Raw genomic sequence first — 56389 nt, 5'->3', positions numbered from 1 at the left:
ATGTCGAGGGGCGCCACCCAGGCTTGCTACGACGAGTTGCTGAGCGTCGGAATCGGTTATCAAGCGCTGACCTTGTCGACTGCGAGCTCGTTCCTCCGCGTTTTCTTTCCAACGACGCAGGAGTTCCGCAGGGAAGAGGTCGGCATTGGTGTCCACACGATCATGGCACGATGCGCACAACCAAATCCCGTTGTCGATGGAGCGACGCTCCTCCAAGCTCATCGAGTCCAGGAATCGAGGCCCACCAGACATGGCAGCATGAATGTGTGCCGCCTTGCCGATCGTGCTGACCCGTCGACTGCCCGGGCCTGCGGCGGTTGTTGCCACATCGCAGCAAGAGCATTGGTGAGCGACACGATCTTTCAAGCGTCTGATCGTGTCGGGGGAAAAATCTGCTTGTCTCATTCTTTCTTCCAGCCTTTAACCGCTTCATCGTCAGCCCGTTTCTCAAGACGATCTCCTGCAAGGCGAGCCAGCTGACTTTCGTTTCGAAGGCGAAATTTCTCGCTGGATCTACCAGCCGCTAATAGGGTATGTCATCGTCGCCGGATTCAATTCCTGCAGGAGGGGGCGCCGCTCGCCCCGGCCGGCCACTGAAAGGTGCCCTCATTGCAGGCGCATCTGCAGCCCTCTCGGTCGCGGCGTTGCCTGGCGTCGTTGCTCCAACGCCGGCCCCGTCCAATGCGGCCTTGAGCGCCGCTTCCACCGCATCAATGCGCTCCTTGCAAACCTTGTATGCGTCGACGGACTCCGTGACGATCGTCAGCAGGTCATCGATGTTGGGCTCATCCTGATCACGCAAGGTCTCGGCATGCTTTTGCAGGACCCCATAGGCGTCCTTGAAACTTCTCTGAGCCATCGTCACTTCTTTCCTTTGGTAGGGATGGTTCGTACTTCAGTCGAGCCGTCCCTGAACTGAATATTGAGCGTCGGCGAAACCTGGGCTTTCTCGCTGGAGGTCACCGGTTTTCCCCCACCGGTACGCACGATCGCAAAACCACGTGTCAATGTCTTCTCGGGACCCTGTCCTGCCACCTCGCGCATCAGCGCCTGGGCATTGCTGCTGGCCTGCTGCACAACGCCTACTGCGCGCTCCGCCACCCGCTGCAGGCGGTTATCCAGAGCCTGCGCGGCCGTCCGCGTGGCTGCTGCCGTGCGATCGACGACGGTGTTGAGCGCAAGGCCCGTAGCGGATCGTGCCTCACCGATGTTCGAGAGCGCATCGATGCGAATAGCGGTCATCAAGCCCGGCACCTCCTGCTTGGCCGTTGCGACGGCTTGCATTGCATCAGCGCGCACCTCGTTCAGCAGGGCCAGGCTTTGTCGCGAGGCATCATGGACGCGCCGCACGGCGCCGACTGCGATCGTGTTCAGGGTTGCCGTATTTTCCTGTTTCGCTCGAGCCAGATGCTCACGGGCATCCGCCCTGATTCCTGCTTCGCTACGCTCTACGGAAAGACGGACGGTGCGAGCAGCTTGCGTGCCGGCCGCAAGGATCGCATCCCAAGCCGAACGGGCTTCGCGCACACGGCGCGAGATCTGCAGCTCGATGCCACCGATGACCTTGCTGGGTGTGTCGAAGCAGGCATGGGCCACCTCATCGGGCAGAGTGCTGTCGCGCTCATGGCCAATGCCCGTGAGGACTGGAATGTCCTGGTCGCAGATGAAGCGGGCAAGCTCGTAGTCGTTGAGCCAAGCGAGGTCATTCACTGCACCGCCACCGCGGATGATGACGATCGCGTCGGGGCGGTCGGCTTCTCCCAGCTCACGGAGCGCGTCTGATGCAGCCGCGACCACCTCGCGTGCTGCGCCCTCGCCCTGGAAGCGGCTGTGCGCATAGATGAAGCGGCAGATGCCGAACCGCTCCAGCCGCTCGGCCTCTTTTCTGAAGTCTCCAAGGCCGGCGGCCTCCTGTGGCGCGATGACGAGAACGACGCGGTAGTCCCAGGGGGGTGAGAGTCGACGATTGAGGTCGAACACGCCTTCCTGCTTGAGTCGGGCGTGGATCTCCTTCTTTCGGGCTTCAAGGTCGCCGACCGTGTAATCGGAGTCGATCGCATCGATCTCGAGACTGAGGCCAAATTGCGCCTTAAAGACCGGCTTCGCTCGCACCAACAGCTTGATGCCTGCGCCGATCACTGCGCCCGTGGCTTTTTCGAAGTCGGGCAGGATGCGCGAGGCCGTGCCGGCCCAGATCATGGCTCGTGCCCTGGCGATGGGTTGCCCCGCGATGTCTCGTTCAGAGAGCTCCAGGAAAACATGGCCATTGCGCACGCTGGCTTCGTTGACCTCAACCAGTGTCCAGACGCCGCTGGCGAAGGCCTGGGATACCGCGGCTCCGACGCCGCTGAGCAGGCGGGAAAGCGGGATGCCCTTCTTGACTGTGGCTATGCCGGACGCCGGCGCATCCGCGAGCGCGACGTCCATAGCACCGCTGGCAGTTGGCGCGGCGGCCGCAGGTAGCCAGGCACTGAACGCGACCAGGTCGACACCGGCCTCGACGTACCAGCGCTTGACCGTGCCGTCGAAGCGCGCGCCGAGCGCCTTCGCGGCATCCTTGGAGCGGTAGGGAACGTCGAGGTACTGGCGGGACATGGTGCGTTCAGGTTACCGTTTCGCGCCAAGAGCAACCGATCTGGTGTGCGGCATCAACCGTCTGTAACGTGCGACTAGGGAACCCAAGGCAGCAGGGATCCTTTTGCAGCCCGCAAAACTGCCGGACGTAGTGCATTTGTGCTGGGCTCTACGAGAGGGTTTGACGACTGCATTTTCATCTTGGGCATTCCCTGTCGAAATAGGCAGATGCATACATGTTGCGGATGCTGCGCTGACGAGTAAATGATGCCGTCCAATGCGGCATTCCTGCATTCACTGGCCAGAGCTTGCGTGCTTTCATGCCGCGGTGACTGCAGACCTGGGAATTTTTCCGCCATCCCACGAAGGTCCACGAGCCGCAAGCGCCGCTCACTCTTGAAACAAACAGCGGAATACCCGCGAAGCTGCGACAGGCTGCAGGCCATGAGTTCACGCCGAAAGCGCGTCTCATACAGCGCGGTCTCCTCTGTGTCTGCGAGATAAGCCGTGACGTCGTCGATCAAATCAAAACGGCCGTCCAGCGTACCCGCCGGCGCAAGAATGAACCCGTTCACGCGCGCGCTCACAGGAAGCGCGTGAGTCCGCTGAATCCGGTACCAAGGTTCTTGTAAAGGGAGTTCTACATATGGAAGTTCGAAATTCTTGAAGTTCATTGCTTGAGGTCAGTGAGCCTCAGCCGTTGCCAGTTTCAGTATGCGTTCAAGTGCGGTGCCCTGCTCCAGGGCCGCGCGCGGGGTCTGCCCGTCGAGAGCTTCCCGCGGCGTTTCAAGAAACGCGAGCAGTCGCCAGCCATCGTTCGTATTCAGGTTCGCCGAAATGTGCTTGAGGGCCGGCCAGATAGACGGCTCGAACTGCCATCGCGGCAAACGAAATCCGCGACGCAGATTCGAAACACCGATGCATCGACCTGCCTTGATCCAGGCATTGATCGTGACGCGAGTTGTTCCTGCGACGCTGGCCGCGTCATCCGTCGAAATCATGTCGGCAGCCTCGATGCGCTCGCGTCGAAATTGAGCCCCCGACTGCAGCAGGGCGGTCGTTTGTGAGGCCGGCGCATACACATTTGTGACGGAATCATTCGCTTTAGCGCTTGAAGTGGCTCGGGATGAGGAAATTTGAGGAGGATTCATTCGGTCAACAGAGAAATTTCGCCGCATCAAGGCGCGTTGCGCAGATTTGCCTTGGCTGCACAAAAGAAGCCCCTCACTTCAAGCACGGCGGTGCTCGCTCGGGCTTTGCAAATAGCTCGTCGAGTTAGGGCCTGGCGGGTATGGGAAAGGTAGCGGATGCCCAGCTCCGCGACAAATTGCCTCACCCTCATCAGCCTCTCGGCCCAGAAAATGACGAACTCGGAAAGTTCAGGCCACCGCGACTGCCAGAGCCCGCGGAATCTGCTCTCTAAACCATCTACCCCGAGAGTCTTATGCACTGCCAAGAAAGCCTTCATCATCGCCACCGCGACTTCAGTCGGCTCAAAGGGGACGACTGCCCCATTGCGGCGAATGATTTGGTAATGAGCTAAGTCTCTGTCAGATGGAATTGACGGCGTAGTGGGCGCGCCGGGTTCAGACCAAGTAAGCATTGCAGCCTCCAAGTACCAAAGAACAAATGCTTCGATACGAGGCTCTAGGATACGGTGATTCGGAAAGTTTGTAAATCTCGTTAAGTTGGAATGGCGGCATGGAGCATGCCCCGGCTCAAGGGGGAAGGGCCCGGCGGAACGGGAGTAGCGTGTCGGTTTCGGCGCTTCGTCGAGTTTTCTCAACTACCGTGGACAATTTTCTCAATTAGCGCATTGGTAGCCACCGGCAGTTGCCGTGTCCGCGAGCGCAACGTCCGTGGAACCACCAGCAGATGGTGCGGTGTCTGCGGGCAGCCAGGCACCGAACGCGACCAGGTCGACGCCGGCTTCGACGTACCAGCGCTTGACCGTGCCGTCGAAGCGCGCGCCAAGCGCCTTTGCGGCATCCTTGGAACGGTATGGGACATCGAGGTATTGGCGAGACATGATGCGTGGTCAGATTGCCGTTTCGCGCAACGGGCGTCCGATTTTGCGAGCAGGATCGAAGCTGTAGACATGTTCGCGCGCCGAGCGTCTGCAGCGGCCCACGATCCGCCCCGGAAATTCCTTGTCGCCGTCGAACAGGACAACACTCGCATTGCAAAGGGGGCACGTGGACGAGTAGCGGGCGAACACCAACTCGCCGACGCTGTCTTCGGACGACGGTCGCAATTCGAGTGTCACATTGTCCTTGGACCAGGGCGCCAGCAATGTCGGGGCCATCACGATGCGCAGCTCGAAAAGCTCCCCGAGAAATCGGAACAGTTGCGCCACATAGATCACCATGAGCAGCACAAGCGCTGTAAGCGTCAAATCGGCGGGACTAAGCGGCCGGGAAATTCGCAGGCCCACGTAAAACAGGCCCCAAACCACAGCGAGCACACCGATCAATGTCGACATGACGACCAGCATGATCGACCAGCGAGTTGCCATCGACCACCGAATGGCACCGGCTCTCAACGCCTTGTTCAGGAACGCGCCAGGGGCCGAAACACTCTCGGGGGTGTAGTAGATCCCACCCGCAGGCACCTCCGGGATGGCCTCGGGAACCGCTTTTTCGGGAAGGGGTTCTCCCTGAATTCGATAGATCGAAGGGTTGCCCTGAAGCTTTTCCAGCTTCGGGATGAATTGGTGCCCTCCGCGCCGGGCTGCCTCGATCATGCCCTCGCGCCAGTCTCTCTCCGCGTCGATCAGGCGTGTCCAATGCGGGCTCAGCCACGCGCTGGCTTCCTTTGCGGCATCTGGCGCGACAGCGCTCTTGAGGTTGAGGGTCGTGAAATCCGTGGATTTGCCATCCCGTACGCGGGCCAGGGTCTGGACGGCCAACGCCCGGAGAACCTCATAGGCCATGTAGTTCACCGCAAGCTGGGTGTTTCCCAAGTAAGCAAGCACTACCGCCGCAGCCTGCGCCTGCGGTGAAAGCACAGCCTCCGCGGAGGGTTCCGGGAGGGTTTCGGACTGCACGGTGATCGTCATCTTATCGAGCATACGGCGCTCCAACACTTTCAGGACCTCCGATGGCATCGCACGCTTTGAAGCACTCACGCACCTGGCACAGGGCCCGGCGCCCCCAGCGAGTACACCGGCAATCCGACCCACAAGGTACGCCGCATCAGCGCGCAATCCGACGCCTCGCGATGGAGCTAAAGGCTCGCGAAGGAATAATGGGGCTGTTCCATGCTGGCGTGACCTGGCGTGCTTTTGCCTGCTTGGTGAGCTTGGCCACAGCGGTTGCTGTGGAGACAGAGAAGCCCCTCAAGATCGGACGCAGCCGGTTTGTGCCCGACCTGATCGTGAGGTGCGTACGCACCCATCGGATCTTGCTGGTGGTCGAGGTATGGCACACGCACACAGTCAGTGCCAAGAAGAAAGCGGCCTTTCAAGCCGCAGGATTCCCATGGGTAGAGGTGCGCTCCTGGCACGTAATCTCGCGAACCCGCCGCCAGCCGCTTCCGATCCTGGACTGGGCCGGTCCGGGCCTGCCACGGCCGCCGGAACAGTACTTGCTCTTCGAGCTTGAGGATGATCAAAGGCGGTCTTCGGAGCCTTCTGCGCATAACTGCGCTCCCGCCAAGCTGCCCGCAGATCTATCCGGGCAGAGGTGCAGCCGAGGCTTCGCCGTCGCCGGTCAACGCGCAGGCCGGTCGGAGCCGGTCTGTAATAAAACGAAATGGATCGGCGCATGAATTGGCGCCATCGTGCTCAGATTTCGGTTTCCGTCGGGGGGCGCGAATGGGCAGATGATCGTCTTCTTCAACCTTGCAGACATGAACGACCACGCACTCGAGAAGACAAGTGTTCAGTCGCCGCAATGCAAGTACCCAGGCTACTCGTGGAACGGATCGAACGCTCGGAGTTAAATCCGGTTGGGTCAACGTGCCAGCGCCGAGTTGATTATCAGCGAAGGCCTCTTTCCCTCCGCGATCGGTGGGCGCCGGCATCGAGATCGACGCACAGGTATTAGCCTTCGACGCCCCGGCCCGTCGAAGGATGACTCTCCTTCTGACCGACCGTAGTCGTACTCGAGAACCCCTACCGCGTCCCTGCGACACGGTTTCCGTGGCGGCCAGCAGCCCGATTTGCAAGTCGTGAGAATGTTTGCATCTATTCTGAGAACCTACAGGCTCACACGTCGATATTCGCGGCCCGCAGCGCGTTCTGCTCGATGAACTCGCGACGCGGCTCCACCTCGTCGCCCATCAGCATCGTGAACACACGATCGGCCTCGATCGCATCGTCGATCTGCACGCGCAGCAGGCGGCGCACGGTCGGGTCCATCGTGGTTTCCCACAGCTGCTCGGGGTTCATCTCTCCCAGGCCCTTGTAGCGCTGGCGCGAGGTGGCGCGTTCGGCTTCGCCGATCAGCCACTTCATGGCCTGGCGGAAGTCGTCGACCTTTTCTTCCTTGGCGCGTTCACCTTCGCCGCGCTTGACCAGCGCGCCTTCGGGGCTCAACAGGCCGCGGAAGGTGTTGGCGGCTTCGGCGAGCGCGGCGTAGTCGGCGCCGTGCACGAAGTCTTGGGTGAGCACGCTGCTCTTGATGTTGCCGTGGTGGCGGCGGCTGATGCGCAGCAGCGGCTTGTCGGTGCGCGCGTCGAACTCGCTGCTCACCTCGGCCGGAATGCCGGTGGTGTTGAGCTCGCGCAGCTTGGCTTGCAGCGCAACGGCCGATGCCTCGGCGGCGGGCGTGGTGTCGAGGTCGAGCGCCACGCCGTCGGCAATGGCGCGCAGCGCCTCGGCGTCCATGAAGTTGCGCAGGCGCGCGATCACGGCCTCGGCCACCTGGTGCTTGCGCGCCAGCTCGCCCAGGGTGTCGCCGCTCAGCGTGGTGGAGTTGGCGCCGCCGGTCTGCAGGCTCGCGTCTTTCAGCGCCACCTTGAGCAGGAAGGCGTCGAGCGCGGGGCCGTCCTTCAGGTACTGCTCTTCCTTACCGACCTTCACCTTGTACAGCGGAGGCTGCGCGATGTAGATATGGCCGCGCTCGACCAGCTCCGGCATCTGGCGGTAGAAGAAGGTGAGCAGCAGCGTGCGGATGTGGGCGCCGTCGACGTCGGCGTCGGTCATGATGATGATGCGGTGGTAGCGCAGCTTGGCGACGTTGAAGTCGTCCGCGCCGCCGCCCGCGGTGGTCGCGCCAGCGCGGCCGATGCCGGTGCCCAGCGCGGTGATCATCGTGAGAATTTCGTTGCTGGTGAGCAGCTTTTCGTAGCGTGCCTTCTCGACGTTCAGGATCTTGCCGCGCAGCGGCAGGATGGCCTGGAACTTCCGGTCGCGGCCCTGCTTGGCGGAGCCGCCGGCGGAGTCACCCTCCACCAGGTAGACCTCGCACAGCGCCGGATCTTTCTCCTGGCAGTCGGCCAGCTTGCCGGGCAGGCCCATGCCGTCGAGCACGCCCTTGCGGCGCGTCATTTCGCGGGCCTTGCGGGCGGCTTCGCGGGCACGGGCGGCCTCGACGATCTTGCCGCAGATGATCTTGGCGTCGTTCGGGCGTTCCTGCAGGTAGTCGGTCAGCAGCTTGCCGACGATGTCTTCCACCGGCGCGCGCACTTCGCTGGACACCAGCTTGTCCTTGGTCTGGCTCGAGAACTTGGGCTCGGGCACCTTCACGCTCAGCACGCAGCACAGGCCTTCGCGCATGTCGTCGCCGGTGACTTCGACCTTTGCCTTCTTCGCGAACTCGTTTTCTTCGATGTACTTGTTGATGACGCGGGTCATCGCGGCGCGCAGGCCGGTGAGGTGGGTGCCGCCGTCACGCTGCGGGATGTTGTTGGTGAAGCACAGCACCTGCTCGTTGTAGCCGCTGTTCCACTGCATCGCCACTTCGACGCCGATGTGCGTGCCGGGGATGCCGCCGTAGGTGTCGGCCGGGCGCTCGCCCTCTGCGTAGAACGAGTTCGGGTGCAGGACGGTCTTGCCTTTGTTGATGAACTCCACGAAGCCGCGCACGCCGCCGGCGCCGGAGAAGTCGTCTTCCTTGCCGGTGCGCTCGTCCTTCAGGCGGATGCGCACGCCGTTGTTCAGGAAGCTCAGTTCGCGCAGGCGCTTGCTGAGGATCTCGTAGTGGAAGTCCGAGTTCTCCTTGAAGATCTGCGTGTCGGGCAGAAAGTGCACCTCGGTGCCGCGCTTGTCGGTGTCGCCGATGATCTTCATGGGCGAGACTTCGACGCCGTTCACCGTCTCGAGCAGGCGGTTCTGCACGAAGCCGCGGCTGAATTCGAGTTCGTGGATCTTGCCTTCGCGGCGCACCACGAGGCGCAGCATCACGCTCAGCGCGTTCACGCAGCTCACGCCCACGCCGTGCAGGCCGCCCGAGACCTTGTAGCTGTTCTGGTTGAACTTGCCGCCGGCGTGCAGTTCGGTGAGCGCAATTTCCGCAGCCGAGCGCTTGGGCTCGTGCTTGTCGTCCATCTTCACGCCGGTCGGGATGCCGCGGCCGTTGTCGGTAACGGAGATCGAGTTGTCGCTGTGGATGGTCACGACGATGTCGTCGCAATGGCCGGCCAGCGCCTCGTCGATGGAGTTGTCGACGACTTCGAACACCAGGTGGTGCAGGCCGGTGCCGTCGGAGGTGTCGCCGATGTACATGCCGGGGCGCTTGCGCACGGCTTCAAGCCCTTCGAGGATCGTGATGGAGCCTTCGCCGTAGCTGGTGTCGGGGGCCACGGTGTCGATCTCGGGGATGTAGACGGGCTCGGTGTGGGGCACGTCGGGCTTGTTTTCTTCAGCACTCATTCGGATATTCCTCTAACTCTCACGGCATTCACGTGATATTTCGGGCTCTCAAAAGCTCAATTCGCAGCCTCTTGAAAGCGCAAACCCGCGGAGGGCCGCGGGCTGTATGCGCAAGGCGCTGTGTGGTGTGTTTTCTAGATACGCATCGGCATCACGACGTACTTGAAAGATGCGTTCTCGGGGATGGTTAACAAGGCCGAGCTGTTGGAGTCGGCAAGGTCCAGCTTGACCATGTCCTGGTCCATGTTCGACAGCGCGTCGATCAGGTAGGTCACGTTGAAGCCGATTTCGATGGCGTCGCCGCCGTAGTCGATGTCGAGCTCGTCCTGGGCTTCTTCCTGCTCGGCGTTGTTCGACGCGATGCGCAGCGTGCCCGGCTCGATGTTCAGGCGCACGCCCTTGAACTTCTCGCTGGTCAGGATGGCGGTGCGCTGCAGGCTGGCCAGGAGCGGCGCGCGGCCCAGCGTGACGGTGTTCTTGTGGTTCTTCGGGATGACGCGGTTGTAGTCGGGGAACTTGCCCTCGACCAGCTTGGTGACGAACTCCATGCCGCCGAAGCTGAACTTGGCCTGGTTGTTCGCGAACTGCATCTCGATGGCGCCTTCGGCGTCGGACAGCAGGCGCTGCATTTCGAGCACGGTCTTGCGCGGCAGGATGACTTCCTGGCGCGGCACTTCGACGTCGAGCGTGGCCGACGAGAACGCCAGGCGGTGACCGTCGGTGGCCACCAGGCTCAGCTGCTTGCCTTCGGCAACGAACAGGATGCCGTTCAGGTAGTAGCGGATGTCGTGCACGGCCATGGCGAACGACACTTGCGAAAGCAGGTCCTTCAGCGTCTTTTGCGGCACGCTGAACACGGGGCCGAAATTGGCGGCTTCCTGAACCAGCGGAAAGTCTTCGGCGGGCAGCGACTGCAGCGTGAAACGGCTCTTGCCGCCCTTGAGCACCAGCTTGCTCGCACTCGATTCGAGGCTCACGGTCTGGTCGGCCGGCATGGTGCGCAGGATGTCGATCAGCTTGCGCGCGCCGATGGTGGTGGTGAAGTTGCCTTCGTCGCCACCGAGCTCGGCGGTGGTGCGGATCTGGATTTCGAGGTCGCTGGTGGTCAGCTGCAGCTGGCCGCCGGTCTTGCGGATCAGCACGTTCGCCAGGATCGGCAAGGTGTGACGCCGCTCCACGATGCCCGCCACCGACTGCAGCGCGGCGAGGACTTTGTCTTGGTTTGCCTTCAAAACGATCATGTCTTCTTCCTCTTCTCTATCTCTTTGAATCAGCTTGTAAGACGCCATTCTCCGCTGTCGCGAGGGGCACCCTTGATGACATTCGGCGGTCAGCCCTTGAGCGTCTGCTCGAGCACGTGGAGCTGCTGGTTGAGCTCGGTGAGCTGCTGGCGCTCGCCCGAGATCTTGCGCACCGCGTGCAGCACCGTCGTGTGGTCGCGCCCACCGAACAGCTCACCGATTTCCGGCAGGCTTTTCTGCGTGAGCTCCTTGGCCAGGTACATCGCGATCTGCCGCGGCCGCGCAATGCTGGCCGGGCGTTTCTTGCTGTACATGTCGGCGACCTTGATCTTGTAGTAGTCGGCCACCGTCTTCTGGATATTCTCGACGGAGATCTGCCGATTCTGGATCGACAGCAGGTCGCGCAGCGCCTCGCGCGCCAGGGCGATCGAGATCTCCTTCTGGTTGAAGCGCGAGTAAGCCAGGATCTTGCGCAGCGCGCCTTCGAGCTCGCGCACGTTCGAGCGCACGTTCTTGGCGACGAAGAAGGCCACTTCTTCCGGCATTTCGGCTGATTCGGCACGCGCCTTGTTGATCAGGATGGCCACGCGCATTTCGAGCTCGGGCGGCTCGATGGCGACCGTGAGGCCCGAATCGAAGCGCGAAACCAGGCGTTCGTGGATGTCGGCCAGCCCCTTCGGATAGGTGTCGCTGGTCATCACGATGTGCGACTTCTTGGCGAGCAGGGCTTCGAACGCGTTGAAGAACTCTTCCTGCGTCCGGTCCTTGTTGGCGAAGAACTGCACATCGTCGATCAGCAACAGATCGAGCGAGTGGTAGCGCTCCTTGAACTCATCGAAAGTCTTGCGCTGATAGGCTTTGACCACATCCGAGACGAATTGCTCGGCGTGGATGTAGAGAACTTTGGAATCCGGCTTGTCGGCCAGCAGCCGGTTACCCACAGCGTGCATCAGGTGGGTCTTGCCCAGGCCGACGCCGCCGTAGATGAAAAGCGGGTTGTAAAGATGGCCCGGCATGCCGGCCACGTGCATGGCCGCGGCGCGCGCCATGCGGTTGGCCGTGCCCTCGACCAGGGTGTCGAAAGTGAGGCCGGAATTCAGGCGGTTCTTGAAGCCGGCCGCGGCCGGCTCCTCGCCCGGACCAGCCACGTCGCGCGGCACATCCGTTTCGGTCATGACGGCCACGGGTGCAGAGCGCACGGGCACTTCGCGCGGAGCGAGCGCTAACTCGATGGCAACCGGCTGGCCGTACATCTTCTCGGCCATGGCGGCGATCTTGCCGGCGTACTGGGCCCGAATCCAGTCGAGCTTGAAGCGGTTCGCAACGAACACCGTCATGCGCGACAGGTCGTCGGCGACCTGCGCTGTCAGGGGCTTGATCCAGGTGTTGAACTGCTGCTCGGACAGCTCCTGCGCGAGCTGGTCGACGCAGGCCTGCCACAGGCTTTCGCCGATGCCGTCAGTCGACATGGGCGCTTGAAAAAGTGATGAGACCCTCGGGCATTTTTGGTATAGGTATTGTGGATATTCTCTGCTGGAAGGCGCTCGGCATTCTAACTTGTCAAAACCTTATCCACACGCTGGCCGGTATGCCGAAAGGCCCGCAAATCTGCTCGAAGATTGTTCCGGCGGCCAATGTTTGCGATAATTGCGGGTTTCCCTGAAAACCTCATTGCGTCTTTCGGGGGCCATCCGAAACACGCTCCCCAGCGCCCGCAGGTTTTTTCATGCGGAAATCAGGGAATCTGGAACCATCATGAAACGCACATACCAAGCATCCAAAGTCCGCCGCGCCCGTACCCACGGCTTCCTGGTCCGCATGAAGACCCGCGGCGGCCGTGCCGTCATCAACGCACGCCGCGCCAAGGGCCGCAAGCGCCTGGCCGTCTGACGGCAGACCACCTGCCGTTGCCAGCAGCCGACACGTCAGCGCAGGCTCCCGCAGCCAGCGCTTCCGGTCCAACCGGCAATGACGTGCACAGCCCGGCTTCCATGCAGCGGCTCAAGACCCGCGCGCAATTCCAGGCCGTCCTCGCAGGTGCCACCGTGGCGCGCACTGCTCATTTCGCATTGCATCGCTGTGCGCTCGATCTCGCATCGAGCGCGCAGCCGTTGTTCGCGTCCGACGATGTCTGGCTGGGTGCCATGGTGCCCAAGCGCTGGGCGCGTCGTGCTGTCACGCGCAATGCCATCAAGCGTCAGATCTACGCCGTGAGTGCTGCTCCCGGCGTCGCCTTGCCGCGTGCTGCGCACGTGGTGCGCCTGCGCGCCGGTTTCGACCGCAAGGAATTCGTGAGCGCCACCTCGGACAAGCTCAAGGCCGCCGTGCGCGCCGAGCTCCAGCAACTGCTGGCGCGGGCTGCGCGCACTCCCGCGGCGCCTGCGGCACCTTCTTCTTCGCCATGAAACGCCTGCTGATCGGCCTCGTGAAGGCCTACCGTCTGCTGCTGAGCCCCTGGCTCGGCCAGTCGTGCCGCTTCACGCCGACCTGCTCCGTGTATTCGATCGAGGCGCTCGAGGTGCATGGCGCGCTCAAGGGCAGCTACCTGACTCTGCACCGCATCGCGCGCTGCCAGCCCTGGTGCCAGGGCGGCCACGATCCGGTTCCACCGAAATCACAGCGTCGCACTGACAAGTCAGGATCGCTGTTTTCGTCTCTTCTCTCCTCCGACAAGAAGTCTTCGTCATGAACGATATCCGCCGCACGATACTGTGGGTGATTTTTGGGTTCTCGCTGGTGCTGCTGTGGGACCAATGGCAGGTCTTCAACGGCAACAAGCCGACCTTCCTGCCGTCGACCAAGCCGGCCGCCACGGCCGCAGCTCCGGCCAACGCACCTGCAGCCAGCAACAACGGCGTGCCGACCGCATCCGGCACCAGCGGCAACGCAGGCGCCGTGCCCACGCAAGCCGCCGCGGCCGCGCCGCGCGAGCAGGTCAGCGTGACCACCGACCTGTTCAAGGCAACCATCGACAGCGAAGGCGCCACGGTCAACCACCTCGAGCTGCTGAAGTACGACGAAGCCGACCGCACCAAGCATGTGGTGCTGTTCGAAAACGGCTCGCCCGCCACCCGCTACGTCGCGCAGACCGGCCTGCTGAACCAGGTCGACACCGGTGAGCGCTTTCCCAACCACCTGACGCCGATGACGCCGAAGGCCGGTCCGCGCGAAATGGCCGATGGCCAGAACACGCTGGAAGTGGGCTTCGAAAGCGCCCCCGTCGGCGGCCTGAAGTACATCAAGACCTACGTATTCCACCGCGGCGACTACACCATCGGCGTGCGCCACGAAGTCGTCAACGTGAGCGACCAGCCGCGCGACGCGCAGCTCTACATGCAGCTGCTGCGCCACGGCACTGTGGCCGCCAGCACGATGTTCGGCACCAACACCTTCACCGGTCCGGCCGCGTACACCAACGAGAAGAAGTTCCACAAGCTCGATTTCAAGGACATCGCCAAGGGCAAGATCGAGCCGCCTCCGCCGGCCAACGACGGCTGGATCGCGATGGTGCAGCATTACTTCGTGTCGGCCTGGCTGCTCAAGGGCGACCCGGCCAGCGAACAGCTGCGCCGCGAGTTCCGCGTGAAGGACCTGGGCGACAACCTCTTCACCGTTGCCATGGTGGCCACGCTGCCGAAGATCGCCCCGGGCGCCACGCAGGTCGTGAACAGCGCGCTGTTCGCCGGTCCCGAAGAAGAAAAGAAGCTCGAAGCCATCGCCCCCGGCCTGGACCTGGTGAAGGACTACGGCATCTTCGCGATCATTTCCAAGCCGCTGTACTGGCTGCTGAACCAGCTGCACGGCATCCTGGGCAACTGGGGCTGGTCGATCGTCGCGCTGGTGGTGCTGCTGAAGGCGGCCTTCTACTGGCTCAACGCCAAGGCATACGCCAGCATGGCCAAGATGAAGGCCATCAACCCGAAGATCATGGAAATGCGCGAGCGGCTGAAGGACAAGCCGCAGGAAATGCAGCAGGAAATGATGCGGATCTACAAGACCGAAAAGGTCAATCCGATGGGCGGCTGCTTCCCCATCGTGATCCAGATCCCGGTGTTCATCGCGCTCTATTGGGTGCTGCTGTCGTCGGTCGAAATGCGTCACGCACCGTGGATCGGCTGGATCACCGACCTGTCGGCACCGGACCCCTGGTACATCCTGCCGGTCGTGATGACGGCCACCTCGCTGTTCCAGACCTGGCTCAACCCGACGCCGCCCGATCCGATGCAGGCCAAGCTGATGTGGATCATGCCGCTCGCGTTCAGCGTGATGTTCATCTTCTTCCCGGCCGGCCTGGTGCTGTACTGGATCACGAACAATGTGCTGTCGATCGCGCAGCAGTGGTTCATCAACAAGCGACTGGGCGTGCTCGGCACGAAGTAGCCGCATACCACCCCAGCCATCCCACGAAGGGCCGCGTCAGCGGCCCTTTTTGCTGAAAGAATCCGCCCCATGCTCGCCCGTACCACCGACCCCATCGTCGCCATCGCTACTGCCTCGGGGCGCGGGGCGGTCGGCATCGTGCGGGTGTCGGGCGCAAAGCTGACGCCGTTGATCGACGCCCTGTGCGGCCGCGCGCTCAAGCCGCGCGAGGCCACATATCTGCCGTTCCGCGATGCGGACGGCGAGCCGGTCGACCACGGCCTTGCCATTCACTTTCCCTCGCCGAACTCCTTCACTGGTGAGGACGTGCTCGAACTGCAGGCCCATGGCGGCGCGGTCGTGCTTCAGCTGCTTCTGGCGCGCTGCCTCGAAGCAGCGGCCGAGCCCGATCCTGTCACCGGCCGCCCCCGCCTGCCCGGCCTGCGGGTGGCCGAGCCCGGCGAGTTCAGCCAGCGGGCGTTTCTCAACGGCAAGATCGATTTAGCGCAGGCCGAGGCCATCGCCGACCTGATCGACGCCAGCACCGAGGCGGCCGCCCGCAGCGCCGGACGCTCGTTGTCGGGCGCGTTCTCGCGCGAGATCCACACGCTGCGCGACGCGCTGATCCACCTGCGCATGCTGGTGGAGGCCACGCTCGACTTTCCGGAAGAGGAAATCGACTTCCTGCAAAAGGCCGATGCCACCGGGCAGCTGGCAAGGCTGCAGTCGCAACTCGCCGCGGTGCAACAGCGCGCGCGCCAGGGCGCACTGCTGCGCGAGGGCATCAAGGTCGTGATCGCGGGCCAGCCCAACGCGGGCAAGAGTTCGCTGCTCAACGCGCTGGCCGGCGCCGAGCTGGCCATCGTGAGCGCGGTGGCGGGCACTACGCGCGACGTGGTCTCGCAGACCATCCAGATCCACGGCGTGCCGCTGCACGTGGCCGACACCGCCGGCTTGCGCGAAAGCAGCGACGAGGTCGAGCAGATCGGCGTGGCGCGTGCCTGGGACCAGATCGAAAGCGCCGATGCCGTGCTGTTCCTGCACGACCTGACGCGTGCGCACCTGGACGACTACGCCGCCGCCGATGCGGAGATTCTGGCCGGCCTGCAACAGAAGCTGCCCGCGAGCGTGCCGGTGCTCGATGTCTGGAACAAGCAGGACGCGGCGCCCGCCACCAGCCCCGAACAAGGCATCGCCCTGTCCGCCAAGACCGGCCTGGGCATCGAGGCCCTGCGCGAACAGCTGCTGGCCATGGCCGGCTGGCAGGCCGTGCCCGAGGGCGTGTACCTCGCGCGGGCGCGTCACGTGCAGGCGCTGGCCCGGGTCGGAACGCACCTGGCGCTGGCCGCCAGCCACCTGGCGGCGCAGGCCCAGCTGCTCGATCTGCTGGCCGAAGAGCTGCGGCTGGCGCAGAACGCCCTGAACGAGATCACCGGCGAATTCGGCGCGGACGACCTGCTGGGGGTCATCTTTTCGCGCTTCTGCATTGGTAAATAGCTACAAGCGACCTGAAAAACGTAAACAGTTGTAGCCGAACCTTGCGGCCATCGCGGATACTTCGGCTCACATCGGGGGCCGAAGAAACATGTCAATCCAGAACCTGAGCCGCGCCATCGCGGAGAACATGAGCACCGACGCGTTTGCGTTGACGTTCAATGTCCAGCAGTGGGAAACGCTGGCGGGCTATCTGCAGCCCATCGATGCCGGCGTCGGTGACATATTGATCGAGCAGGGCACGCCCGACCGTTCGGTGTTCTTCATCGAGAGCGGCGCCATCAGCGTGCACCGCGTCAGCAGCAAGGAGCAGATGCGGCTGGCCGTGCTCACGCCCGGCTCGGTGGTCGGCGAAGGCTCGTTCTTCTCGCGGCAGCCGCATTCGGCCAATGTTGTGGTCACGGGTGCGGGCCGCGTGTGGCGGCTCACGGCGATCCGCTTTGCGGAAATGTCGAACCGCCAGCCCAACATGGCGCTGGAGATCGCGATGGCGCTCGGCGCCGTGATCGCCAAGCGCATGGCGCACCGCTCCAAGCGCGTCGCCGTGACCTGACGAAACCCCGATCGCCCACCCACCACCGGATAGTCGACCAGCAAGCCAGTTTCCGTTCTGGACCCCGAGAGTAGAGAGTAGTCAGCAAGTAAGCCATGGCCTTGATCTGTCCGGTCTGCAGCACGGAAAACCGTGACGGCGCGAATTTCTGCAGGAGTTGCGGCGTCAAGCTGTCGGCCGCGGGAGACCGGATTCCGCCGCCGCCGAGCCCCGAACGCGAATGGGCCACCACCGCGCCCGCCCAGTTGCGCGCGCCGACCATTCCGGCGCCGCTGTTCGATCCGGACGAGCCGCCGCCGCCCGCGCGCTCGTCGTTCTTCAGCCGGACGCCCGCCGCGCGGCAGAACGACGAACACGCACAGACCGTGTTGATGGTGCACGACGACGGGTTGCCGCGCTCGCCTGCGCCGCCCGCTGCGTCGCCGGGGCTGGAGTCGACCTGGGCCTCGAAGCCCGAAATGAAGAAGAGACGCCGGATCAAAGTCCGGCAGTCCGTGCCGGTCGACCGTCCGCCGCGCGGGCGCGTGATCCTGCTGTGGCTCGGCCTGCTGGTGGTCGCGATGGCGATGATCGTCGCGGGCTGGTATGGCTACGGAACGCGCAAGGCGCCTGCCGCCGCCGAAGGTGCCGCATCGGCCGTCGAGACTCCCGCAGCCCCGCCGCTGCCGCCGCCGACCGAGTCGTCACCGCCTGTAGCGCCCGCGGCGCCAGCGGACCCCCAGCCCATCGAGCCAGCCGAGACGCCGCCTGCTGCGGAAGCCGCACCGGCACCGAAGCCCGTTGCCAAGCCGCGCAAGCAGGCAACCGCCGCCGCCGTGCAGCCGTCGAACGCGCCCGAACCCGCTGCTCCGGTCGCCGCTCCCGCTCCGCCGCCGGCGCCCGCCGCCCCGGCCGAGCCTCAGGCCATGTGCGGCGACCGCAACTTCGTCGCCAAGGCGCAGTGCATGGCGGCCCAGTGCCTGAAGCCCGAGTTCAAGGCCCATGCGCAGTGCGAAGCGGTACGTCGTCAGCAGCGACTCGAAGAAGAAAAGCGCAACCCGAGCCTGATCAACTGATCGGTCGGGACCGAAGCGAAGGCTGCTGGATCGTCAGCCTTTTTGCAGCCGCTCCACGGCCATCGCCAGCGCGGCTGGCTTGCCGGACAGCACCAGCGTGTCGCCGTCCGACAGCACCGGGTTGTCGGCCAGCGCGCGCGGCTGGCCGTCTTGCCGGCGCAGGCTGGCGACGCGCACGCCCAGCGTGTGCAGCGCCACCTGTTCCAGCGTCTGGCCGACCGCACGTGCGCCGGCATTGAGGGTGAAGCTGTTGAGGCGCTCGTGGTCGATCTCGTCGGCGTTGTCGTCGTCGGCGCCGTGGAAGTAGCCGCGCAGCAGGTTGTAGCGGGCATCGCGCTGGTCCTGCACCACGCGGATCACGCGCCGCATCGGCACGCCGACCAGCGCCAGCGCATGGCTCGCGAGCATCAGCGAACCTTCGATGGCCTCGGGCACCACCTCCGTCGCGCCCGCGGCCTGCAGCTTTTCCAAGTCGTGGTCGTCCTGCGTGCGCACGATCACCGGCACGTGCGGCGCATGGGCGCGCGTGTTGGCCAGCACCTTCATCGCGCCCGGCACGTCGAGATAAGTGACGACCACGGCGCTGGCGCGCGCCAGGCCCGCGGCCATCAGGGCCTGCAGCCGCGCCGCGTCGCCGAACACCACCGAGTCGCCGGCGGCGGCGGCCTGGCGCACGCGATCGGGGTCGAGGTCGAGCGCCATGTACGGGATGCCCTCGCGTTCGAGGATGCGTGCCAGGTTCTGGCCGCAGCGCCCGTAGCCGCAGATGATCACGTGCTGCGCGGTGTTGATGGTCTTGCGCGCGATGCTCGTCATCTGCAGCGACTGCTGCAGCCAGTCGCTGGCCACGAGCTTTCGCACGATGGCATTGCTGTACATGATGATGAAAGGCGTGGCCAGCATCGACAGCACCATCGACGCCAGCACCGGGTTGGCCAGCCACGGCGGCAGCAGGCTGCGTTCCTGCGCCAGCGTCAGCAGCACGAAGCCGAATTCGCCCGCCTGCGCGAGGTACAGGCCGGTGCGCAGCGACACGCCCGAGGTGGCGCCGAGCACCCGCGCCAGCACCGTTACCAGCCCCAGCTTGAACGCCAGCGGCACCAGCAGCAGCACGCCCACCAGCAGCCAGCGCTCGACCACGATGTGCCAGTCGAGCGACATGCCCACGGTGATGAAGAACAGCCCCAGTAGCACGTCGTGGAAGGGGCGGATGTCGGTCTCGACCTGGTGCTTGTATTCGGTTTCCGACACCAGCATGCCCGCGATGAACGCGCCCAGCGCCAGGCTCAGGCCGGCCAGCTCGGTGAGCCAGGCCAGGCCCAGCGTGATCAGCAACACGTTCAGGATGAAGAGTTCTTCGCTGCGCCGCCGCGCCACCAGCGTGAGCCACCAGCGCATGATGCGCGGGCCGCCGTAGAGCAGCACGCCGATCAAAAAGCTCGCCTTCAGCAGCGCAAGGCCCAGCGCCTTGGCCAGAGCCTCGGGCGGCGCGCCCAGTGCGGGAATCAGCACCAGCAGCGGCACCACGGCCAAGTCTTGAAACAGCAGCACGCCCATCACGCGCTTGCCGTGCTCGCTCTCGAGCTCGAGCCGCTCGGCCATCAGCTTGACCACGATGGCCGTGCTGCTCATGGTGAGCGCGCCCGACAGCGCCAGCGCGGTCTGCCAGCCCAACTGCCATGTCGGGGGCAGCAGCAGCCGGGCGATCAGCAGCGCGCCGACCGTGGCGATGGACATCGTCAGCAGCACCTGCAGCAGGCCCAGCCCGAACACGTGCTTTCGCATCGCGCGCAGCTTCGGCAGGCTGAACTCCAACCCGATCACGAACATGAGGAACACCACGCCGAATTCGCCCAGGTGCTGGATGCCTTCGGTGTTCTGCGCCAGCGCGAAGGCGTGCGGCCCGATCAACACGCCAGCCGACAGATAGCCCAGCATCGGCGGCAGCTTGAGGGAGCGGCACGCCACCACGCCGATCACCGCGGCCAGGAGATACAACAGCGTGAGATCGAACGAAGACATAGGCGCCGATGCTAGAGCAATGTCCGTGCCCCGGGCTTCCCCGGGCCATGTGATCCCGGGCGCCGGCCGGCCCGTAAAATCCGCAGATGAGCTCCCGCCCCGTTCCGGCCCCAGTGGTCGACCCCGAAGCCATCCTTGCTCGGGCACGCCTCACCTTCGACATCGAAGCCGAAGCCGTCACCGGTCTGAAAGACCGCGTCGGCCCGAGCTTCGTCGATGCCGTGCGCAAGATCCTCGAAGTGCGCGGCCGCGTGGTCGTGATGGGCATGGGCAAGAGCGGCCACGTCGGCCGCAAGATCGCCGCCACCCTTGCCTCTACCGGAACGCCCGCGATGTTCGTGCACCCGGCGGAGGCCAGCCACGGCGACCTCGGCATGATCAAGGCGGTCGACCTGGTGCTGGCCATTTCCAACAGCGGCGAGGTCGACGAGCTCACCGTCATCCTGCCGGTCGTCAAGCGCCAGGGCGTGCCCCTGATCGCCATGACCGGCCGCCCCGAATCCACCCTCGCCCGCCATGCCGACATCGTGATCGACGCGGGCGTGTCAAAGGAAGCCTGCCCGCTCAACCTCGCCCCCACCGCCAGCACCACCGCTCAGATGGCGATGGGCGATGCGCTGGCCGTGGCGCTGCTCGACGCGCGCGGCTTCGGCTCGGAAGACTTCGCGCGCTCGCACCCGGGCGGCGCGCTCGGGCGCAAGCTGCTCACTCACGTGAGCGACGTCATGCGCTCGGGCGACGAAGTGCCGCGCGTGCCGCCGTCGGCCAACATCAGCGAGCTGATGCGCGCGATGAGCATCAAGGGCTTCGGCGCCGCCGCGGTGATCGAGCCCGACGGCCGCGCCTCGGGCATCTTCACCGACGGCGACCTGCGCCGGCTGATCGAAGCGGGCGCTGATTTGCGCAGCCCCAAGGCGGTCGACGTCATGCACCGCGACCCGCGCACCATCCGCGTCGACGCACTGGCGGTGGAAGCTGCCGAGCTGATGGAGCAATGCGGCATCACCCGCCTGTTCGTGATCGACGGCGCGGGGGTGATCGTCGGCGCGATCAACACCAACGACCTGATGCGCGCGAAGGTCATCTGATGCCGCTCGAGTTCCAGGCCGAGACCTTGCTCGCCGCGCAGGACGTGCGCATCGTTTTCTTCGACATCGACGGCGTGTTGACCGATGGCGGCGTGTACTTCACCGAGCACGGCGAAACGCTCAAGCGCTTCAGCATCCTCGATGGCTACGGCCTGAAGCTGCTGCGCAAGGCCGGCATCGTGCCGGCCGTGATCACGGGGCGCGATTCGAAGCCGCTGCGCGTGCGGCTCGAAGCGCTGGGCATCGAGCACGTGCGCTACGGCACCGAAGACAAGCTGCCCGCCGCGCAGGCCATGCTCGACCAACTCGGCTTTACGTGGGCGCAGGCCGCGGCCATCGGCGACGACTGGCCCGACCTGCCGGTGCTCACGCGCGTCGGCTTCGCGGCGGCGCCGGCCAATGCTCACGTGGAAGTGCGCGGCATTGCGCGCTACGTCACCCAGGCGCGCGGTGGCGAAGGCGCGGCGCGAGAGTTCTGCGACCTGCTGCTCACAGCCTGCGGCCAATACCGCGCGATGCTCGACGCTGCCCGAGGCCCGACCACATGAGCAATTTGAAACGCGCATGGGGCATGGTGCGCGAAGTCCTCGATCGCGCCACGATCTACCTGCCGATCATCCTCACGGCTGCCGTCGCGCTCGGCACCTACTGGCTGGTGCGCAACGCACCCAAGCTGCTGGAGCCCACGGCCAAGGTCGCGCCTACGCATGAGCCCGACTACTTCATGCGCGACTTCGTCATCAAGAACTTCCTGCCCAACGGCGACCTGCGCAGCGAACTGCATGGCGTCGAAGGCCGGCACTACCCCGACACCGACACCATCGAGATCGACAAGGTGCGCATGCGCAGCGTGTCGCCCGAGGGCCTGGTGACGCGCGGGTCGGCCGACCGCGGCCTGTCGAACTCCGACGGCAGCGAGGTCCAGTTGTTCGGCAATGCGATCGTCATTCGCGATCCTTCGGTGGGCCCGAACGGCAAGCCTGCGCCGCGCCTCGAGTTCCGCGGCGAGTTCCTGCACGCTTATGTCGACACCGAACGCGTCACGTCGAACAAGCCGGTCACGCTCATTCGCGGCACCGACCAGTTCACCGGCGACACGCTCGACTACGACAACCTGAGCGGCGTGGCCAATCTGAACGGCCGGGTGCGCGGCGTGCTGATTCCGTCGGCGGCTCCGGCCGCTCCTGCTCCCGCCAAGAAGCGCTGAAGAAGACACTCCTGCATGACCACGTCCCCGCTTGTCTTCATCACCGGCGCATCGAGCGGCATCGGCCAGGCGCTGGCCGCGAGCTTCTACGACGCGGGTTATCGCCTGGCACTGGTCGCCCGGCGCACGGGGGAGATCGAAGCGTGGGCGAGCGCCCGCCAGCTGAGCGCAGACCGCTACCGGATCTACAGCGCCGATGTGGCGCAGACCGACAGCATCGTCGCCGCCGGCAACGCCTGTATCGCGCAGCAGGGGCTACCCGATGTGGTGATCGCCAATGCCGGCATCAGCGTCGGCATCGACACGGCCGAGCGCTCCGACCTCGATGTGCTGGCGCAGACCTTCGCCACCAACAACGTCGGCTTGGCCGCCACCTTCCACCCGTTCGTGCAGGCAATGGTGCAGCGCGGCAGTGGGCGGCTGGTGGGCATCGGCAGCGTGGCGTCCATCCGCGGATTGCCGGGGCATGGCGCGTACTGCGCCAGCAAGGCCGGCGTGGTGGCGTACTGCGAGAGCCTGCGCGGCGAGCTGTTCAATAGCGGGGTCAAGGTCGTCACCCTCTGCCCGGGCTACATCGACACGCCGCTCACGCAGGGCAACCGGTACGGCATGCCTTTTCTCATGAAGGCGGAAGATTTTGCGGCCCAGGCACTGCGCGCCATCGAGGCCGGCACGAGCTACCGCGTGATTCCCTGGCAGATGGGCGTGATCGCCAAGATCATGCGCATGCTGCCCAACGCCGTGCTCGATCGGGCGGTGCAAGGGCGCGAACGCAAGAAGCGAAGCGGTGAAGCCTGAGCAACAAGCGCCGGGCGATCGCCCATTGAAAAAGGCTCCCGAGGGAGCCTTTTGTCTGTGTGCCTGGGAGCCCAGGGCTTAGTAGCCGCTGTTGCCGCCACCACCGTAGCCGCCGCCACCACCGCCGCCGGAGCGGCCACCGCCGCCACCGCCACGGGGACCGGCGCCGTAGGGGCTGCGGAAACCGCCGTCGCCACCACCACCGCCGCCACCGCTGCGGCCACCACCACCGCCGCCGTAGCCGCCGCCACCGCCGGAGCGGCCACCGCCACCACCACCGTAGCCGCCACCACCACCGCCGTAGCCTCCGCCACCACCGCCGCCATAACCACCACCGCCGCCGCCGCCGTAGCCGCCACCACCGCCGCTGCGCGGGGGACGTGCTTCCATCGGACGTGCTTCGTTGACGACGACGCTGCGGCCACCCAGGGGCTGGCCGTTCATGCCGTTGATTGCTGCTTGTGCTTCCGCGTCACTGCCCATCTCGACGAAGCCGAAGCCCTTCGAGCGGCCGGTGTCACGTTCCATCATGACCTTGGCGCTGGTCACTGCGCCGAACTGCCCGAAGGCCTGTTCGAGATCTCCGTCGCGCACCGAGTAAGGCAGGTTGCCGACGTACAGTTTGTTGCCCATCAAGGGACTCCTATAAACACATCAAGAAAAGCGATGGAGTCCCGAAAGCATCACTCAAACGAGAGCCGTCGAGTCGCGCGAAACTGACCGATCACCGAACTGCCCCCCGACCAAAATGAAGAGGGAGGCTCGTGCATTATGGGTGAAATATCCGAATTGCAAGCGGGAATTTGCGTCTTGAGGTAGCACCTGTCAAAACTATTGGAAAGCTAGTGCCTACTTGCATGTTTGGGCGAGGTCCTTGGCGCTACATGTAGAATTCGCCCCGTCATTGGGGAGTAGCCGCCTTCCGATTTGCGAGAAGGGCCCGCGTCAACAGACTTGTCCTGCCCCACACAGGACATGGCGCGTGCAGTGAACACACCTGGCGAGACCTTTGACCGTGCAACTTCGGGAATATGGCCGAAGGTGTTGCACGGTCAATTGCGTCCTTCGGCCCAAGGAACCCCACGTTCATCATGGAAGCTTTTCTCGTTGCAACCGGCGTAGTTGCGCTCGCCGAAATGGGCGACAAGACCCAACTCCTGGCCCTCTTGCTCGCTGCCCGTTTCAGGAAACCCTGGCCCATCGTCCTGGGCATCTTCGCCGCCACCATCATCAACCACGCGCTGGCGGGTGCCGTCGGCAACTACATCACGCGTTGGCTCGGGCCCGAGGTGCTGCGCTGGATCCTGGGCGGCTCGTTCATCGCGATGGCCGCCTGGATGCTGATTCCAGACAAGCTCGACGACGACGATGCCCCGGGCGCGTCGAAGTTCGGCGTCTTCGGCACCACGGTGATCGCGTTCTTCCTCGCCGAGATGGGCGACAAGACCCAGATCGCCACCGTCATGCTGGCCGCCCGCTTCACGCACGACTACTTCTGGGTGGTCGCAGGCACCACGCTGGGCATGATGCTGGCCAACGCGCCGGTGGTGTGGCTCGGCGAGAAGATCGTGCGGCGCGTGCCGATCAAGCTCGTGCATGCCATCTCCGCCGCGATCTTCCTGGTGCTCGGCATCATCATGATCATCGGCTGGTAGTTATCCGACGGGGCGATATACTGCCCCTTGCGCCGATTTGCTTCAGCTTGCGGGCGCTTTATAAATTCAGCTAAAGACAGGCGCGGCAGACCCGGCTCGTTTTTGGCGAGGCCGGGTTTTTTCATTCATGTCGTCGTCACCACCTTTGGTCGTCACCTCGCAGTCGATGCAGTTCGCAGGCCCGCTGGCCCTGCGTAGCGGCACGTCGATCAGCGACTACACGCTCGCCTACGAAACCTACGGCACCCTGAACGCCGATCGCAGCAACGCTGTGCTGGTGTGCCATGCGCTCAATGCCTCGCACCACGTGGCCGGTGTCTACCAGGGCCAGGCCCGCTCCGAGGGCTGGTGGGACAACATGGTGGGCCCCGGCAAGCCTGTCGACACTGACCACTTCTTCGTCATCGGCGTCAACAACCTCGGCTCCTGCTTCGGCTCGACCGGCCCGATGCACATCAACCCCGCCACCGGACGCGTCTACGGCGCCGACTTCCCGGTGGTCACCGTCGAAGACTGGGTCGACGCGCAGGCCGCGCTGCTCGACGCACTCGGCATCCAGACGCTCGCGGCCGTCATGGGCGGCAGCCTCGGCGGCATGCAGGCGCTGTCGTGGACGCTGCAATACCCCAGCCGCGTGCTCCACGCCGTAGTGGTGGCCAGCGCGCCCAACCTCACGGCCGAGAACATCGCCTTCAACGAAGTCGCGCGCCGCGCCATCGTGACCGACCCTGACTTCCACGGCGGCCACTTCTACGAACACGGCGTGATCCCGAAGCGCGGCCTGCGCATCGCGCGAATGATCGGCCACATCACCTACCTCAGCGACGACGTGATGAACGAGAAGTTCGGCCGCATCCTGCGCAGCGCCGTCGAGGGCGAGGTGGCGGGGCTCGACTACCGCTACTCCACGCAGGACGTCGAGTTCCAGATCGAAAGCTACCTGCGCTACCAGGGCGACAAGTTCAGCGAGTACTTCGACGCCAACACCTACCTGCTGATCACCCGCGCGCTCGACTACTTCGACCCCGCGCGCAGCCACGGCGGCAAGCTCAGCACCGCGCTGGCCCAGGCCACGGCCAAGTTCCTGCTCGTGAGCTTCAAGACCGACTGGCGCTTCTCGCCCGCGCGCAGCCGCGAACTCGTGAAGGCGCTGCTCGACAACCGCCGCAACGTGAGTTACGCCGAGATCGACGCGCCGCACGGCCACGATGCCTTCCTGCTCGACGACGTGCGCTACATGGGCGTGGTGCGCTCGTACTTCGAACGCGTCGCGAAGGAGTTCCAATGAGCGACCTCGAACATCAACGATTGATTGCAGAGCTCGTGCCCCAAGGCTCGCGCGTGCTCGACCTCGGCTGCGGCGACGGCGCCCTGCTCGACCTGCTGCAGCGCGAGCGCGGCTGCACCGGCTATGGCGTGGAGATCGCCGACGGCAACGTGCTGCAGTGCATTCGCCGCGGCGTCGACGTGATCCAGCTCAATCTCGACGAAGGCCTGGCGATGTTCGACGACGCCTCCTTCGACGTGGTGCTGCAGATCGACACGCTTCAGCACCTGCGCAATGCCGAAGTGATGCTGCGCGAGACCGCGCGCGTCGGCCGCATCGGCGTTGTCGCCTTTCCCAACTTCGCGCACTGGCCCAACCGCCTGAGCGTGGCGCGCGGACGCATGCCTGTGACGCGCCGCCTGCCCTACCAGTGGTACGACACGCCCAACATCCGCGTCGGCACCTTCAAGGACTTCGAGGTGCTGGCCGGCAAGAACAACCTGCGCGTGCTCGACGCCTTCGGCCTGCAGGATGGGCGCGACGTGCGCTGGCTGCCCAACGCGCGCGCCAGCACGGCGGTCTTCAAGTTCGAGCGCGGCGGCGGCTGAGCCCCGCGCAACGCACCACCACCGGATGAGCTTCACGCTTGCACAGCCGGTTCACAGCGAGCTGCTCATCAAGAAGAGCCGCTTCATCGGCTGCGTGCAACCGGTGGCCGACCGCGCGGCCGCGCTGGCAGTGGTCGCCTCGCTGCGCGCCGAGCACCCCGCGGCCGCGCACGTCTGCTGGGCCCTGATGGCCGGCGGCCAGTCGGCCGCGAACGACGATGGCGAGCCCGGCGGCACGGCCGGCCGGCCGATGCTGGAAGTGCTGCGCCACCAGCAGGTCGAAGGCGCGCTCGCGACCGTGGTGCGCTACTTCGGCGGCGTGAAACTGGGTGCGGGCGGCCTCGTGCGGGCCTACACCGATGCGGTCGCGCAGGCCCTGCTCGGCGCCACGCTCGTGCCGCTGGTGCGCCAGCGCAGCCTCGGTTGCTCGGTGCCCTACGCGCTCGAAGGACTGGTGCGGCGCGAACTCGCCGCCGCTGGCGCGGTGCTCGACGATGTGCAGCACGGCGACGACGTGGCCTTCGCCTTCTCGCTCCCCGAACCCGACGCCGATGCCTTCATCGCCCGTCTCGACGATGCTGCGCAAGGGCGCGTCGTCTGGCCGAAGGCGTAACGCGCTTCGACGGCACCGCAGGCGCGGGCGCCGTCATCGCGAGAATGCCGCGCGACGCCACCGGCATCGCCTCGTCGTCGGGCCCGCGCCGCGCCATCTCCGCAGTCACGATGCCGGTCGGCACCGCGAGCACGCCCCAGCCCAGCAGCATCATCACCGAGGCGATCGCACGGCCCAGGTCGGTCTTGGGCACGAGGTCGCCGAAGCCCACCGTGGCCATCGTCGAGATGGCCCAGTAGATCGCCACCGGAATGCTCGTGAAGCCGTGCACCGGCCCCTCGACCACGTACATCAGCGTGCCCATCACCAGCACCACCAGCATCACGAAGCCGACGAACACAGTGATCTTGCGCCGGCTCGATGCCACGGCAGACACCAGCGCGCGGTACTCCACCGAGTAGCGCGATAGTTTGAAGATGCGGAACACACGCAACAACCGCAGGATGCGCACGTCGATCAGGTACGCCATCTCGGGCGCGAAGGCCACCAGAAAGGTCGGCAGCAGCGCGAGCAGGTCGATCACGCCGTAGAAGCTCAGCGCATAGCGCAGTGGCTTGTTCACGCAGCACAGCCGCGCGATGTACTCCAGCGTGAAGAGAATGGTGAACACCCATTCGAGCGCATTGAACAGCGGCCGCCACTGCTCGCGGATCGACTGCACGCTGTCGAGGATCACCACCAGCACGCTGGTGACGATGACCGCGATCAGCGCCAGGTCGAACCACAAGCCCGCGCGCGTATCGGCCTCGAAGATCACCGTGAACAGCGTGCGCCGCCAGCCGTGCGCGGGCTTGTCGAAGCGCGAGTCGGTAGCCGACGAGATGGCGCGCGAGGGGTGCGTGGCGGAAGGAGTTTCGGAGTTCGGAAGGCTCATGACGCCGCATTGTCATGTCCACAGTCGATTTATTCAGTTACGCTTCTTGCGCAATGAAGTGCCGCAGGCCATGAGTGCGTTCTTACGATAGTCCCTTTCTTGAGGAGCTCCCCTTTGGCTACACAGTCCCCCTTCTTCGGCAAGCGTGATCGTGACACCGACTCGTTGACATCCCGCCCCGCACCGCTCGTCGGTTCGGGCACCAATCTCTCCGGAACCCCCGTCAATCCCTCGTCGCTGACCGCACAGCAAGGCGGCCTGAACCCCGCTGCTGCAACAGCATCTGCAGCCGCCAAGGAAGGCGGCAGCAAGCTCACCGTCGGCCCGAACATCAAGCTCAAGGGCGTGGAGATCACCGACTGCGACACGCTCGTGGTCGAAGGCCTCGTCGAGGCCACCATGGACTCGCGCCTGATGCAGATCGCCGAGCAGGGCGAGTTCAAGGGCTCGGCCGAAATCGACATCGCCGAAATCCGCGGCGTATTCGACGGCAGCCTCACGGTGCGTGAAAAGCTCGTGATCCACTCGACCGGCAAGGTCACCGGCAAGATCCGCTACGGCAAGATCGTGATCGAGGAAGGCGGCCAGCTTTCCGGCGAAATCAGCTTCGGCGCCAAGCCGTCGCTGCACTCCGCAGCCTGAAGCCCGTCAAGCTTTCGGCGGGGTCCACCCAAAGCGCTCCAGCAGGGCACCGGCCGCGGCCGGTGCCTTTTCTTTGGCGCCATTGATGAAGTAGACAAACACGTCGCGCTTCTTCGGCGACACGGCCCAGCCCTGCGCGCGCTCGGCCCAGGTGTCCAGCGCCTTCGGCGCGTAGCCGGTCTTGAGCTTGGCGTCGGCCATCATGAGCCGCGCATAGGCGAAATCGCCTTCGGGCTCCTCGAAGGACGGAAACTTGTCGGCGTCGGTGAACACGGTCGACACCTTGTGCTTCTTCGCGAGTGCCTTGTACGCGGGCACCATGAAGCTCTCGTGCCGCACGTCCATCACGTGCCGCAGCACGCGGCTGCCCTCCTTCTTCGGCAGCAGCGCGAGAAAGGCCTCGAAGTCTTCCGCATCGAACTGCTTGGTCGGCATGAACTGCCACACGATAGGCCCCAGCTTGTCGCCGAGCTCGGCCACGCCGCTGTCGATGAAGCGCTTGATCGAATCGCCCGCGCCCGACAGCAGCTTGCGGTTGGTCGCGAAGCGCGAGGCCTTGAGCGAGAACATGAAGTCGGCCGGCGTGTCGTCGTGCCACTTCCTGAAGGTCTCGGGCTTGAAGGTGCTGTAGTAGGTGCCGTTGATCTCGATGGCGCTGACCTTGCGGCTCGCATAGTTCAGCTCCTTCGCGTGCGCGAGCCCCTTGGGATAGAAGTTGTCGCGCCAGGGTTCGTAGGTCCAGCCACCTATGCCCACCTTGATGTTTGCCTTGCTCACATGGCCCTCCGGGTTGAGATCGCCCGCACTCTACGCGCGGTCGCCTCAAGGCGCAAAATGCGCCTTTTCGTCACCCGCGGAGAACCCACCGATGAACGCCCCCCTGCACCGCGAAATGCCCGCCGGCACGCTCGACGCCGAGCGCGCCCTGTCCGACGTCACCGCCCAATGGGACGGCGACATCGTTCGCCAACTCACCGACTACATCGGCATCCCGGCCAAGTCGCCCGGCTTCGACAAGGACTGGTCGGCCAACGGCTACCTCGAGACCGTGCTGCGCAACGCAGCCGCCTGGGTCGAGGCGCAGAAGGTCGAAGGCCTGAAGCTGGAGATCGTGCGCCTCGAAGGCCGCACGCCGGTGCTGTTCTTCGAAGTGCCGGCCACCGGCACCGACATGGGCGAGACCGTGCTCATGTACGGCCACCTCGACAAGCAGCCCGAATTCACCGGCTGGCGCAACGACCTCGGCCCGTGGACGCCCAAGTACGAGAACGGCCTGCTCTATGGCCGCGGCGGCGCCGACGACGGCTACGCGGTGTACGCCAGCATCGCCGCGCTGCAGGCGCTCAAGAGCCAGGGCGCGGCGCACCCGCGCATCGTCGGCCTGATCGAGACCTGCGAGGAAAGCGGCTCCTACGACCTGCTGCCCTACGTCGACGCGCTGCGCCCGCGCCTGGGCAACGTCGAACTGGTGATCTGCCTCGACTCCGGCGCCGGCAACTACGACCAGCTGTGGCTCACCACCTCGCTGCGCGGCATGGCCAGCGGCACGCTCAAGGTGGAAGTGCTGACCGAAGGCATCCACTCCGGCGATGCATCGGGCCTCGTGCCCTCGAGCTTCCGCATCATGCGGCAGGTACTCGACCGCCTCGAAGACAGCGCCACCGGCCGCCTGCTGCCCGCGAGCTTCCACTGCGAAGTGCCGACCGACCGGCTGGCGCAGGCCAGGGCCACTGCCGCCATCCTCGGCGAAGAGGTCTACAAGCGCTTCCCGTGGGCGCACTACGACTGCGGCGGCTCGACCATGTTCGCGCTGCCGACCACCACCGATCCGGTCGAGGCCCTGCTCAACCGCACCTGGAAGCCCACGCTGTCGGTGACCGGCGCCGAAGGCTTCCCGGCGCTGAAGGACGCGGGCAACGTGCTGCGCCCGTACACCGCCTTCAAGCTGTCGCTGCGCCTGCCCCCGCTGGTCGATGCGGCCGAGGCGGTGCAGAACCTCAAGACGCTGCTGGAAGACAACGCGCCCTACCAGGCCCGCGTAACCTTCGAAAGCAACGGCGGCGCCACCGGCTGGAACGCACCCACCATCACGCCGTGGTTCGAGGACGCGCTCAACAAGGCCTCGCAGGCGCACTTCGGCGCGTCGTGCGGCTACATCGGCCAGGGCGGCACGATCCCGCTGATGAACATGCTCAGCGCCGGCTTCCCGAAGGCGCAGATGATGGTCTGCGGCGTGCTCGGCCCGAAGAGCAACGCGCACGGCCCCAACGAGTTCCTGCACGTGCCCTATGCCAAGAAGCTCACCGCGGCCGTGGCCGAAGTGGTCGCAGCATTGCCGGCAGCGCATCGCGCGGCCACATCGGAGCCGGTGGCCGCTTGAGCGAGGCGCTGCCTTTGCCGCAGCGCGTTTCGCTGTCGACCCCGGACGGCGAGACGCTCGCCCTGCGCCGACTGCCGGCGCCCGGCCCGGCGCGCGCCGTGATCGTCGTGGTCCACGGGCTCGGCGAGCATGCGGGCCGCTATCACGCACTCGCGGAATGCCTGCACGAATGGAACTTCGCCGTGTGGGCGCACGACCACTACGGGCACGGCGAATCGACCGGCGCGCGCGGCGGCCTGCCCAGCGAGTTGCGGCTGGTCGACGACCTTGCACTCGTGATCGACGATGCGCGCCGCGAGAACCCCGGCCTGCCACTGGTGCTGTTGGGGCACAGCCTCGGCGGGCTCGTCGCCGCGAGCCTGGTGGCGCGCGGTGTGCGGCAAGTCGACGGGCTGGTGCTTTCCTCTCCGGGGCTCGACCCGGGCCTGAGCGGCTTCCAGAAGGCGCTGCTCGCGGTGCTGCCGCGCATCGCGCCGAACCTGCGCGTGGGCAACGGCCTCGACGACAACTACCTCTCGCATGACCCGGCCGTGGTGCAGGCCTACCGCGACGATCCGCTCACGCACGACCGCATCGGCAGCCGCCTCGCGCGCTTCCTGGCGTACGAAGGCGAGACGGTGCAGCAGCGGGCTGCGAACTGGCCCGTGCCGACGCTGCTTCTCTATGCGGGCGACGACCGCCTCGTGATGCCCGCCGCCAGCCGCGCATTCGCTGCGGTAGCGGCATCAGGCGGCATGGTCGAGGCGCATTGCTTCGACTCGCTGTACCACGAGATCTTCAACGAACTCGAAGCCGACGCGGTCTTCGCGGCCCTGCAAAGCTGGCTCAACCGGCGCTTTCCGCCGCTGGCCTGACGGCGCGCTTGCGCGCCAGCCAGATCAGCGCGGCGCCCGTCAGCGCCACAGGCACCAGCGAGCCGAAGTTCAGCAACTGCCAACCCTGCGTGGTCACCAGCACGCCCGAGGCGAACGAAGTCACCGCCAGCGTCGCGAACACGCAGAAGTTGAGCGCGCCCTGCGCACGGTCGCGCTCCTCGGCGGTGTAGGCCGTGAGCGAGAGCGTGGTGCTGCCGGTGAACAGGAAATTCCAGCCCACGCCCAGCAGGAACAACGCGACGATGAAGTGATGCAGCTCCACGCCCGAGAGCGCGATGGCGATGCAGCCGAGGTTGAGCACCAGCCCCACGCCCATCACCGGCAGCGCGCCGAAGCGGCGGATCAGGTGGCCGGTGAAGAAGCCCGGCGCGAACATGCCGATCACGTGCCATTCGAGCACCAGCGCTGCGTCGGAAAACGGCAGGCTGCAGATCTGCATCGCGATGGGCGTTGCGGCCATCAGCAGGTTCATCACGCCATAGCCCAGCGCCCCCGCGGCGGCCGCCACGATGAACACCGGCTGCCGCATGATCTCGGCCAGCGGGCGCCCGCCGGCCGCCTCCTTGCGCGTGGGCGCAGCCGGGAATTCGATGAAGTGCATCACCGCCATCGACAGCAGCGCCACCAGGGCCAGCGCAATGTAGGCGCCGGCGAACGGCACCGCAAAGGCTTCGCGCGTGGCGGTGGCGAGATTCGGCCCGACGACCGCGCCGATCAGCCCACCCGCCATCACCATCGACACCGCCTTCTCGCGCCAGGCCGGCGCTGCCAGCTCGGCCGCAGCGAAGCGATAGAGCCCCGCGTTGGCGTTGTAGTAGCCCGCGACCACCGTGGCGAAGCACAGCAGCCAGAAGTTCTTCGTGACCGCCGCAAAGCAGCACAGCAGCGACGATGCCACCGCCACCGCCAGCCCGATCTGGAACGAGCCGCGCCGGCCGAAGCGCTGCTGCGTGCGCGCCACCAGTCCGGTGCTGAGCGCGCCGCCCACCACGTAGCTCATCACCGGCAGTGTTGCCATCCAGCCGTGCGGCGCGATGGCCAGCCCCACCAGCCCGTTGATGGCGATGAAGGTCACGTTGTTCGTCAGAAGCAGGCCCTGGCAGATGGCGAGCAGCCACAAGTTGCGGTTCATGGCGCCGTCTCCCGGATCGCGCGCTGCAGGTCGCGCTCGATTTCGCTGAAGGCGATGGGCGGCAGCTCGCCGAGTGTGCCCTCCTTGCCGTCGAGCGCCACCGCGCGCACGGTCTGCAGTTCCTTGCCGTCGGGGCTGTCCTGCACGAACCAGCCTTCCTCCAGCATCAGGCAAATGCGGCCGTTGCCGGGCAGCGCCTTGTTGAAGCTGTTCACCATGCCGCCGTCGCCTACCTCGCGCTGCCAGCCGCGCGTTTCCAGGCCCATGAGGGCGGCGTTCGATACGACGCGGCCGGCCCAGTGCGGGAGCTCGCGGCGGGTGCGCAGCGCCTCGTCGAGCACGAAGGTCGGGCGCATCAGTTGCTCGAAGGGCTGCACGATTTCGTAGTCGGCCAGCACGGCGGCCCATGCGGTCGCCAGCGACGGGTCGAGGGCTGCAATCTCCAGCGGATGCGGCAGGCCGATGCGCGTGCTCTCGGGCAGCTTCACCGCGTCGTCCTGCAAGTCGGCCAGCTCGCCTTCGGCGCTGACGCGGAAGGTGCCTTCGAGCTTGTCCGATGCGTCGAACAAGCCCCAGACCAGCGGCCGGCTGAAGACGCGCAGCACCGGGTGGTTGGCGAAGAAGGGCATGAACTCGTCGGGGGCCCATCGACGCTGTGCGCACATCGCAGCTTCCAGTCGCTTGATCTGCGTGGTGGCGACGGTCTTTGCAAGCTTGCGTAGCTCCTTCAGCTGGGTGGTCGCGGCGGCGGCCTTGCCGGCGTCGTCGTTCGCGCCCGGCTTGGGCAGCGTCTTGAGTGCCTTGCCCCTGGCGTCGTGCACCACGGGCTGGAAGTTGTCGTCCATGCGCACCTCGAAGCTGCGCGGGCCGAAGTCGAGCGTCAGGCGTGCGCGGGTGTCGAGGCCCAGGTCGGGCACGGTGCGGTCGGCCAGCTGGTCGAGGCTGAGGCCGCGCTGCTCGGCCACTTCGCCGAGCATGCGGTCGGCGCGGGTGCGCAGGTCGTCGTGGCGGGTCTGGCGCGCGAGTTCGGCCAGGTGCATCAACGCGGCATCGCTGCCGATCTCGCCGAGCATCACCATCGCGTCGTAGGCGCGCACACGGTCGAGGGCGGCGCGCCACTGGCGCAGCAGGCCGTAGAGCTGGCGGGCGGTTTCTCCGTCGCCCAGGCGGCCCTGCAGCGCGAACATCCAGCGCTCCTTGGCCGGGCGGCCATTGCCGATCCACCAGGCCAGCAGCGCGCGGCCGAAACGCGCGAGGGAATCGGGCGTGAGCACGTCCAGCAGCGGGGCGAGCCCCGGATAGGGCGCGTCGGGCTTGCCGAGCATCATCGCCATCAGTACGTCGGGCACCACGTCTTGCGGCAGCGCGAGGCCACCTTCCTTGAGGAGCAGGCGGGGCAGCGTCGCTAGCGGCAAGGTCTTCGGCACCACGGGCAGGTTGTCGGGCAGCAGCTCTTGGGGGGCGATGGCCAGCAGCTGCGCCACCGCGTCGGCGGCTTCGGCGCCGTAGGCACGGGCCTGGTTGCGCACTGCGTCGGCGTGGCCGGCATCGTGCAGCCAGCGCAGCGCGGCTTGCGCCGCCTCGTGCGCAGGGCCGGGCTCACCCAGCGCGATGGGAACGAGTCCGCGTGCGGCCGCATCCGGGTAGCGCGCCAGCCACTCGCCCGCTTCGCGCCGGACCCAGCGGTTGGTGTGGAAGCCCTTGGCGATCCAGCCGGCGAGCGGGTCCCATTCGATGACCGATGCCAGCTCGAACATCGCGCGCGAGCCCTGCTTGAGGAAGCGCGGCAGTCCCGGCAGCGCGGCCGCGCCGAATGCATGGAGGATGGGGCGCACGCGCGAGACGTCGCCCATGTAGAGCTCGGGCGCGGGCCCGAGCGTGAACACTGCGATGGCGAGAGGTTCGGGCAGGTGCCAGATGTATTCGGCAACGCTCCAGTGGGTGGCCGGAGGTTCGCCGAAGTCTTCCGGCCCGATCTCGCGGTCGTTCGCCGCGACGGCCTCGATGAGCTCGGGGCGCAGGCCCAGCATCCACAGGGCCTTGTGCACCTTGCCGCCCTCGCGGATCTCCGTGGGTGCGTTGGGCTGGTTGCGCGCGAATTCGTCCATCCACTGGTCGGCGCGTTCGCGCGAGACGCGGAGCTCGCGGGTCAGCCAGTCGGACGATTCGCCCGTGGCCTGCAGGTACTGCGGCGGCGGTAGATTGCTCCAGTGCAGCAGCGCCGTCGGCGGCAGCGGCTGCAACGCCAGCGTCGGAATGACGGGCAGCGCCTGCCGGTTCTTCCAGGGCGGGCGCCGCAGCAGCGCGGGCCAGGCGTCAGGGGCGGCATCGGTCACGCCGGCGGAGCTGTCTTCCTGCAGGCGCGCGAGCGTCTTGCGCTGGCTGTCGTCGCAGGAGGTCTCCAGCGGTTGCTGCCACTCAGGGTTCGCGGCCAGCAGTTCCAGGATCAGCGCGGCGCCGGCCTGGTGCCGCGCCGGGTTCGCCGACAGCAGCTCGCGCAGCACGAACAGCGGCCAACGCGCAGCTTGCTTGACGAGGGCGTTCTTGCAGTCGATCTGCTTGACCTGGGCCACGAAGAAACGCACGACAGCCGCGTCGTGGATGGCCAGCAGGTCGGTAACGGCTTCCTTGTGCGGGGACGGCTCGAAGAACAGTTCGGCCGCCGCGGCGCCGTGCATGTCGAGCATGCGCAGCCGTGCGGCGCGCGGCGGATAGAAGCTGGAACGGTGGCGGCGAAAGAAGTCGAGGCTGTCGGCCAGACCGCGCTCGTCAGACAGCGAGCCGCCGCACTGGCCGCAGGGCCGGTCGTTGAACTGTGCGAGCGCTTCGCGCATGCCCTTGGACCACCGCACGGTGCCATCGGGCTGCGCGTCCAGACCTTCTTCTTTCGACTTGCGACTGCCCGCCATGCCATTGCTCTCCATTGATGCCAGCGGGATTGTCGGTGAACGCGTTCGGGCCAAAAAAAAAGCGCCCTCGCGGGCGCCGGAATCCTGGAGAACGCAGTCCTTCAGTTCAGGACTGCTTGCCTTGCAGCAGACCGCTGAGCGAACCCAGCAGGTCGTCATGATTGCCCAGACCCTGGTCGGGGACCTTGCCGTGCGGCGTGAGCTGGTCGATGAGCGCCGGCAGCATGGTGGCGAGCATCGGCAGCAGCGTTTGCGCATTGATGCCGAGCTTGGATGCGATGCTGGCGATGGTGTCGCTGCCCAGTGCGTTCTGCAGCTGATCGCCCGACACCGGCTGGTTTTCTCCCTTGCCGATCCACGAGCCGATGACGTCGCCCATGCCGGCCTGCTCGAACTTCGAGACCAGACCTCCCAGGCCGCCCTGCCCGCCGTTGTTGGCGAGCAGGCCGCCGAGCGCGCCAGCCAGGCCTCCCAGATCGCCCAATCCGCCGCCTTGCGGTTGCTGCTGTTGCGCAGCGCCTCCGAGCACTTGACCGAGTACCGAATCGAGCAATCCCATGGCTGTTTCCTTGGTGTGTGACAGAACCGTCTGCATTGTTAAATGCCGCGGACCGTAAGCAGAAAGTGGCACGCCCACTTTCAAACTGGCAACGTGACAAATTACTTGGTACGTGCTGTCCGTTTGGGGAGCAATGCGGGGCTGACCCCTTGCACGCCCACCAGGCCCAGCACGGTAACCAGCGAATTCTGCGCGCCTTTCCATGCATCTGTCACGTCAATGGACTCGCTCAACGAATGGAATCCGGAGGCCTTGCCGCCACCGCCGACGATGATCGCGGGAATGCCCAGCGCGATCGGTACATTGGCATCGGTGCTGCCGCCGCGCAGCAGGGTCTTGTTGCCGAAGGCGGCGTTCGAGCGGATCGCGGCCTCGACGATCACCGAGTCGGGCGGCGTGCGGCCGCCGGGGCGGTCGCCGATGAGCTTGATGCTGGCGCTCAGCGTGCTCACGTTCCAGCGCTTGTTTTCCTCGACCACGGCTTCGTCGATGGCGGCCAGGATCTTCTTTTCGGCCTCCAGCAGCGAGGCCATGTCGTCCGAGCGGATGTCGATGGCCATGCGCGCATCCGGCGCGATGGTGTTGACCGAAGTGCCGCCGCCCACGGTGCCGACGGTGAACGTCGTCTTTGGGAAACTCGGCGTGCGGATGTCTGCGATCTTGGCGATGGCGCGGCCCATGCCGTGGATGGCGCTGGGCACCTGGCCGAAGGCGCCGTAGCTGTGGCCGCCGGGGCCCTGGAACGTGACTTCGTAGCGGTGGCTCGCGGTGCCGAGCACCAGCACCGCGCCCGGCGACGACGGCTCCAGCCCCACCATGCCGTCGATGTCGAGGTTGTCGCGAAAGATCGCCTTCATGCCGCGCAGGTTGCCGAGTTCTTCCTCGCCCACGTTGGCGACGATCATCAGGTCGCCCACCGTCTGAATCTTGTTGTCGTTCAGCACCTTGAGCCACGACAGCAGCACCGACAGGCCGCGCGTGTCGTCCGCGATGCCGGGGGCGTGGAGCCGGCCGTCGTGCTCCTTCACCTTCACGTCGGTGCCGGCGGGGAACACGGTGTCGAGGTGGGCCGAGATCAGCAGCTTCGGGCCGCCGCCGATGCCCTTGCGCAGACCGACCACGTTGCCTTCGGCGTCGATCTTCGCGTGCGTCAGCCCCAGCGCCTTCATGCGCGCGAGAAACGCTTCGGCGCGCTTGTGCTCCTTGAAAGGCGGAGCCTCGATCTCGGTCAGCGCCTTCAGGTCTTCGACCGAGCGTTCATGGTCGGCCTTGACCGCGTCGAGCAGCTTCTGGATGGCGGGCGAGGCCATCAGCTGGGTGTAGGCCTTGTCGACCTCGGGGCTGACTTGCGCGGGCGTGGGGGCGACGGCCTGGCTTTGGGCGAGCGCGCCCTGTGAGGCGCAGAGCAGCGCGGCCAGGATGAAAGGGGCAAGGCGCAGCGAACTTGGCGAGCGGGACATGGGCCAAAAGTCCTTCTTTTGTCTTAACGAAGTAACGATTGTTTCCCAAGCTTTCCGCATGCGCGTCGCGGAAAACACCCACCTCGCGGTCCTGCCTAGAGCCCGGCCAGGGACACCAGCGCGGCCAGTGCCGCCGTTTCGGCGCGCAGCACGCGCGCACCCAGGGTGATGGGAGCGAAGCCGCGGGCGATGGCCTGCTGTTCTTCGGTGCTGCTCAGGCCGCCTTCGGGGCCGCTCAATACAGTCACGCCTTGGTCGTTCGGGGCTTGAAGTGTGTCGGCGAGGCTGCGGGTGCCCTCGGCAAGGCTCAGCACAAGGCGCACGGCCGAGGCTTCATTGGCTTCGAGCCAGCCCGTGAAGGACTGCACCGGATGGATCACCGGCACGCGGTTGCGTCCGCACTGCTCGCAGGCCGCGACCGCGATCGCCTCCCAATGCGCCCGCTTCTTCTCGGCGCGCTCGCCCGACAGGCGCAGCACGCCGTGGGCGGTGGCCAGCGGCTGGATGCTCGCCACGCCGAGCTCGGTGGCTTTTTCAACCAGCCAGTCCATGCGCTCGTTGGCCGGCATGCCGACCGCGAGGTGCACGGCGCGCGGCGCTTCGCGCTCCACCGGCAGGTGGTCGCCGACCGCCACCGCGACGTCGCTGCGGCCCATGCGCTCGACCGTAGCGGCGTACTCCCCGCCCGCGCCGTCGAACAGCGTGAGCGCGTCGCCGGGCTGCATCCGCAGCACCTGCACATGGCGTGCGGCGCCGGCCGGCAGCGCCAGACTGGCGCCGGCGCTCAGCGGCACGGAACAGTGAAAACGCGGCATGCTATGAAATCGATAGCTGCGAGCGACCGTTGTACGGCCGTCACAGGGTGGTGCTTTTTCAGTTTTCCTTCAGACACGGCCGTAGGCGAAGCCCGTGATGGCCGAAGTGCCCTCGATTTCGTCGATCACGCGCAGCAGCGGCGTCAGCTCCATGTAGCGGCTGGCGGTGGCGCGGATGTAGGCAATGAAGCGCGGCGTGTCGGCCAGGTACTTGGGCTTGCCGTCGCGCAGCGTGAGGCGCGCGAAGATGCCGGCCACCTTCAGATGGCGCTGCAGGCCCATCCACTCGACCGCGCGGTAGAAGGCGCCGAAGTCTTCGTCGACCGGCAGGCCGGCCTTGCGCGCAGCCGTCCAGTAGCGGATCGTGATGTCGAGCACGAACTCCTCGTCCCAGCTCAGGAAGGCGTCGCGCATCAGGCTGGCGATGTCGTAGGTGACGGGGCCGTACACGGCGTCCTGGAAGTCGAGTACGCCGAGTGCCGCTCCGTTGCCGATCATCAGGTTGCGCGGCATGAAGTCGCGGTGCACGTAGACGCTGGGCGACGCCAGGTTGCTGTCGACGATCAGCTTGAAGCTGCGATCGAGCCGCTCCTTCAGCTTGCCTTCGACGGCGATGCCGCGGTGGCGGCCGATGTACCACTCGGGGAACAGCGCCAGTTCGCGCTCGAGCAGCGCCCGGTCGTAGGGCGGCAGCACGTCGGGTTTGGAAGCAAGCTGCCAGCGGATCAGCGCGTCGATGGCCTGGTCGTAGAGCGGGCGGCTCGCGTCGGGCTTCGCCGGATCGATCACGTCCAGCATGGTCTGGCGGCCCAGGTCGTCGAGCAGGAGAAAGCCGTTCGGCTTGTCCCATTCGAGCACCGTGGGGGCGAGCACGCCGGCGCCGGCCATCAGCTGCGCCACCTGGACGAAGGGGGCGCTGTTTTCCTTGTCCGGCGGCGCGTCCATCACGATGCGAGTGGGCGCAGCGGGGTCGGTGGAGTCGAGGCGGAAGTAGCGGCGAAAGCTCGCGTCGGCCGAGGCGAGCCGCACGGTGCCCGGCAGCAACCGGTGGGCAGGCGCGATGGCGGCCAGCCAGCCCCGGAACACTTCGGCCCGCTGCGGATCAGTCCAGAGGATGGTCTCGGCGGGGCTTGGGGCTAATGAGGCCGGAGTCGGGGATGCTGTCATGGATAATCGATTCTACAAATCCGCCTGGCGCGGCAATCCCCCTTGGCCGGCTTCCGGCCGATGCGGGTTGCTGCCGGCCCCTGCAACCCGCCGGCCTGCCGCGCCGTCCCCCGACGATTTTTCGTTCCGAACCGATGCCTACGACCCAAAGCCCTCACGCTTGGCACCTTGTGCGCTCGCTGCCCTCCCCGGGCGAGTCGACCGCTTTCCTCGGAACGGCCGGGCGGGAGGCCTGATGAACCGACGTCGTGTTGCCCCGCGGCGCTCGCGCCCGCCGCTACCGCTGGCTGTTCTGTCGCTGGCCCTGATGCATGCGCATGGCGCCTCGGCGCAGACGGCCGGCAACTTCGACGCCCCGCTCACGCTGAAGCGCACGCCGCTGCTGACTGAAACCCTGACGCCCGCGGACCGTGGCCAGATGCCCAGCATCGTCACCGGCGACCGCATCTCCGGCCGGCCCGACCTGGAAACCGTGGTCGAGGGCAACGCTACGCTGCGGCGCGGCGCGGTGTCCATCACCGCCGACCGGCTCGAGTACTACCAGCCCGACGACCGCGCCAAGGCCACCGGCAACGTGCGCGTCAACCAGGCCGGCAACGTGTACGAAGGCCCCGAGCTGCAGCTCAAGCTCGAGACCTTCGAGGGCTTCTTCAACAACGTGCGCTACCAGTTCCTCGTGAACGAAGCGCATGGCGAGGCCAAGCGCATCGACTTTGTCGACGCCAACGTGTCGATCGCCCGCGAAGCCACCTACACCACCTGCCGCCGCGAGGACTTCCCGGGCTGGATGCCGGCCTGGCTGCTGACCGCGACCACGATGACCACGGACACCGAGGAAAACGAGGGCGTGGCCAAGAATGCGCGGCTGAGCTTCATGGGCATCACCACGCCGCCCATTCCGAGCGTGAGCTTTCCGCTGTCGAACGAGCGCAAGAGCGGCCTGCTGCCGCCCACCATCGGCATCGACAACACCAACGGCATCGAGATCGCGCAGCCGTACTACTGGAACATCGCGCCCAACCGCGACGCCACGATCACGCCGACGATCATGAGCAAGCGTGGCATCAATTTCAGTAACGAGTTCCGCTACCTCGAGAAGGGATACAACGGAACGATCCGCTTCGACCTGATGGGCAGTGACCGCCTGATGGGCCAGCGCTACCCGGATCTCAGCAGCACCAAGCGCTGGGGCGTGTGGGGCACGCATCACCAGGACTTCGACGCCAAGGCGCTGGGCCTCGACTCGCTGTCGGCCAACATCAGCATCAACCGGGTGAGCGACAACGACTACTGGCGCGACTTCACGCGCACGCCGTCGCTCGCGCAGCGCCAGCTGCCCAACGATGCATCGCTCAACTGGAGCAAGGGTGACTGGAGCGGCATCGTCCGCACGCTGAAGTACCAGAACCTGCAGTACGACCTGTCGCCGATCGTGCCGGCGTACGACAAGATGCCGCAGATCACGGCCAACTACAACAAGTACGACTGGCACGGCTTCGACGTTTCGCTGAACCTGGACTACACGCACTTCCGCGTGAACACGATCCTGCCGTCGCAACTCGGCTACGACGCCACCCAGCAATCGCAGCCCGACGGCGACCGCGCCATGGCCGTCGCCTCGATCAGCCGCCCGTTCATCACGCCGAGCTCGTTCGTCATCCCCAAGCTGATGCTGAACGCGGCCTCGTACAACTACTACCTGCCGCAGTCGTCCATTCCGACGGTCACGGTCAACGGCGTCCAGTACGTCAACGGCCAGGTCTACAACCCGAGCTCGCTGTATTTCTTCCCGACTTCCAGCAACCGCGTGGTGCCGACCTTCAGCCTCGACAGCGGCCTGACCTTCGAGCGCGACGCCAATTACTTCGGGCGCGCCTTCCGCCAGACGCTGGAGCCGCGCGCCTACTACGTCTACACGCCGTATCGCAACCAGAGCATGCTGCCGAACTACGATTCGGCGGCCAACGACTTCAGCTTCGCGACCATCTACACCGAGAACGCGTTCTCGGGCGGCGACCGCGTCTCGGACACCAATGCCCTCACGCTCGGCGTGACCTCGCGACTGATCGATCCGGCCACCGGCGTCGAGGCCGCGCGCTTCGGCATCGCGCAGCGGCTGCGCTTCAGCGACCAGAAGGTCACGCTGCCCGGCGGCACGCCGGTGACCGACCGCGCGAGCGACCTGCTCGTGGGCGCCCAGATCAACTGGACGCCCAAGTGGAGCCTGGACACCCTCGTGCAGTACAACCCCGACACGCGCAAGTCGGAGCGCTCGGCCATCAGCGCGCGCTACAACCCCGAGCCGTATCACAACCTGAGCGCGGCCTTCCGCTATCAGGCGCCAAGCACCCCGACCGCGACCGACGGCAGCAAGTCGATCGACGTGGGCTGGCAATGGCCCATCAACGACCTGTGGGGCGACAAGGGCAAGAACCTCGGCCCCGGCAAGGGCCAGGGCGGCGGACGCTGGTATGCGGTCGGCCGGCTCAACTACAGCCTGCAGGACAAGAAACTCACGGACGGCGTGCTCGGCTTCGAGTACGACGGCTGCTGCTGGATCGGGCGCGTGGTGCTGCAGCGCATCACCACGGGCCAGGTGACGGCGAACACCCGCATCATGTTCCAGCTCGAATTCGTCGGCTTCTCCAGCATCGGCTCCAGCCCCATGCAGGCCCTGCGGCAGAACATCCAGCGCTACGAACCCCTGCGCCAACCGGGCGAAGCGCCGAGCCGCTTCACCAATTACGACTGAGACGACTGACTGAGCGACGCCATGAAATACATCCGTTCCATCATCACCCTGGGCTGCCTCGCGGCAGTGGCTGCAACGTCGGGTGCGCAGGGCTTCCGCTCCGGCACCGGCATCACGGACATCATGCGCGCCGGACCGCGCCTGGGCCCGCCGGCCGCGCGCCCGTCGACGGCGCCTGCCGCGGCGCCCGTGCAGCGCTCGGCTGAATTCATCGTCGCGCTGGTCAACTCGGAGCCCATCACCAACACCGACGTGCAGACGCGCGTGTCGCGGCTGATCAAGGAGAACCCGGACGCAGAGCGCGTTCCCCGCGGCGAGCTCACGCGGCTCGTGCTGGAGCGGCTGATCACGGAGCGTGCGCAGCTTCAGCTCGCGAAGGAAAACGGCATCAAGGTCGACGACGTAGCCATCGATCAGGCCGAGCAGACCGTGGCACGCCAGAACGAGATCAGCATGGTCGAGCTGCGCCGCCGCGTGGCCGCCGAAGGCATCGCGCAGCAGGACTTCCGCAACGACCTGCGTGACCAGCTGCTGCTCACGCGCCTGCGTGACCGCGAGGTCGAGTCGAAGGTCAAGATCAGCGACGTCGAGGCCGACGAATACCTGCGCGATCAGCGCAATCAAACCGTCAAGAACGCGGCGCTGGAGAACCTCAACCTCGCGCAGGTGCTGGTGGCCGTTCCCGAGAACGCCACCGACGCCCAGGTGGCCGCGGCACAGAAGAAGGCACAGGACCTTGCCCAGCGCGCCCGCGCCGGCGAAGACTTCGCCAAGCTGGTGCGCGAGAACTCCGATTCGCCCGACCGCGCCAACGGCGGCGCCATCGGCATGCGCAGCGCCGACCGTTATCCGTCGCTGTTCGTCGAGGCCACGCAATCGACCGCGGTGAACGGCATCGCCGGGCCCGTGCGCTCCAGCGCCGGCTTCCACGTGCTCAAGGTCATCGCCAAGGCCCAGATCGGGTCGGGCGACGCCACGGTCACGCAGACCCAAGTGCGCCACATCCTGCTGCTCAACGACCCCAAGCGCACCACGGCGCAGGCGGTTGCGCAGCTGGCCGAATTCAAGCGCCGCGTGCAGGCCGGCACCGCCGACTTCGCCGGCCTCGCCCGCGACAACTCGCAGGACGGCAGCGCCAAGGACGGCGGCGACCTCGGCTGGTCGCGCCCGGGCCAGTTCGTGCCCGAATTCGAGGAAGCCATGGACCGGCTCGCGCCGGGCCAGATCAGCGATCCCGTGGTGTCGCGCTTCGGCGTGCACCTGATCCAGGTGGTCGGCCGCCGCGATTCCAAGCTCAGCCAGTCGGAGCAGCGCGAAGCCGCGCGCGCCGCGCTGCGTGAACAGCGCGTGGAGGAGGCCTTCACCACCTGGGTGCAGGAAGTGCGCGCGCGCGCCTACGTCGAGTACCGCGACCCACCCCAGTCCTGATTCGATGGCACACATCGCCAGGAAGCGGTTCGGGCAGCACTTTCTGTCCGACGGGGGGATCATCGATGCGATCGTGCGCGAGATCGCGCCGCAGCCTGGCGACGCCATGGTCGAAATCGGGCCGGGGCTCGCGGCGCTGACGCAGCCGCTGGTCGAGCGGCTGGGCCGCCTCACCGTGATCGAACTCGACCGCGACCTCGCCAAGCGCCTGCGCGAGCATCCGCAGCTCGACGTGATCGAGTCGGACGTGCTCAAGGTCGACTTTGCGGAGCTGGCCGCCAGGTTCCCGGCCAAGCCGCTGCGCGTGGTGGGCAACCTGCCCTACAACATCTCCACGCCTATCCTGTTCCACCTGCTGGGCAGCGCTCACCTCGTCGCCGACCAGCACTTCATGCTGCAGAAAGAGGTGATCGACCGCATGGTGGCCAGGCCCGCCACCTCGGACTACAGCCGACTGAGCGTGATGCTGCAGTGGCGCTACGAGATGCAGAACGTGCTGTTCGTGCCGCCCGAGAGCTTTGACCCGCCGCCGCGCGTGGACAGCGCCGTGGTGCGGATGGTGCCGCTGGCGACGCCGCCGGCGGTCGATGCGGCCCGCCTGGGCGAGATCGTGCAGGTTGCCTTCAGCCAGCGCCGCAAGCTGCTGCGCCACACGCTGGGCAAGTGGCTGCAGGAGCACGGCTTTGCCGGTGAATTCGATGTCCAGCGGCGAGCCGAGGAAGTGCCGGTCGACGAATACGTCGCTCTGGCCCAGGCCGTCATCCCGTGAAACCCATGAAAAAAGCCCGTCTGCGACGGGCTTTTTAACGGAGGCTGCAAACGCCTAAGCCTGCTTGCTTATGCGGCGGCGAGCCAATAACCCGCATTGAAGGGGCTGCTCATGCGCAGCGCCAGGGGCGACACGTCGACCAGTTTGTCGGTCGGCATTTTTTCGCCGGCCGGTTCGGTGGAGGCTGCCGCTGCGGTTGCGGTGGTGTTCACTTCGATGCCATCGAGGGTTTCAGCGTTCGGCTGAGCCTCGTTCGCCCGTTCTGCTTGGCTGGTAGATGCAGAACGGGCTACAGAAAAGAATAGAAGCACCGGAACGGGACCTTGCGGTCGCCCCAGTAGTCCGAGGCGTCGCGGAAGATGTCGAGCAGCTGCTCGCGCGCTTCCTTGTCGAACTTGGCGTTTGCCGGGATCTGCTCCAGCACGATGACGAAACCTGGCTGCGGGCCCGATTTATGCAACGGGTCGGTCATGCAGTCGTACAGCGCGTCGAAGTTCTTCCCGAAGTGGGCCGGGAACGTGAACTGCTGCGCGATCAGGTCGAGCACATCCTGCTTGGTCTGGGCGTTGCCCAGGTTGGCGTACAGGAAGTGCTGGCCGGCCGCGTTGGCCGCGTCCTGCAGGTCGTTCACGCGGAACGCGCGGATCGATTGCACGATGTTCGGGCGTACGGCACGAAGGGATAAGGTCATCTCCGCTGGTCTTTCCATAGTCATCATCATTTCTTCGGGGCGCTTCGGGGCGCCGCTCAGGTCGTTTTCATCGCTCATGGCGCAATCCGTCTGAAACTCGCATAGTGGTCTGCGGTGTACCAGCAGGCCTCGGGCGTCGTGCGTTGTTCACCGCCGCAGACGATTCGTTGTGCACCACGGTTGCGCGAACCGGGCGTCGTAACCGTGTACTCGCGGTAGTGGCCGCGGCGTGCGGGTGGCAAAAGACGCTCGCGATTGCCGAACACCGTGCCGTCCTTGTCATACCGGAAGGGACCGCCACTCAGGATGGCCTGGTAGGTTCGTTGGCCCTGCGCCGGCAATTCGGACAGTGCGATCGTTTCCTCGGTGGACGTTTTTCCGGCGCCGAACCATCCGCGGGCCTCGGCCCCCGTCGTCAACGCCACCAGCATCAGACTGGTGAGCGCAAACTTTGTGACAGAGGACGTGATCGAGGCGTAAGCCGCCATGGGGCACCACAAGAAAAGAGCGGGGGGTTCGAATCGGCGATCAACGTCGGGTTAACCCGCAAATTCAAGCCCGCGAGTGTGCACCACGCTGGCGAAAATAGCAAGCGACTGCTCAAAGTTTGAGCAGTCGCGAGAAGATCGAGTGGCGCTTTAAGTTGGCGGCCACTCTCGCCAAAAGGCTTATCTCTCGGCGTTTGCGTCAGCCACTGTCAAGGCTGTCATGTTCACGATGCGCCGAACAGTCGCGCTGGCCGTGAGAATGTGCACAGGTTTGGCCGCACCAAGCAGAACCGGGCCGATCGCGATATTGCCGCCTGCCGCCGTCTTGAGCAGGTTGTAGGAAATATTGGCCGCGTCGATGTTCGGGAAAACCAACAGGTTGGCGTCACCCGCCAGCGCGCTGTGCGGCATGACGACCGCGCGCTGCTTGCTGTCCAGCGCCACGTCGCCGTGCATTTCGCCGTCCACTTCGAGCCAGGGCGCCTGCACGCGCAGCAGGTCGAGCGTCTTGCGCATCTTGATGGCGCTGGGCTCGTTGCTGGTGCCGAAGTTGGAATGCGACAGCAGCGCCGCCTTCGGCTTCAGGCCGAAGCGCATCATTTCCTCGGCCGCCATGGTCGTGATTTCGGCCAGTTCCTCGGGCGAGGGGTCGTAGTTGACGTGCGTGTCGACCAGGAACACCTGGCGGTCGGGCAGCAGCAGGCCGTTCATGCAGGCGTACACCGGCACGTCCTGCGGCGTGCTCTCGCAGCCGCCAGGGCGCTTGCCGATCACCTGGTCGATGTAGTGCAGGTGGATCAGCGTGGTGCCCCAGGTGCCGCAGATCATGCCGTCCACCTCGTCCTTGTGCAGCAGCATCGCGCCGATCAGCGTGAGGCGGCGGCGCATCTCGATCTTGGCGGTCTGCACCGTCTGGCCCTTGCGCTCGGTCATGCGGTGGTAGGTCTGCCAGAAGTCGCGGTAGCGGTGGTCCTGCTCGACGTTGACGATGTCGTAGTCCAGCTCTTCCTTCAGGCGCAGGCCGAACTTCTCGATGCGCTGCGCGATGACGGCCGGACGGCCGATCAGCGTCGGGCGCGCGATGCCTTCGTCGACCACGATCTGCGCGGCGCGCAGCACGCGTTCTTCCTCGCCTTCGCAGTACGCCACGCGCTTCTTGGCGGCACGCCGGGCGGCTTCGAAGATCGGCTTCATCGTCGTGCCCGAGGCATAGACGAAGTTCTGCAGCTTGTCGCGGTAGGCGTCCATGTCCTTGATCGGACGAGACGCCACGCCGCTTTCTTCGGCCGCCTTGGCCACGGCCGGCGCGATCTTCATCATCAGGCGCGGGTCGAAAGGCTTCGGGATCAGGTATTCGGGGCCGAAAGACAGCTTTTCACCCACGTAGGCAGCGGCCACGCGCTCGCTCTGCTCGGCCTGCGCCAGCTCGGCAATGGCCCGCACCGCGGCGATTTCCATCTCGTCGGTGATCGTGGTCGCGCCACAGTCGAGCGCGCCGCGGAAGATGTACGGGAAGCACAGGACGTTGTTGACCTGGTTCGGGTAGTCGGTGCGGCCCGTGGCCATGATCACGTCGTTGCGCACCGCATGGGCGTCTTCGGGCGCGATCTCGGGGTTCGGATTGGCCAGCGCGAAGATCACCGGCTTGGCCGCCATCTTCGCCACCATCTCGGGCTTGAGCACGCCGCCGGCCGACAGGCCGAGGAACACGTCGGCACCTGCAATCACTTCCGCCAGCTTGCGCATGTCGGTCTTTTGCATGTACTGGCGCTTGTCGTCATCCATCAGCTCTTCGCGGCCTTCGTAGACCACGCCGGCCAGGTCGGTGACGAACACGTTCTCGCGCTTGAGGCCCACCTTGAGCAGCAGGTTCAGGCAGGCCAGCGCCGCGGCGCCTGCGCCCGAGGTGACCAGCTTGACTTCGGCGATGTCTTTGCCCGCCACCTTCAGGCCGTTGAGCATGGCGGCCGCCACCGTGATGGCCGTGCCGTGCTGGTCGTCGTGGAACACCGGGATCTTCATGCGCTTGCGCAGTTCGCGCTCGACGTAGAAGCAATCGGGTGCCTTGATGTCCTCGAGGTTGATGGCGCCGAAGGTCGGCTCCAGAGAGGCAATGATCTCGACCAGCTTGACGGGGTCTTTCTCGTCGATCTCGATGTCGAACACGTCGACACCGGCGAATTTCTTGAAGAGAACGCCCTTGCCTTCCATCACCGGCTTGGAAGCCAGCGGGCCGATGTCGCCTAGGCCGAGCACGGCAGTGCCGTTGGAGATGACGCCGACGAGGTTGCCGCGCGAGGTGTACTTGAAGGCGTTGGCCGGGTCCTTGACGATTTCCTCGCAGGGCGCGGCCACGCCGGGCGAGTAGGCCAGCGACAGGTCGCGCTGGTTGACCATCTGCTTGGTCGCCGCGATGGCGATCTTGCCGGGAACGGGAAACTCGTGGTACTCGAGGGCGGCACGTCGCAACTCGGCGCGTTTGTCTTCGGGCGTGGGAGTCGATGAGGTCGAGGGGGTCGAATCTGACATGTGCCGTAGCTCCTGGTGGCGCTTCTTCTGGGGGCGCCGATTGTAGACCTCGGTTCGTAAAGTCATACACCGCATGGCCGGTACCAACCATGACCAAAAGCACGGGTGCACCGTCAAGTCGCTGTGGCAATATGCACAGTTCGGATAAAACCTGAAAAAACCTGACGAGGAGCAACCATGGCCCTGATGGATTTCATCAAGAAACAGTTCATCGACATCATCCAGTGGACCGAGACCGGCGATGGCACGCTGGCCTGGCGCTTCCCGATGGCGGAGATGGAAATCCAGAACGGCGCCTCGCTCACCGTTCGCGAGTCGCAGGTTGCCGTCTTCGTCAACGAAGGCAAGGTGGCCGACGTGTTCGGCCCCGGCATGTACAAGCTCACGACGCAGACGCTGCCCGTGCTCACGTACCTGAAGAACTGGGACAAGCTCTTCGAGTCCCCCTTCAAGAGCGACGTCTATTTCTTCAGCACCCGCCAGCAGGTCGACCAGAAGTGGGGCACGCCCCAGCCGATCACGATCCGCGACAAGGACTTCGGTGCCGTGCGCCTGCGCGCCTTCGGCAACTACTCCTTCCGCATCGGCGATGCCAAGGCCTTCCACACCGAAATCTCCGGCACGCGCGACATCTATTCCGTGGCCGACCTCGACGGCCAGTTGCGCGGACTGGTGTTGCAGAACATCAGCAACGCCATCGCCTCCAGCGGCGTGCCCTTCCTCGACCTCGCGGCCAACCAGATCCAGTTCGCGCAGGCGCTCGCTGCGCAGCTCGTGCCCGAGTTCGAGAAGATCGGCATCAAGCTCGAGAACATCACGGTCCAGAACGTCTCGCTGCCCGAAGAGCTGCAGAAGATCCTCGACCAGAAGATCGGCATGGGCATGGTCGGCAACGACATGGGCAAGTTCATGCAGTACCAGACGGCGCAGGCCATTCCCAAGTTCGCCGAGGGCGCTGCCAATGGTGGCGGCATCGCGGGCGACGCGATGGGCCTGGGCGCCGGCGTGGCGCTCGGCCAGGTGCTCGCGCAGAACCTCGCGCAGGGCCTGAGCCCCAACGCGGCCGCGCAGGCCGCGGCAACGCAGCAGCAACCCGCCGTGGCCGTGGTGAGCCCCACCGACGTGATGACCACACTCGAGAAGCTTGGCGAACTCAAGACCAAGGGCATCCTCACCCAGGAAGAGTTCGACGCCAAGAAGGTCGAACTACTCAAGAAGCTCGTCTGACCCGGCGCTATGTTCCCGATAGCGCCTGACGCCCGTTCGACGGGCGTCAGAAGCCTCATTGGCTTGAAAAACTCGTGGCCGTCCACGCCATGGCTGATGTGCCATGGCTGAGGAAACCGGCAACCAACGCTACTACCGCGCGCCCTGCCCCGGCTGCGGCGCGCCGGTCGAATTCCGCTCGGCGCAATCGACGCACGCGGTCTGCCCCTACTGCCAGAGCACCGTCGTGCGCCAGGGCGACACGCTTGCGCGCACCGGCAAGATGGCCGAGCTGTTCGACGACTTCAGCCCGCTGCAGCTGTTCGCCGCCGGCCGCATCCAGGACAAGCCCTTCACGCTGATCGGCCGGCTGCAGTACACCTACCCGGGCGGCCGCTGGACCGAATGGATCGCCGCGCTCGACGGTGACCGCACCGCGATCCTCAGCGAGGACAACGGCGCCTACGTCTTTGCGTTGCCCTTCGACCTCCAGCGCGCCGCGCCGCCCTGGAACGAGCTGCGCGTGAGCGCGACCACGGCCTTCGCCGGCCAGAGCTACACCGTCACCTCGAACGAGCAGGTGGCGCTGACCTCTGCGCAAGGCGAACTGCCGCACCTGCCCGAGCTCGGTCGCCCCTTCGCGATGGTCGAGCTGCGCAACGACAAGGGGCTGGTGCTCAGCATCGACTACGGCACCGCGACGCCCGGCGCCTACCTCGGCCGCTCGGTGCAGCTCGAAGACCTGCAGCTCACCGGCCTGCGCGAGGAGTCCGCCAAGGACGAAAAGGGCCGCAGCTTCAACTGCCCCAACTGCGGCTCGCCCGTCACTGTCAACCTGGCCGACAGCAAGAGCATCACCTGCCGTTCGTGCAACAGCATCATCGACCTGTCGCAGGGCATCGGCGGAGAGCTCAGGCACGCCACGCAGGACGAGCCCGTGCGCCCGCTCATCGCGCTCGGCAGCATGGGGCAGTTGCAGGGCGCGCAGTGGCAGGTGGTCGGCTTCCAGCACCGCATGGGCAGCGAGCCCGGCGACGACGAGCAGTTCGGCTGGGACGAGTACCTGCTCTACAACAAGAAGCGCGGCTTCAGCTTCCTGGTCGATGCGGAAGACGGCTGGAGCATGGTCAAGCCGACCACCGGCGCGCCGGTGATGGCTGAGAACGGCAGCACCGCCACCTACCTCAGCAAGCGCTACCAGCAGCAGTACGCCTACAACGCCGAAACGACCTACGTGGCGGGCGAGTTCTACTGGCAGGTCGAGCGCGGGCAGAAAACCTTCAACCGAGACTTCGCCAACGGCGGCGCACTGCTGTCGATGGAGCGCTCGGCCAACGAGCTGACGTGGTCGTCGGGCAGCAAGATCGACAGCGGCGCGGTGGCCACCGCCTTCAAGCTCGACACCAAGAAGGACATGTTCAAGCGCGCCGACGCGCTGCCCGTGAGCGCGGCCTCCGGGCTGGGCTGCGGCACCATCATCCTCATCATCGTCGTGATCATCATCCTGCTGATCATCCTGAGCACCTGCAGCGGCGGTTCGTCGAGCGGCTATCGCAGCTCGGGCGGCTCATATGGCGGCTCTTCGAGTGGCGGCGGCCACAAATGACGGCGAAGATGCACGCGATGTCTGTCTCGTCTCTCACTACTACGACTGGAGGTCCCCATGGGATTTGAATGGCTGAAACCGGGCGTGGTCCTCGGATCGCTCGTGTACGCGCTGATCGGCGTCGTGATCTTCTGGCTCTGCTTCCTGATCATCGACAAGATCACGCCCTATGACCTGTGGGGCGAGATCGTCGAGAAGCAGAACGTGGCGCTGGGGCTGGTGGTTGCCGCGATGAGTCTGGGCATCAGCATCATCGTCGCCGCAGCAATCCATTGAACGACGCGGCCCTGCCCGCGCGCACCCCGGATGCGCGGGGGCCGCAACCCGTAGAGATCGCGCTGCTCGCCAGCGTGTTCGTGGTCGCTGCCTGCGGCCTGGTCTACGAACTGAGCGCGGCCGCGCTCAGTTCCTACCTGCTCGGCGACTCGGTGCTGCAGTTCAGCACCATCATCGGCACCTATCTGTTCGCCATGGGCGTGGGCTCCTGGCTCTCGCGCTATTTCGATCGCCAGCTGCCGGCGCACTTCCTTCGCATCGAGCTGATGGTGGCGCTGATCGGCGGCGCGCTGCCGGCGATCCTGTTTCTTGCCAACGCCTACGTGCCGAGTGCTTTCCGGCTGCTGCTGTACGGCCTGGTGATGGTCGTCGGCACGCTGGTGGGGCTCGAGATTCCGCTGGTGATGCGCATCCTGAAGCGCAACATCGTGCTCAAGAACCTGGTGTCGCAGGTCCTCACCTTCGACTACCTCGGCGCGCTGGCCGTGTCGGTGGCGTTTCCGCTGATCCTCGTGCCGCAGCTCGGCATGATTCGCACCGGCCTGCTGTTCGGCTTCATGAACGCGGCCGTGGCGGTGTGGGCGCTGTGGCTGTTCCGCCATGAGCTGCGCCGCGTCGGCGCGCATGCGCTTGCGTGCTTTCTCGCTCTGGCCGCACTGGTGGCGGCCTTCGTCTGGGCCGACCACATCACCACGCTGGCGGAAGACAAGTTCTACCAGGACCGCATCGTCTTCAGCGCCACCTCGCCCTACCAGCGCATCGTGGTCACGCGCGGGCTGCTCGGGCACCGCCTGTTCCTGAATGGCAACCTGCAGTTTGCAGAGCGCGACGAGTACCGCTATCACGAGGCGCTGGTGCATCCGGTGATGGCCGCACAGGGCGCGCCGAAGAAGGTCGCCGTGCTCGGCGGCGGCGACGGCATGGCGGTGCGCGAGATCCTGAAGTACCCCTCGGTCGAGTCGGTCACGCTCGTGGAGCTCGATCCGAACATGACCAAACTCTTCACCGATCACGAGACGCTGGCCGCGCTCAACGGCCATTCGCTCTCGTCGCCCAAGGTGAAGATCGTCAATACCGACGCCTTCCAGTGGCTACAGCAGCCCGGCGACATGTTCGATGTGATCGTGGTCGACTTTCCCGATCCGACCAACTTCGCCATCGGCAAGCTCTACACCAACAGCTTCTACGCGCTGCTCGAAAAGCGCCTGTCGGCCAGCGGCTACGCGGTGATCCAGACGACTTCGCCGCTGGTCGCGCGCAAGAGCTACTGGACCGTGGCGACCACCATCGAATCGGTGGGCCTGCGCGCCACGCCGTACCACGCACACGTGCCGAGCTTCGGCGAGTGGGGCTACATCATCGCGAGCCGCCGGCCGTACCGCATGCCCGATGCGCTGCCTTCGGGCCTGCGCTTCCTGTCGCCTTCCACGCTGCCGCTGATGTTCGACTTTCCGCTCGACATGGCGCGCGTGCCGGCCGAAGTGAACCGGCTGTCGAACCAGATCCTTGTCACCACTTACGAGCAGGAGTGGGGCAAGGTGATGGCGCACTAGCCGACCATGCAAAGGCGCGAATTCCTCGGCGTGGCGGCAGGTGCGGCGGGCGCCCTCGCGCTCGCGGGCTGCGAGGCGCCGACACCGCCCATCGAAGGCGGCTTCACCGGCATCGATGTCACGCGTGGCCATGCAATGCGCGACGGCACACTCAAGAGCCAGGCGCCTGCGGTCGTGAAGCGCACCCGCGTGGTGATCGCTGGCGGTGGCGTTGCCGGCCTCGCCGCCGCCCGCGCCCTGCGGCTTTCAGGCGTCGACGACTTCACCCTGCTCGAACTCGAAGACACCGCCGGCGGCAACGCGCGCGGCGGCATCGTCAACGGCATCGCCTGCCCGCTCGGTGCGCACTACCTGCCCGTGCCCGGCGACGACGCGCGCGAGGTGCAAGACCTGCTCGAAGAGCTCGGCCTGCGCCGCCGTGTGGCGGGCCGTTGGGAATACGACGAAGTCACCCTCTGCCACAGCCCGCAGGAGCGCCTGTTCATCCATGGCGAGTGGCAGGACGGCCTGCTGCCCACGCACGGCGTGGGCGAAGGCACGCTCGCGCAGTACCGCAAGTTCGCGCAGCGCATCGACGCGCTGCAGCACGCCGCGCACTTCGCCATTCCCACGCTGAAGGTCGCCGTCACGCCCGAACTGCTGGCGCTCGACGCCATCACCTTCGCCAGATGGCTGGACGGCGAAGGCTTCAGCGACGCGCAACTGCGCTGGTACCTCGACTACTGCTGCCGCGACGACTACGGCGCCGGCATCGAGCAGGTGTCAGCCTGGGCCGGCATCCACTACTTCGCAAGCCGGCACGGCTTTCATGCGCCCGGCGATCCGACCGGCAGCGTCAACGATTCGAGCCCCGAGCGCGACGGCATCCTCACCTGGCCCGAAGGCAACGGCTGGCTCACGAAGCAGCTGGCCAAGCCGCTCGGCGAACGCCTGCGCACAGCCCAGGTCGTCACGCGTATCGCCGAAGTGCGTGGTGGCGTCGAGGTCGATGCGTGGGACGCGGCCACGAAGTCCCTCGTGCGCTGGCAGGCCGAGCGCTGCATCGTCGCGCTGCCCGTGTTCATCGCCGCGCGCGTGGTCGAGAACCCGCCCGAGGTGCTGAAGACCGCCGCCGCGCACGTGCGCTACGCCCCCTGGCTCGTGGCCAACGTGCACCTGCGCGGCCCACTGGCCGACCGGCCCGGCGCCGCGCCGAGCTGGGACAACGTGATCTATGGCACCAAGGGCCTGGGCTACGTCGACGCACGCCACCAGTCGCTCGACCCAACGCCGCGCGGCACGGTGCTCAGCTGGTACCGGCCGCTGGGCCCGAGCGGCTACGACACCGCCGACGGCCGCAAGCTGCTGCTGGAGCGTCCGTGGACCGGCTGGCGCGACGACCTGCTCGCGGAGCTGTCGGCGCCGCACCCCGACTTGCCATCGCTGGCGACGCGTATCGACATCACACGCTATGGGCACGCCATGTCGATCCCCCGGCCCGGACTGCTCGCGCAGATCGGCTCGCAGCGCACCGCGCCGGATGCAGCGCATCGCGGTAGCGTCGTGGCGGGCCGCTTGTCATTCGCGCATGCCGACTGGTCGGGCTACTCGATCTTCGAAGAGGCGTTCACGCGCGGGCACGTCGCGGGCGGCGACGCGGCAGCGGCATGAAAACGCTGGTGCTCGGCGGCTATGGCAACTTCGGTGCGCGCATCTCTCGCGCGTTGGCAGGCGATCCGGGCATTGAGCTGCTGGTGGCGGGGCGCGATGCGCAGCGCGCCACGGCGTTCGCGGCATCGCTGGGCGGCGGCGCGCGCGGGGTTCGCATCGATGTGCAGGCCGCCGACTTCGCGAGCACCTTGCACGAGTTGGGCGCCCAACTGGTGATCCACACGGCCGGCCCGTTTCAGGGCCAGGACTACCGCGTGCCGCAGGCCGTCGTGGCGGCGGGCGCGCACTACATCGACCTGGCCGATGGCCGGCGCTTCGTGTGCGACTTTCCGTCGGCGCAAGACGCTGCCTTCCGCGATGCGGGCCGTACGGCCGTCAGCGGGGCCAGCACAGTGCCGGCACTTTCCTCGGCGGTGGTCGACCGTCTCACTGCCGGTTGGCAAGGCATCCGCAGCATCGACATCTGCATCGCCCCGGCACAAGGCGCGCCGCGCGGCGAGGCCACGCTGGCCGGCGTGCTCGCCTACTGCGGCGAGCCGATCCGCGTCTGGCAAGGCGGCCGCTGGATCGAGCAACCCGGCTGGGCCGACCCCGTGGAGGTCGAGTTCGCGCGCATGAAGCCGCGCCGCGGCGCGCTTTGCGACATCCCCGATCTCGAACTCTTTCCCGCACGCTATGCCGGCGTGCAGTCGGTGATGTTCCGCGCCGCACTCGAAGTCGGGCTGGCGCAGCGCGCCTTCGCCTTCATGGCGTTCATGCACCGCATGGGTCTGCTGCCCGCGCCGCAGAAGCTGGCGCCGCTGCTGCATTCCGCAGGTGGTGTGTTCGACGCATTCGGCACCGCGCTGGGCGGCATGGTCGTGCGCGTGGAAGGCACGGATGCGCAGGGCGCGCCGGCACGCCGCGCGTGGCACATAGCCGCCGACGACAACCACGGCCCCGAGATTCCATGCATGGCCGCCATCCTGCTGGCTCGGCGCCTCGCGTGCGGCGACGATGCGTTGCCCGCGGGCGCGCATGCCTGTGCCGGCCTGCTCGCCCTGTCCGAATTCGAGCCGGAGTTCGCGCGCTGGGGCATGGTGACCGACGTGGTCGAAGAAGTGGCAATCGCAGTGGCAGGCCATGGCGCACCAGCGCTTTGAGTTCGACATGCCGGCGCCGGCCGACGTTGTCTTCGACGCTTTCCACTACCACGTGTGGCGCGCACGCTGGGACTCGCTGGTCGGCAACGCCCGCGTGGTGGGCGGTGCGCCCTGCCCGTTCGTCGGCGCCGAGACCGA

52 protein-coding genes and 1 riboswitch (2 of these 53 cut by a window edge) are annotated in these 56389 nt (G+C 66.1%); of the genes, 28 read left to right on the top strand and 24 right to left on the bottom strand.

Annotation, left to right across the window (positions count from 1 at the left end; all coding sequences use genetic code 11):
• From ACSFCA_RS18815 to dnaA, 10 genes are all read right to left on the bottom strand, one after another.
• A protein-coding gene (locus ACSFCA_RS18815; RefSeq protein ID WP_435460229.1) for a hypothetical protein crosses the window boundary here: on the bottom strand, positions 1-405 show its beginning. The gene continues 1239 nt to the left of window position 1, outside the view; 405 of the gene's 1644 nt are visible here — the first part of the coding sequence; it begins with the start codon at positions 403-405; its stop codon lies off the left edge, out of view.
• A gap of 118 nt (positions 406-523) precedes the next feature.
• A complete protein-coding gene (gene xseB, locus ACSFCA_RS18810) occupies positions 524-859 on the bottom strand; it encodes an exodeoxyribonuclease VII small subunit (RefSeq protein WP_435460230.1) in 336 nt (111 codons plus the stop codon).
• Between the two features lie 2 nt (positions 860-861).
• Positions 862-2595: an exodeoxyribonuclease VII large subunit gene (xseA, locus tag ACSFCA_RS18805; RefSeq protein WP_435460231.1), complete on the bottom strand. Its 1734-nt coding sequence runs from the start codon at positions 2593-2595 to the stop codon at positions 862-864.
• 74 nt (positions 2596-2669) lie between these two features.
• Entirely contained in the window at positions 2670-3248 is a 579-nt protein-coding gene (locus ACSFCA_RS18800; RefSeq protein WP_435460232.1) for an RES family NAD+ phosphorylase, read from the bottom strand.
• Between the two features lie 9 nt (positions 3249-3257).
• Positions 3258-3725 carry a hypothetical protein gene (locus ACSFCA_RS18795; protein ID WP_435460233.1) on the bottom strand — a complete coding sequence of 156 codons (468 nt, stop codon included), beginning with the start codon at positions 3723-3725 and terminating at the stop codon, positions 3258-3260.
• A gap of 653 nt (positions 3726-4378) precedes the next feature.
• Positions 4379-4603: a DUF5710 domain-containing protein gene (locus ACSFCA_RS18790; protein WP_435460234.1), complete on the bottom strand. Its 225-nt coding sequence runs from the start codon at positions 4601-4603 to the stop codon at positions 4379-4381.
• A gap of 9 nt (positions 4604-4612) precedes the next feature.
• A complete protein-coding gene (locus ACSFCA_RS18785) occupies positions 4613-5644 on the bottom strand; it encodes a hypothetical protein (RefSeq protein WP_435460235.1) in 1032 nt (343 codons plus the stop codon).
• A gap of 1137 nt (positions 5645-6781) precedes the next feature.
• Entirely contained in the window at positions 6782-9388 is a 2607-nt protein-coding gene (gene gyrB / locus ACSFCA_RS18780; RefSeq protein ID WP_093054970.1) for a DNA topoisomerase (ATP-hydrolyzing) subunit B, read from the bottom strand.
• A 134-nt stretch (positions 9389-9522) separates the two neighbouring features.
• The gene (gene dnaN / locus ACSFCA_RS18775) at positions 9523-10629 is read right to left on the bottom strand and encodes a DNA polymerase III subunit beta (RefSeq protein WP_093054972.1); all 1107 of its coding nucleotides are present in this window, start codon (positions 10627-10629) and stop codon (positions 9523-9525) included.
• 89 nt (positions 10630-10718) lie between these two features.
• Positions 10719-12098, bottom strand: coding sequence for a chromosomal replication initiator protein DnaA (dnaA, locus tag ACSFCA_RS18770; RefSeq protein WP_019653666.1), 1380 nt, complete (start codon positions 12096-12098; stop codon positions 10719-10721).
• 286 nt (positions 12099-12384) lie between these two features.
• Between dnaA and rpmH the strand changes: the two genes are divergently transcribed.
• The 7 genes from rpmH (at position 12385) to ACSFCA_RS18735 (ending at position 18090) form a co-directional block, all read left to right on the top strand.
• Positions 12385-12519, top strand: a complete 135-nt coding sequence (gene rpmH / locus ACSFCA_RS18765; RefSeq protein ID WP_007834827.1) for a 50S ribosomal protein L34 — start codon at positions 12385-12387, stop codon at positions 12517-12519.
• 101 nt (positions 12520-12620) lie between these two features.
• A complete protein-coding gene (locus ACSFCA_RS18760) occupies positions 12621-13034 on the top strand; it encodes a ribonuclease P protein component (RefSeq protein ID WP_093054974.1) in 414 nt (137 codons plus the stop codon).
• Positions 13031-13318 carry a membrane protein insertion efficiency factor YidD gene (gene yidD, locus ACSFCA_RS18755; RefSeq protein ID WP_093054976.1) on the top strand — a complete coding sequence of 96 codons (288 nt, stop codon included), beginning with the start codon at positions 13031-13033 and terminating at the stop codon, positions 13316-13318. The genes ACSFCA_RS18760 and yidD overlap by 4 nt, the downstream gene beginning before the upstream one ends.
• Positions 13315-15009, top strand: coding sequence for a membrane protein insertase YidC (gene yidC / locus ACSFCA_RS18750; RefSeq protein ID WP_435460236.1), 1695 nt, complete (start codon positions 13315-13317; stop codon positions 15007-15009). Before yidD ends, yidC begins: the two co-directional genes overlap by 4 nt.
• Positions 15010-15078: 69 nt before the next feature.
• Positions 15079-16485 carry a tRNA uridine-5-carboxymethylaminomethyl(34) synthesis GTPase MnmE gene (gene mnmE, locus ACSFCA_RS18745; RefSeq protein WP_435460237.1) on the top strand — a complete coding sequence of 469 codons (1407 nt, stop codon included), beginning with the start codon at positions 15079-15081 and terminating at the stop codon, positions 16483-16485.
• Positions 16486-16573: 88 nt separating this feature from the next.
• Positions 16574-17035, top strand: a complete 462-nt coding sequence (locus ACSFCA_RS18740; protein ID WP_093054982.1) for a Crp/Fnr family transcriptional regulator — start codon at positions 16574-16576, stop codon at positions 17033-17035.
• A gap of 95 nt (positions 17036-17130) precedes the next feature.
• Positions 17131-18090 carry a zinc ribbon domain-containing protein gene (locus ACSFCA_RS18735; RefSeq protein ID WP_435460238.1) on the top strand — a complete coding sequence of 320 codons (960 nt, stop codon included), beginning with the start codon at positions 17131-17133 and terminating at the stop codon, positions 18088-18090.
• A 33-nt stretch (positions 18091-18123) separates the two neighbouring features.
• Here the strand turns inward: ACSFCA_RS18735 and ACSFCA_RS18730 are convergent, their stop codons facing one another.
• Positions 18124-20112, bottom strand: a complete 1989-nt coding sequence (locus tag ACSFCA_RS18730; RefSeq protein ID WP_258352084.1) for a monovalent cation:proton antiporter family protein — start codon at positions 20110-20112, stop codon at positions 18124-18126.
• An 86-nt stretch (positions 20113-20198) separates the two neighbouring features.
• Between ACSFCA_RS18730 and ACSFCA_RS18725 the strand changes: the two genes are divergently transcribed.
• The 4 genes from ACSFCA_RS18725 to ACSFCA_RS18710 are packed head-to-tail and all read left to right on the top strand — an operon-like array spanning position 20199 to position 23205.
• Positions 20199-21200, top strand: coding sequence for a KpsF/GutQ family sugar-phosphate isomerase (locus tag ACSFCA_RS18725; protein WP_093054988.1), 1002 nt, complete (start codon positions 20199-20201; stop codon positions 21198-21200).
• The gene (locus tag ACSFCA_RS18720; RefSeq protein WP_258352086.1) at positions 21200-21748 is read left to right on the top strand and encodes a KdsC family phosphatase; all 549 of its coding nucleotides are present in this window, start codon (positions 21200-21202) and stop codon (positions 21746-21748) included. The genes ACSFCA_RS18725 and ACSFCA_RS18720 overlap by 1 nt, the downstream gene beginning before the upstream one ends.
• On the top strand, positions 21745-22407 hold the full coding sequence (gene lptC, locus ACSFCA_RS18715; protein WP_258352087.1) for an LPS export ABC transporter periplasmic protein LptC: 663 nt from the start codon (positions 21745-21747) through the stop codon (positions 22405-22407). The genes ACSFCA_RS18720 and lptC overlap by 4 nt, the downstream gene beginning before the upstream one ends.
• A 15-nt stretch (positions 22408-22422) precedes the next feature.
• Positions 22423-23205: an SDR family oxidoreductase gene (locus ACSFCA_RS18710; RefSeq protein ID WP_435460239.1), complete on the top strand. Its 783-nt coding sequence runs from the start codon at positions 22423-22425 to the stop codon at positions 23203-23205.
• A gap of 78 nt (positions 23206-23283) precedes the next feature.
• Here the strand turns inward: ACSFCA_RS18710 and ACSFCA_RS18705 are convergent, their stop codons facing one another.
• Positions 23284-23838, bottom strand: coding sequence for an RNA recognition motif domain-containing protein (locus tag ACSFCA_RS18705; RefSeq protein ID WP_435460240.1), 555 nt, complete (start codon positions 23836-23838; stop codon positions 23284-23286).
• Between the two features lie 261 nt (positions 23839-24099).
• Positions 24100-24287: riboswitch (yybP-ykoY riboswitch) on the top strand.
• A gap of 9 nt (positions 24288-24296) precedes the next feature.
• On the opposite strand from ACSFCA_RS18705, the gene ACSFCA_RS18700 reads away from it, so the two are divergent.
• The 4 genes from ACSFCA_RS18700 (at position 24297) to ACSFCA_RS18685 (ending at position 27348) form a co-directional block, all read left to right on the top strand.
• The gene (locus ACSFCA_RS18700; protein ID WP_258352090.1) at positions 24297-24860 is read left to right on the top strand and encodes a TMEM165/GDT1 family protein; all 564 of its coding nucleotides are present in this window, start codon (positions 24297-24299) and stop codon (positions 24858-24860) included.
• 127 nt (positions 24861-24987) lie between these two features.
• Positions 24988-26148, top strand: coding sequence for a homoserine O-succinyltransferase MetX (gene metX / locus ACSFCA_RS18695; protein WP_435460241.1), 1161 nt, complete (start codon positions 24988-24990; stop codon positions 26146-26148).
• Positions 26145-26735 (top strand): methionine biosynthesis protein MetW, encoded by a 591-nt coding sequence (metW, locus tag ACSFCA_RS18690; RefSeq protein ID WP_093055000.1) that lies wholly within the window; start codon positions 26145-26147, stop codon positions 26733-26735. The genes metX and metW overlap by 4 nt, the downstream gene beginning before the upstream one ends.
• A gap of 25 nt (positions 26736-26760) precedes the next feature.
• A complete protein-coding gene (locus tag ACSFCA_RS18685) occupies positions 26761-27348 on the top strand; it encodes an IMPACT family protein (protein ID WP_435460242.1) in 588 nt (195 codons plus the stop codon).
• Here ACSFCA_RS18685 and ACSFCA_RS18680 read toward each other — a convergent pair.
• Entirely contained in the window at positions 27293-28222 is a 930-nt protein-coding gene (locus ACSFCA_RS18680) for an ion transporter (RefSeq protein ID WP_435460243.1), read from the bottom strand. The two genes, ACSFCA_RS18685 and ACSFCA_RS18680, sit on opposite strands and share 56 nt — an antisense overlap.
• A gap of 114 nt (positions 28223-28336) precedes the next feature.
• Between ACSFCA_RS18680 and ACSFCA_RS18675 the strand changes: the two genes are divergently transcribed.
• Entirely contained in the window at positions 28337-28864 is a 528-nt protein-coding gene (locus ACSFCA_RS18675; RefSeq protein ID WP_435460244.1) for a bactofilin family protein, read from the top strand.
• A gap of 6 nt (positions 28865-28870) precedes the next feature.
• Here the strand turns inward: ACSFCA_RS18675 and ACSFCA_RS18670 are convergent, their stop codons facing one another.
• A complete protein-coding gene (locus ACSFCA_RS18670; RefSeq protein ID WP_435460245.1) occupies positions 28871-29641 on the bottom strand; it encodes a DUF72 domain-containing protein in 771 nt (256 codons plus the stop codon).
• A 91-nt stretch (positions 29642-29732) separates the two neighbouring features.
• Here ACSFCA_RS18670 and ACSFCA_RS18665 point away from each other — a divergent pair, with 91 nt between their 5' ends.
• On the top strand, positions 29733-31244 hold the full coding sequence (locus ACSFCA_RS18665; protein WP_435460246.1) for a M20 family metallopeptidase: 1512 nt from the start codon (positions 29733-29735) through the stop codon (positions 31242-31244).
• A complete protein-coding gene (locus ACSFCA_RS18660; protein WP_435460247.1) occupies positions 31241-32098 on the top strand; it encodes an alpha/beta hydrolase in 858 nt (285 codons plus the stop codon). Before ACSFCA_RS18665 ends, ACSFCA_RS18660 begins: the two co-directional genes overlap by 4 nt.
• Here the strand turns inward: ACSFCA_RS18660 and ACSFCA_RS18655 are convergent.
• The 6 genes from ACSFCA_RS18655 to ACSFCA_RS18630 all read right to left on the bottom strand — a co-directional run bounded on the left by ACSFCA_RS18655 (position 32070) and on the right by ACSFCA_RS18630 (position 40161).
• Positions 32070-33251, bottom strand: a complete 1182-nt coding sequence (locus ACSFCA_RS18655) for an MFS transporter (protein WP_435460248.1) — start codon at positions 33249-33251, stop codon at positions 32070-32072. The genes ACSFCA_RS18660 and ACSFCA_RS18655 overlap by 29 nt on opposite strands.
• Positions 33248-36160, bottom strand: a complete 2913-nt coding sequence (locus ACSFCA_RS18650) for a DUF4132 domain-containing protein (RefSeq protein ID WP_435460249.1) — start codon at positions 36158-36160, stop codon at positions 33248-33250. Before ACSFCA_RS18650 ends, ACSFCA_RS18655 begins: the two co-directional genes overlap by 4 nt.
• 106 nt (positions 36161-36266) lie before the next feature.
• Positions 36267-36719 (bottom strand): YidB family protein, encoded by a 453-nt coding sequence (locus ACSFCA_RS18645; protein ID WP_218132223.1) that lies wholly within the window; start codon positions 36717-36719, stop codon positions 36267-36269.
• Between the two features lie 101 nt (positions 36720-36820).
• Entirely contained in the window at positions 36821-38179 is a 1359-nt protein-coding gene (locus ACSFCA_RS18640) for a M20/M25/M40 family metallo-hydrolase (protein WP_435460250.1), read from the bottom strand.
• A 95-nt stretch (positions 38180-38274) separates the two neighbouring features.
• Positions 38275-38994, bottom strand: coding sequence for a 16S rRNA (uracil(1498)-N(3))-methyltransferase (locus ACSFCA_RS18635; protein WP_258352100.1), 720 nt, complete (start codon positions 38992-38994; stop codon positions 38275-38277).
• Positions 38995-39063: 69 nt separating this feature from the next.
• Positions 39064-40161 (bottom strand): aminoglycoside phosphotransferase family protein, encoded by a 1098-nt coding sequence (locus ACSFCA_RS18630; protein ID WP_435460251.1) that lies wholly within the window; start codon positions 40159-40161, stop codon positions 39064-39066.
• A gap of 235 nt (positions 40162-40396) precedes the next feature.
• On the opposite strand from ACSFCA_RS18630, the gene ACSFCA_RS18625 reads away from it, so the two are divergent.
• The 3 genes from ACSFCA_RS18625 to rsmA are packed head-to-tail and all read left to right on the top strand — an operon-like array spanning position 40397 to position 45110.
• Positions 40397-42913, top strand: coding sequence for an LPS-assembly protein LptD (locus ACSFCA_RS18625; protein WP_258352102.1), 2517 nt, complete (start codon positions 40397-40399; stop codon positions 42911-42913).
• Positions 42914-42934: 21 nt separating this feature from the next.
• Positions 42935-44341 (top strand): peptidylprolyl isomerase, encoded by a 1407-nt coding sequence (locus ACSFCA_RS18620; RefSeq protein ID WP_258352103.1) that lies wholly within the window; start codon positions 42935-42937, stop codon positions 44339-44341.
• A gap of 4 nt (positions 44342-44345) precedes the next feature.
• Complete coding sequence (gene rsmA, locus ACSFCA_RS18615) at positions 44346-45110, top strand: 16S rRNA (adenine(1518)-N(6)/adenine(1519)-N(6))-dimethyltransferase RsmA (RefSeq protein ID WP_435460252.1); 765 nt, start codon at positions 44346-44348, stop codon at positions 45108-45110.
• A 68-nt stretch (positions 45111-45178) separates the two neighbouring features.
• Here the strand turns inward: rsmA and ACSFCA_RS18610 are convergent, their stop codons facing one another.
• The 4 genes from ACSFCA_RS18610 to ACSFCA_RS18595 all read right to left on the bottom strand — a co-directional run bounded on the left by ACSFCA_RS18610 (position 45179) and on the right by ACSFCA_RS18595 (position 48818).
• Positions 45179-45322, bottom strand: coding sequence for a hypothetical protein (locus tag ACSFCA_RS18610; protein WP_176928788.1), 144 nt, complete (start codon positions 45320-45322; stop codon positions 45179-45181).
• Between the two features lie 77 nt (positions 45323-45399).
• A complete protein-coding gene (locus ACSFCA_RS18605) occupies positions 45400-45825 on the bottom strand; it encodes a barstar family protein (protein WP_086011111.1) in 426 nt (141 codons plus the stop codon).
• Between the two features lie 50 nt (positions 45826-45875).
• Positions 45876-46289 carry a guanyl-specific ribonuclease gene (locus ACSFCA_RS18600; RefSeq protein WP_093055030.1) on the bottom strand — a complete coding sequence of 138 codons (414 nt, stop codon included), beginning with the start codon at positions 46287-46289 and terminating at the stop codon, positions 45876-45878.
• A gap of 180 nt (positions 46290-46469) precedes the next feature.
• Positions 46470-48818: an NADP-dependent malic enzyme gene (locus ACSFCA_RS18595; RefSeq protein WP_258352105.1), complete on the bottom strand. Its 2349-nt coding sequence runs from the start codon at positions 48816-48818 to the stop codon at positions 46470-46472.
• 177 nt (positions 48819-48995) lie between these two features.
• On the opposite strand from ACSFCA_RS18595, the gene ACSFCA_RS18590 reads away from it, so the two are divergent.
• The 7 genes from ACSFCA_RS18590 to ACSFCA_RS18560 all read left to right on the top strand — a co-directional run.
• Positions 48996-50045: an SPFH domain-containing protein gene (locus tag ACSFCA_RS18590; RefSeq protein ID WP_093055034.1), complete on the top strand. Its 1050-nt coding sequence runs from the start codon at positions 48996-48998 to the stop codon at positions 50043-50045.
• 103 nt (positions 50046-50148) lie between these two features.
• Positions 50149-51630, top strand: a complete 1482-nt coding sequence (locus ACSFCA_RS18585; RefSeq protein WP_258352106.1) for a DUF4178 domain-containing protein — start codon at positions 50149-50151, stop codon at positions 51628-51630.
• Positions 51631-51687: 57 nt separating this feature from the next.
• Complete coding sequence (locus tag ACSFCA_RS18580; RefSeq protein ID WP_019653703.1) at positions 51688-51906, top strand: DUF350 domain-containing protein; 219 nt, start codon at positions 51688-51690, stop codon at positions 51904-51906.
• A complete protein-coding gene (locus ACSFCA_RS18575; RefSeq protein ID WP_435460253.1) occupies positions 51903-53459 on the top strand; it encodes a polyamine aminopropyltransferase in 1557 nt (518 codons plus the stop codon). Before ACSFCA_RS18580 ends, ACSFCA_RS18575 begins: the two co-directional genes overlap by 4 nt.
• 6 nt (positions 53460-53465) lie before the next feature.
• On the top strand, positions 53466-55109 hold the full coding sequence (locus tag ACSFCA_RS18570; protein ID WP_435460254.1) for an FAD-dependent oxidoreductase: 1644 nt from the start codon (positions 53466-53468) through the stop codon (positions 55107-55109).
• Positions 55106-56251, top strand: a complete 1146-nt coding sequence (locus ACSFCA_RS18565; protein WP_435460255.1) for a saccharopine dehydrogenase family protein — start codon at positions 55106-55108, stop codon at positions 56249-56251. Before ACSFCA_RS18570 ends, ACSFCA_RS18565 begins: the two co-directional genes overlap by 4 nt.
• A protein-coding gene (locus ACSFCA_RS18560; protein WP_435460256.1) for an SRPBCC family protein crosses the window boundary here: on the top strand, positions 56232-56389 show its beginning. It continues 349 nt past the right edge of the window; 158 of the gene's 507 nt are visible here — the first part of the coding sequence; the start codon lies at positions 56232-56234; its stop codon lies beyond the right edge, outside the window. Before ACSFCA_RS18565 ends, ACSFCA_RS18560 begins: the two co-directional genes overlap by 20 nt.

The organism is Variovorax multivorans, assembly GCF_051216835.1.
Taxonomy (GTDB): domain Bacteria; phylum Pseudomonadota; class Gammaproteobacteria; order Burkholderiales; family Burkholderiaceae_C; genus Variovorax.
This window is presented reverse-complemented; position numbering and strand designations above follow the sequence as displayed.

Coding starts and splice junctions, on each gene's coding strand:
- xseB (WP_435460230.1), bottom strand. CDS start 859: ATGGCTCAGAGAAGTTTCAAGGACGCCTATGGGGTCCTGCAAAAGCAT.
- xseA (WP_435460231.1), bottom strand. CDS start 2,595: ATGTCCCGCCAGTACCTCGACGTTCCCTACCGCTCCAAGGATGCCGCG.
- ACSFCA_RS18800 (WP_435460232.1), bottom strand. CDS start 3,248: ATGAACTTCAAGAATTTCGAACTTCCATATGTAGAACTCCCTTTACAA.
- ACSFCA_RS18795 (WP_435460233.1), bottom strand. CDS start 3,725: ATGAATCCTCCTCAAATTTCCTCATCCCGAGCCACTTCAAGCGCTAAA.
- ACSFCA_RS18790 (WP_435460234.1), bottom strand. CDS start 4,603: ATGTCTCGCCAATACCTCGATGTCCCATACCGTTCCAAGGATGCCGCA.
- ACSFCA_RS18785 (WP_435460235.1), bottom strand. CDS start 5,644: ATGCTCGATAAGATGACGATCACCGTGCAGTCCGAAACCCTCCCGGAA.
- gyrB (WP_093054970.1), bottom strand. CDS start 9,388: ATGAGTGCTGAAGAAAACAAGCCCGACGTGCCCCACACCGAGCCCGTC.
- dnaN (WP_093054972.1), bottom strand. CDS start 10,629: ATGATCGTTTTGAAGGCAAACCAAGACAAAGTCCTCGCCGCGCTGCAG.
- dnaA (WP_019653666.1), bottom strand. CDS start 12,098: ATGTCGACTGACGGCATCGGCGAAAGCCTGTGGCAGGCCTGCGTCGAC.
- rpmH (WP_007834827.1), top strand. CDS start 12,385: ATGAAACGCACATACCAAGCATCCAAAGTCCGCCGCGCCCGTACCCAC.
- ACSFCA_RS18760 (WP_093054974.1), top strand. CDS start 12,621: ATGCAGCGGCTCAAGACCCGCGCGCAATTCCAGGCCGTCCTCGCAGGT.
- yidD (WP_093054976.1), top strand. CDS start 13,031: ATGAAACGCCTGCTGATCGGCCTCGTGAAGGCCTACCGTCTGCTGCTG.
- yidC (WP_435460236.1), top strand. CDS start 13,315: ATGAACGATATCCGCCGCACGATACTGTGGGTGATTTTTGGGTTCTCG.
- mnmE (WP_435460237.1), top strand. CDS start 15,079: ATGCTCGCCCGTACCACCGACCCCATCGTCGCCATCGCTACTGCCTCG.
- ACSFCA_RS18740 (WP_093054982.1), top strand. CDS start 16,574: ATGTCAATCCAGAACCTGAGCCGCGCCATCGCGGAGAACATGAGCACC.
- ACSFCA_RS18735 (WP_435460238.1), top strand. CDS start 17,131: ATGGCCTTGATCTGTCCGGTCTGCAGCACGGAAAACCGTGACGGCGCG.
- ACSFCA_RS18730 (WP_258352084.1), bottom strand. CDS start 20,112: ATGTCTTCGTTCGATCTCACGCTGTTGTATCTCCTGGCCGCGGTGATC.
- ACSFCA_RS18725 (WP_093054988.1), top strand. CDS start 20,199: ATGAGCTCCCGCCCCGTTCCGGCCCCAGTGGTCGACCCCGAAGCCATC.
- ACSFCA_RS18720 (WP_258352086.1), top strand. CDS start 21,200: ATGCCGCTCGAGTTCCAGGCCGAGACCTTGCTCGCCGCGCAGGACGTG.
- lptC (WP_258352087.1), top strand. CDS start 21,745: ATGAGCAATTTGAAACGCGCATGGGGCATGGTGCGCGAAGTCCTCGAT.
- ACSFCA_RS18710 (WP_435460239.1), top strand. CDS start 22,423: ATGACCACGTCCCCGCTTGTCTTCATCACCGGCGCATCGAGCGGCATC.
- ACSFCA_RS18705 (WP_435460240.1), bottom strand. CDS start 23,838: ATGGGCAACAAACTGTACGTCGGCAACCTGCCTTACTCGGTGCGCGAC.
- ACSFCA_RS18700 (WP_258352090.1), top strand. CDS start 24,297: ATGGAAGCTTTTCTCGTTGCAACCGGCGTAGTTGCGCTCGCCGAAATG.
- metX (WP_435460241.1), top strand. CDS start 24,988: ATGTCGTCGTCACCACCTTTGGTCGTCACCTCGCAGTCGATGCAGTTC.
- metW (WP_093055000.1), top strand. CDS start 26,145: ATGAGCGACCTCGAACATCAACGATTGATTGCAGAGCTCGTGCCCCAA.
- ACSFCA_RS18685 (WP_435460242.1), top strand. CDS start 26,761: ATGAGCTTCACGCTTGCACAGCCGGTTCACAGCGAGCTGCTCATCAAG.
- ACSFCA_RS18680 (WP_435460243.1), bottom strand. CDS start 28,222: ATGAGCCTTCCGAACTCCGAAACTCCTTCCGCCACGCACCCCTCGCGC.
- ACSFCA_RS18665 (WP_435460246.1), top strand. CDS start 29,733: ATGAACGCCCCCCTGCACCGCGAAATGCCCGCCGGCACGCTCGACGCC.
- ACSFCA_RS18655 (WP_435460248.1), bottom strand. CDS start 33,251: ATGAACCGCAACTTGTGGCTGCTCGCCATCTGCCAGGGCCTGCTTCTG.
- ACSFCA_RS18650 (WP_435460249.1), bottom strand. CDS start 36,160: ATGGCGGGCAGTCGCAAGTCGAAAGAAGAAGGTCTGGACGCGCAGCCC.
- ACSFCA_RS18645 (WP_218132223.1), bottom strand. CDS start 36,719: ATGGGATTGCTCGATTCGGTACTCGGTCAAGTGCTCGGAGGCGCTGCG.
- ACSFCA_RS18640 (WP_435460250.1), bottom strand. CDS start 38,179: ATGTCCCGCTCGCCAAGTTCGCTGCGCCTTGCCCCTTTCATCCTGGCC.
- ACSFCA_RS18635 (WP_258352100.1), bottom strand. CDS start 38,994: ATGCCGCGTTTTCACTGTTCCGTGCCGCTGAGCGCCGGCGCCAGTCTG.
- ACSFCA_RS18630 (WP_435460251.1), bottom strand. CDS start 40,161: ATGACAGCATCCCCGACTCCGGCCTCATTAGCCCCAAGCCCCGCCGAG.
- ACSFCA_RS18625 (WP_258352102.1), top strand. CDS start 40,397: ATGAACCGACGTCGTGTTGCCCCGCGGCGCTCGCGCCCGCCGCTACCG.
- ACSFCA_RS18620 (WP_258352103.1), top strand. CDS start 42,935: ATGAAATACATCCGTTCCATCATCACCCTGGGCTGCCTCGCGGCAGTG.
- rsmA (WP_435460252.1), top strand. CDS start 44,346: ATGGCACACATCGCCAGGAAGCGGTTCGGGCAGCACTTTCTGTCCGAC.
- ACSFCA_RS18605 (WP_086011111.1), bottom strand. CDS start 45,825: ATGACTATGGAAAGACCAGCGGAGATGACCTTATCCCTTCGTGCCGTA.
- ACSFCA_RS18600 (WP_093055030.1), bottom strand. CDS start 46,289: ATGGCGGCTTACGCCTCGATCACGTCCTCTGTCACAAAGTTTGCGCTC.
- ACSFCA_RS18595 (WP_258352105.1), bottom strand. CDS start 48,818: ATGTCAGATTCGACCCCCTCGACCTCATCGACTCCCACGCCCGAAGAC.
- ACSFCA_RS18590 (WP_093055034.1), top strand. CDS start 48,996: ATGGCCCTGATGGATTTCATCAAGAAACAGTTCATCGACATCATCCAG.
- ACSFCA_RS18585 (WP_258352106.1), top strand. CDS start 50,149: ATGGCTGAGGAAACCGGCAACCAACGCTACTACCGCGCGCCCTGCCCC.
- ACSFCA_RS18580 (WP_019653703.1), top strand. CDS start 51,688: ATGGGATTTGAATGGCTGAAACCGGGCGTGGTCCTCGGATCGCTCGTG.
- ACSFCA_RS18570 (WP_435460254.1), top strand. CDS start 53,466: ATGCAAAGGCGCGAATTCCTCGGCGTGGCGGCAGGTGCGGCGGGCGCC.
- ACSFCA_RS18565 (WP_435460255.1), top strand. CDS start 55,106: ATGAAAACGCTGGTGCTCGGCGGCTATGGCAACTTCGGTGCGCGCATC.